At 62.1% G+C, this 55,690-nt stretch carries 54 protein-coding genes and 1 other RNA gene (1 of these 55 only partly in view); 41 read left to right on the forward strand and 14 right to left on the reverse strand.

Features of this window, described 5'->3' with window-relative positions:
* From rpsI to UW3_RS0103055, 6 genes are all read left to right on the forward strand, one after another.
* Positions 1 to 224, forward strand: a 224-nt coding sequence (gene rpsI, locus UW3_RS28610) for a 30S ribosomal protein S9 (protein WP_010220762.1), incomplete at its 5' end; no start/stop codon positions are given.
* 265 nt (positions 225 to 489) lie between these two features.
* Positions 490 to 1,083, forward strand: coding sequence for a ubiquinol-cytochrome c reductase iron-sulfur subunit (gene petA, locus UW3_RS0103035; protein ID WP_010220763.1), 594 nt, complete (start codon positions 490 to 492; stop codon positions 1,081 to 1,083).
* Positions 1,083 to 2,294, forward strand: coding sequence for a cytochrome b (locus UW3_RS0103040; protein WP_010220764.1), 1,212 nt, complete (start codon positions 1,083 to 1,085; stop codon positions 2,292 to 2,294). The genes petA and UW3_RS0103040 overlap by 1 nt, the downstream gene beginning before the upstream one ends.
* The gene (locus tag UW3_RS0103045; RefSeq protein ID WP_010220765.1) at positions 2,294 to 3,073 is read left to right on the forward strand and encodes a cytochrome c1; all 780 of its coding nucleotides are present in this window, start codon (positions 2,294 to 2,296) and stop codon (positions 3,071 to 3,073) included. Before UW3_RS0103040 ends, UW3_RS0103045 begins: the two co-directional genes overlap by 1 nt.
* A 118-nt stretch (positions 3,074 to 3,191) precedes the next feature.
* Positions 3,192 to 3,809 carry a glutathione S-transferase N-terminal domain-containing protein gene (locus UW3_RS0103050; RefSeq protein WP_010220766.1) on the forward strand — a complete coding sequence of 206 codons (618 nt, stop codon included), beginning with the start codon at positions 3,192 to 3,194 and terminating at the stop codon, positions 3,807 to 3,809.
* 17 nt (positions 3,810 to 3,826) lie between these two features.
* A complete protein-coding gene (locus UW3_RS0103055) occupies positions 3,827 to 4,258 on the forward strand; it encodes a ClpXP protease specificity-enhancing factor (RefSeq protein ID WP_010220768.1) in 432 nt (143 codons plus the stop codon).
* A gap of 50 nt (positions 4,259 to 4,308) precedes the next feature.
* Here UW3_RS0103055 and UW3_RS0103060 read toward each other — a convergent pair whose 3' ends face one another.
* The 5 genes from UW3_RS0103060 to UW3_RS0103080 form a co-directional block, all read right to left on the reverse strand.
* A complete protein-coding gene (locus tag UW3_RS0103060) occupies positions 4,309 to 4,527 on the reverse strand; it encodes a YgdI/YgdR family lipoprotein (RefSeq protein ID WP_010220769.1) in 219 nt (72 codons plus the stop codon).
* 98 nt (positions 4,528 to 4,625) lie between these two features.
* A complete protein-coding gene (locus tag UW3_RS0103065) occupies positions 4,626 to 5,204 on the reverse strand; it encodes a BON domain-containing protein (protein ID WP_010220770.1) in 579 nt (192 codons plus the stop codon).
* Positions 5,201 to 5,794, reverse strand: a complete 594-nt coding sequence (locus UW3_RS0103070; RefSeq protein ID WP_026001179.1) for a phosphoheptose isomerase — start codon at positions 5,792 to 5,794, stop codon at positions 5,201 to 5,203. Before UW3_RS0103070 ends, UW3_RS0103065 begins: the two co-directional genes overlap by 4 nt.
* Positions 5,795 to 5,929: 135 nt before the next feature.
* Positions 5,930 to 6,301, reverse strand: coding sequence for a YraN family protein (locus UW3_RS0103075; RefSeq protein WP_010220772.1), 372 nt, complete (start codon positions 6,299 to 6,301; stop codon positions 5,930 to 5,932).
* Complete coding sequence (locus UW3_RS0103080) at positions 6,301 to 8,121, reverse strand: penicillin-binding protein activator (RefSeq protein ID WP_010220773.1); 1,821 nt, start codon at positions 8,119 to 8,121, stop codon at positions 6,301 to 6,303. The genes UW3_RS0103075 and UW3_RS0103080 overlap by 1 nt, the downstream gene beginning before the upstream one ends.
* A 186-nt stretch (positions 8,122 to 8,307) precedes the next feature.
* Between UW3_RS0103080 and rsmI the strand changes: the two genes are divergently transcribed.
* The 18 genes from rsmI (at position 8,308) to lpxC (ending at position 27,706) form a co-directional block, all read left to right on the forward strand.
* Positions 8,308 to 9,183: a 16S rRNA (cytidine(1402)-2'-O)-methyltransferase gene (gene rsmI / locus UW3_RS0103085; RefSeq protein ID WP_026001180.1), complete on the forward strand. Its 876-nt coding sequence runs from the start codon at positions 8,308 to 8,310 to the stop codon at positions 9,181 to 9,183.
* A gap of 67 nt (positions 9,184 to 9,250) precedes the next feature.
* Positions 9,251 to 9,610, forward strand: an RNA gene (gene rnpB, locus UW3_RS27825) — RNase P RNA component class A.
* 308 nt (positions 9,611 to 9,918) lie between these two features.
* The gene (gene mraZ / locus UW3_RS0103090) at positions 9,919 to 10,374 is read left to right on the forward strand and encodes a division/cell wall cluster transcriptional repressor MraZ (protein ID WP_010220775.1); all 456 of its coding nucleotides are present in this window, start codon (positions 9,919 to 9,921) and stop codon (positions 10,372 to 10,374) included.
* A complete protein-coding gene (rsmH, locus tag UW3_RS0103095) occupies positions 10,371 to 11,318 on the forward strand; it encodes a 16S rRNA (cytosine(1402)-N(4))-methyltransferase RsmH (protein ID WP_010220777.1) in 948 nt (315 codons plus the stop codon). Before mraZ ends, rsmH begins: the two co-directional genes overlap by 4 nt.
* Positions 11,315 to 11,608 (forward strand): cell division protein FtsL, encoded by a 294-nt coding sequence (gene ftsL / locus UW3_RS0103100; protein ID WP_010220778.1) that lies wholly within the window; start codon positions 11,315 to 11,317, stop codon positions 11,606 to 11,608. The genes rsmH and ftsL overlap by 4 nt, the downstream gene beginning before the upstream one ends.
* The gene (locus UW3_RS0103105; protein ID WP_162471121.1) at positions 11,608 to 13,341 is read left to right on the forward strand and encodes a peptidoglycan D,D-transpeptidase FtsI family protein; all 1,734 of its coding nucleotides are present in this window, start codon (positions 11,608 to 11,610) and stop codon (positions 13,339 to 13,341) included. The genes ftsL and UW3_RS0103105 overlap by 1 nt, the downstream gene beginning before the upstream one ends.
* A complete protein-coding gene (locus UW3_RS0103110; RefSeq protein WP_010220781.1) occupies positions 13,341 to 14,804 on the forward strand; it encodes a UDP-N-acetylmuramoyl-L-alanyl-D-glutamate--2,6-diaminopimelate ligase in 1,464 nt (487 codons plus the stop codon). Before UW3_RS0103105 ends, UW3_RS0103110 begins: the two co-directional genes overlap by 1 nt.
* The gene (locus UW3_RS0103115) at positions 14,797 to 16,167 is read left to right on the forward strand and encodes a UDP-N-acetylmuramoyl-tripeptide--D-alanyl-D-alanine ligase (protein ID WP_010220782.1); all 1,371 of its coding nucleotides are present in this window, start codon (positions 14,797 to 14,799) and stop codon (positions 16,165 to 16,167) included. Before UW3_RS0103110 ends, UW3_RS0103115 begins: the two co-directional genes overlap by 8 nt.
* On the forward strand, positions 16,167 to 17,249 hold the full coding sequence (gene mraY, locus UW3_RS0103120; RefSeq protein ID WP_010220783.1) for a phospho-N-acetylmuramoyl-pentapeptide-transferase: 1,083 nt from the start codon (positions 16,167 to 16,169) through the stop codon (positions 17,247 to 17,249). Before UW3_RS0103115 ends, mraY begins: the two co-directional genes overlap by 1 nt.
* A 6-nt stretch (positions 17,250 to 17,255) precedes the next feature.
* Positions 17,256 to 18,602 (forward strand): UDP-N-acetylmuramoyl-L-alanine--D-glutamate ligase, encoded by a 1,347-nt coding sequence (murD, locus tag UW3_RS0103125; RefSeq protein WP_010220784.1) that lies wholly within the window; start codon positions 17,256 to 17,258, stop codon positions 18,600 to 18,602.
* Positions 18,599 to 19,813: a putative lipid II flippase FtsW gene (gene ftsW / locus UW3_RS0103130; RefSeq protein WP_010220786.1), complete on the forward strand. Its 1,215-nt coding sequence runs from the start codon at positions 18,599 to 18,601 to the stop codon at positions 19,811 to 19,813. The genes murD and ftsW overlap by 4 nt, the downstream gene beginning before the upstream one ends.
* On the forward strand, positions 19,803 to 20,882 hold the full coding sequence (murG, locus tag UW3_RS0103135) for an undecaprenyldiphospho-muramoylpentapeptide beta-N-acetylglucosaminyltransferase (protein ID WP_010220788.1): 1,080 nt from the start codon (positions 19,803 to 19,805) through the stop codon (positions 20,880 to 20,882). The genes ftsW and murG overlap by 11 nt, the downstream gene beginning before the upstream one ends.
* Complete coding sequence (gene murC / locus UW3_RS0103140) at positions 20,875 to 22,329, forward strand: UDP-N-acetylmuramate--L-alanine ligase (protein WP_010220790.1); 1,455 nt, start codon at positions 20,875 to 20,877, stop codon at positions 22,327 to 22,329. The genes murG and murC overlap by 8 nt, the downstream gene beginning before the upstream one ends.
* Complete coding sequence (locus UW3_RS0103145) at positions 22,326 to 23,285, forward strand: D-alanine--D-alanine ligase (RefSeq protein WP_010220791.1); 960 nt, start codon at positions 22,326 to 22,328, stop codon at positions 23,283 to 23,285. Before murC ends, UW3_RS0103145 begins: the two co-directional genes overlap by 4 nt.
* A gap of 4 nt (positions 23,286 to 23,289) precedes the next feature.
* Positions 23,290 to 24,159, forward strand: a complete 870-nt coding sequence (locus UW3_RS0103150) for a cell division protein FtsQ/DivIB (protein ID WP_010220792.1) — start codon at positions 23,290 to 23,292, stop codon at positions 24,157 to 24,159.
* Between the two features lie 15 nt (positions 24,160 to 24,174).
* Positions 24,175 to 25,434, forward strand: coding sequence for a cell division protein FtsA (ftsA, locus tag UW3_RS0103155; protein ID WP_010220793.1), 1,260 nt, complete (start codon positions 24,175 to 24,177; stop codon positions 25,432 to 25,434).
* Positions 25,435 to 25,491: 57 nt separating this feature from the next.
* Positions 25,492 to 26,682, forward strand: coding sequence for a cell division protein FtsZ (ftsZ, locus tag UW3_RS0103160; RefSeq protein WP_010220794.1), 1,191 nt, complete (start codon positions 25,492 to 25,494; stop codon positions 26,680 to 26,682).
* A 112-nt stretch (positions 26,683 to 26,794) separates the two neighbouring features.
* The gene (gene lpxC, locus UW3_RS0103165; protein WP_010220795.1) at positions 26,795 to 27,706 is read left to right on the forward strand and encodes a UDP-3-O-acyl-N-acetylglucosamine deacetylase; all 912 of its coding nucleotides are present in this window, start codon (positions 26,795 to 26,797) and stop codon (positions 27,704 to 27,706) included.
* Between the two features lie 123 nt (positions 27,707 to 27,829).
* On the opposite strand, the gene UW3_RS0103170 is transcribed toward lpxC, so the two are convergent.
* The gene (locus UW3_RS0103170; RefSeq protein ID WP_010220796.1) at positions 27,830 to 28,297 is read right to left on the reverse strand and encodes a DUF721 domain-containing protein; all 468 of its coding nucleotides are present in this window, start codon (positions 28,295 to 28,297) and stop codon (positions 27,830 to 27,832) included.
* A 283-nt stretch (positions 28,298 to 28,580) separates the two neighbouring features.
* Between UW3_RS0103170 and secA the strand changes: the two genes are divergently transcribed.
* The 4 genes from secA to UW3_RS0103190 all read left to right on the forward strand — a co-directional run bounded on the left by secA (position 28,581) and on the right by UW3_RS0103190 (position 34,327).
* On the forward strand, positions 28,581 to 31,313 hold the full coding sequence (gene secA / locus UW3_RS0103175; protein ID WP_010220798.1) for a preprotein translocase subunit SecA: 2,733 nt from the start codon (positions 28,581 to 28,583) through the stop codon (positions 31,311 to 31,313).
* A gap of 126 nt (positions 31,314 to 31,439) precedes the next feature.
* On the forward strand, positions 31,440 to 32,657 hold the full coding sequence (gene argJ / locus UW3_RS0103180) for a bifunctional glutamate N-acetyltransferase/amino-acid acetyltransferase ArgJ (RefSeq protein WP_010220799.1): 1,218 nt from the start codon (positions 31,440 to 31,442) through the stop codon (positions 32,655 to 32,657).
* Between the two features lie 96 nt (positions 32,658 to 32,753).
* On the forward strand, positions 32,754 to 33,386 hold the full coding sequence (locus tag UW3_RS0103185; RefSeq protein ID WP_010220800.1) for a glutathione S-transferase: 633 nt from the start codon (positions 32,754 to 32,756) through the stop codon (positions 33,384 to 33,386).
* Positions 33,383 to 34,327: a Nudix family hydrolase gene (locus UW3_RS0103190; RefSeq protein WP_010220802.1), complete on the forward strand. Its 945-nt coding sequence runs from the start codon at positions 33,383 to 33,385 to the stop codon at positions 34,325 to 34,327. Before UW3_RS0103185 ends, UW3_RS0103190 begins: the two co-directional genes overlap by 4 nt.
* Positions 34,328 to 34,399: 72 nt before the next feature.
* Here the strand turns inward: UW3_RS0103190 and UW3_RS0103195 are convergent, their stop codons facing one another.
* The 3 genes from UW3_RS0103195 to UW3_RS0103205 are packed head-to-tail and all read right to left on the reverse strand — an operon-like array spanning position 34,400 to position 37,944.
* On the reverse strand, positions 34,400 to 34,960 hold the full coding sequence (locus UW3_RS0103195) for a cob(I)yrinic acid a,c-diamide adenosyltransferase (protein WP_010220803.1): 561 nt from the start codon (positions 34,958 to 34,960) through the stop codon (positions 34,400 to 34,402).
* 2 nt (positions 34,961 to 34,962) lie between these two features.
* Entirely contained in the window at positions 34,963 to 36,975 is a 2,013-nt protein-coding gene (locus UW3_RS0103200; protein WP_010220804.1) for a sensor histidine kinase, read from the reverse strand.
* A 51-nt stretch (positions 36,976 to 37,026) separates the two neighbouring features.
* Positions 37,027 to 37,944 carry a putative 2-dehydropantoate 2-reductase gene (locus tag UW3_RS0103205; protein ID WP_010220806.1) on the reverse strand — a complete coding sequence of 306 codons (918 nt, stop codon included), beginning with the start codon at positions 37,942 to 37,944 and terminating at the stop codon, positions 37,027 to 37,029.
* Positions 37,945 to 38,057: 113 nt separating this feature from the next.
* Between UW3_RS0103205 and UW3_RS0103210 the strand changes: the two genes are divergently transcribed.
* From UW3_RS0103210 to UW3_RS0103220, 3 genes are all read left to right on the forward strand, one after another.
* Positions 38,058 to 38,543, forward strand: a complete 486-nt coding sequence (locus UW3_RS0103210; protein ID WP_010220808.1) for a YajQ family cyclic di-GMP-binding protein — start codon at positions 38,058 to 38,060, stop codon at positions 38,541 to 38,543.
* A gap of 116 nt (positions 38,544 to 38,659) precedes the next feature.
* Positions 38,660 to 39,502, forward strand: a complete 843-nt coding sequence (locus UW3_RS0103215) for a mechanosensitive ion channel family protein (protein WP_010220809.1) — start codon at positions 38,660 to 38,662, stop codon at positions 39,500 to 39,502.
* 154 nt (positions 39,503 to 39,656) lie between these two features.
* Positions 39,657 to 40,919, forward strand: a complete 1,263-nt coding sequence (locus UW3_RS0103220) for an MFS transporter (protein WP_010220810.1) — start codon at positions 39,657 to 39,659, stop codon at positions 40,917 to 40,919.
* 12 nt (positions 40,920 to 40,931) lie between these two features.
* On the opposite strand, the gene UW3_RS0103225 is transcribed toward UW3_RS0103220, so the two are convergent.
* Together UW3_RS0103225 and UW3_RS0103230 are read right to left on the reverse strand one after the other, a co-directional pair.
* Positions 40,932 to 42,473: an AmpG family muropeptide MFS transporter gene (locus UW3_RS0103225; RefSeq protein ID WP_010220811.1), complete on the reverse strand. Its 1,542-nt coding sequence runs from the start codon at positions 42,471 to 42,473 to the stop codon at positions 40,932 to 40,934.
* A gap of 43 nt (positions 42,474 to 42,516) precedes the next feature.
* Complete coding sequence (locus tag UW3_RS0103230) at positions 42,517 to 42,870, reverse strand: MGMT family protein (RefSeq protein WP_026001181.1); 354 nt, start codon at positions 42,868 to 42,870, stop codon at positions 42,517 to 42,519.
* 152 nt (positions 42,871 to 43,022) lie between these two features.
* Here UW3_RS0103230 and UW3_RS0103235 point away from each other — a divergent pair, with 152 nt between their 5' ends.
* From UW3_RS0103235 to groL, 5 genes are all read left to right on the forward strand, one after another.
* Positions 43,023 to 44,030: a DUF481 domain-containing protein gene (locus UW3_RS0103235; RefSeq protein ID WP_010220813.1), complete on the forward strand. Its 1,008-nt coding sequence runs from the start codon at positions 43,023 to 43,025 to the stop codon at positions 44,028 to 44,030.
* A 110-nt stretch (positions 44,031 to 44,140) separates the two neighbouring features.
* Positions 44,141 to 44,872 (forward strand): HugZ family pyridoxamine 5'-phosphate oxidase, encoded by a 732-nt coding sequence (locus UW3_RS0103240; RefSeq protein WP_010220814.1) that lies wholly within the window; start codon positions 44,141 to 44,143, stop codon positions 44,870 to 44,872.
* 64 nt (positions 44,873 to 44,936) lie between these two features.
* A complete protein-coding gene (locus tag UW3_RS0103245) occupies positions 44,937 to 45,440 on the forward strand; it encodes an FxsA family protein (RefSeq protein ID WP_010220815.1) in 504 nt (167 codons plus the stop codon).
* A 257-nt stretch (positions 45,441 to 45,697) separates the two neighbouring features.
* Entirely contained in the window at positions 45,698 to 45,991 is a 294-nt protein-coding gene (locus tag UW3_RS0103250) for a co-chaperone GroES (protein ID WP_010220816.1), read from the forward strand.
* Between the two features lie 47 nt (positions 45,992 to 46,038).
* Positions 46,039 to 47,691: a chaperonin GroEL gene (gene groL, locus UW3_RS0103255; RefSeq protein WP_010220817.1), complete on the forward strand. Its 1,653-nt coding sequence runs from the start codon at positions 46,039 to 46,041 to the stop codon at positions 47,689 to 47,691.
* Positions 47,692 to 47,853: 162 nt separating this feature from the next.
* Here groL and UW3_RS0103260 read toward each other — a convergent pair whose 3' ends face one another.
* Positions 47,854 to 48,588 (reverse strand): phosphatase PAP2 family protein, encoded by a 735-nt coding sequence (locus UW3_RS0103260; protein WP_010220818.1) that lies wholly within the window; start codon positions 48,586 to 48,588, stop codon positions 47,854 to 47,856.
* A gap of 188 nt (positions 48,589 to 48,776) precedes the next feature.
* On the opposite strand from UW3_RS0103260, the gene colR reads away from it, so the two are divergent.
* The 5 genes from colR to UW3_RS0103285 all read left to right on the forward strand — a co-directional run bounded on the left by colR (position 48,777) and on the right by UW3_RS0103285 (position 52,510).
* Positions 48,777 to 49,460 (forward strand): two-component system response regulator ColR, encoded by a 684-nt coding sequence (colR, locus tag UW3_RS0103265; RefSeq protein ID WP_010220819.1) that lies wholly within the window; start codon positions 48,777 to 48,779, stop codon positions 49,458 to 49,460.
* A complete protein-coding gene (locus UW3_RS0103270) occupies positions 49,450 to 50,748 on the forward strand; it encodes a sensor histidine kinase (RefSeq protein ID WP_010220820.1) in 1,299 nt (432 codons plus the stop codon). The genes colR and UW3_RS0103270 overlap by 11 nt, the downstream gene beginning before the upstream one ends.
* A 136-nt stretch (positions 50,749 to 50,884) precedes the next feature.
* Positions 50,885 to 51,565: a class I SAM-dependent methyltransferase gene (locus UW3_RS0103275; RefSeq protein WP_010220821.1), complete on the forward strand. Its 681-nt coding sequence runs from the start codon at positions 50,885 to 50,887 to the stop codon at positions 51,563 to 51,565.
* A gap of 7 nt (positions 51,566 to 51,572) precedes the next feature.
* Positions 51,573 to 52,283, forward strand: coding sequence for a lipopolysaccharide kinase InaA family protein (locus UW3_RS0103280; RefSeq protein ID WP_010220823.1), 711 nt, complete (start codon positions 51,573 to 51,575; stop codon positions 52,281 to 52,283).
* The gene (locus UW3_RS0103285) at positions 52,283 to 52,510 is read left to right on the forward strand and encodes a hypothetical protein (RefSeq protein ID WP_026001182.1); all 228 of its coding nucleotides are present in this window, start codon (positions 52,283 to 52,285) and stop codon (positions 52,508 to 52,510) included. Before UW3_RS0103280 ends, UW3_RS0103285 begins: the two co-directional genes overlap by 1 nt.
* Positions 52,511 to 52,571: 61 nt before the next feature.
* Here the strand turns inward: UW3_RS0103285 and UW3_RS0103290 are convergent, their stop codons facing one another.
* Together UW3_RS0103290 and UW3_RS0103295 are read right to left on the reverse strand one after the other, a co-directional pair.
* Positions 52,572 to 55,622 carry a multidrug efflux RND transporter permease subunit gene (locus UW3_RS0103290; RefSeq protein WP_010220825.1) on the reverse strand — a complete coding sequence of 1,017 codons (3,051 nt, stop codon included), beginning with the start codon at positions 55,620 to 55,622 and terminating at the stop codon, positions 52,572 to 52,574.
* 13 nt (positions 55,623 to 55,635) lie between these two features.
* Positions 55,636 to 55,690, reverse strand: partial view of an efflux RND transporter periplasmic adaptor subunit gene (locus tag UW3_RS0103295; protein WP_010220826.1) — the final stretch only. Its footprint extends 1,103 nt past the window's final position; the window shows 55 of its 1,158 coding nt (coding positions 1,104-1,158); its start codon lies off the right edge, out of view — the gene reads right to left on this strand; it ends in the stop codon at positions 55,636 to 55,638.

A 55,690-nucleotide genomic window follows, 5' to 3' on the forward strand; every position in this document is an offset into this window, starting at 1 on the left:
CCACCGAAAAGTTCGACATCTACGTCACCGTTATCGGTGGTGGTGTCAGCGGCCAGGCCGGTGCGATCCGTCACGGTATCACCCGTGCACTGATGGACTACGACGAAACCCTGCGTGGCGCTCTGCGTCGTGCTGGCTACGTCACCCGCGACGCTCGTGAAGTCGAGCGTAAGAAAGTGGGTCTGCGTAAAGCACGTAAGCGTCCTCAGTACTCCAAGCGTTAATTTCGCTTCGGTGTTCAAAAAAAAGCCCGGTTCCTGGTGGAACCGGGCTTTTTTTATGTCTTGAATAACTATGCTGTTGTTTGCTGTGACAACTTGCCGCATAGACGCAAGTCAAGAGTTATAAGGGATAGCGGGGTGGCACAAGGCTAATCACCTTGTCAGAGAAGGGTCTTTTCATTACCATGCGGCAAATTTTTAGCAGTTCAGAAATTACTTAGTAGATGCCTGTTGCAACAGGCCATTAAAGCTGATGGGAGAGGACTGAATGAGCAATGACGGCGTCAATGCAGGCCGGCGTCGCTTCCTCGTAGCAGCCACGTCCGTGGTGGGTGCTGCAGGAGCGGTGGGGGCTGCGGTCCCGTTCGTAGGGTCATGGTTCCCCAGTGCCAAGGCGAAAGCCGCAGGTGCACCGGTGAAGGTCAATATCGCCAAGGTAGAGCCTGGTCAGCAGATGATTGCTGAGTGGCGCGGTCAACCGGTGTTCATCGTTCGTCGTACCGAAGAGATTCTCGGCAACCTCAAGAAGATCACCGGCGATCTCTCCGACCCTGAGTCCAAGGCATCGGTTCAACCCACCTACGTCGATCCGTCGAACCGCTCGATCAAGCCGGAAATCCTCGTGCTGGTCGGTCTGTGCACCCACCTGGGCTGCTCGCCGACCTTCCGGCCGGAAGTGGCACCTGTCGACCTGGGTCCGAAGTGGGTCGGTGGCTACTTCTGCCCGTGCCACGGTTCCCATTACGACCTGGCTGGCCGCGTCTACAAATCTCAGCCGGCGCCGCTCAATCTGCCAGTGCCGCCGCACTCTTATGAGTCGGACGACATCATTGTCGTCGGCGTCGATCAGGAGAACGCGTGATGAGTAAGTTCATGGATTGGGTTGACGCCCGCTTCCCCGCGACCAAGATGTGGGAAGACCATCTCAGCAAGTATTACGCACCGAAGAACTTCAACTTCTTCTACTTCTTCGGCTCCCTGGCCCTGTTGGTGCTGGTCAACCAGATCGTCACCGGTGTGTGGCTGACCATGAGCTTCACCCCTTCGGCCGAAGAGGCGTTCGCCTCGGTCGAATACATCATGCGTGACGTCGAGTACGGCTGGATCCTGCGCTACCTGCACTCCACCGGCGCGTCGGCGTTCTTCATCGTCGTCTACCTGCACATGTTCCGCGGCCTGCTGTACGGCTCGTACCAGAAGCCTCGCGAGCTGGTCTGGGTGTTCGGCATGCTGATCTACCTGGCGCTGATGGCCGAAGCCTTCATGGGCTACCTGCTGCCGTGGGGCCAGATGTCCTACTGGGGTGCCCAGGTGATCATCTCGCTGTTCGGTGCCATTCCGGTGATCGGCGACGACCTGACCCAGTGGATTCGCGGTGACTACCTGATCTCCGGGATCACCCTGAACCGCTTCTTCGCCCTGCACGTGGTGGCCCTGCCGATCGTCATTCTCGGCCTTGTGGTGCTGCACATCCTGGCGCTGCACGAAGTGGGTTCGAACAACCCTGATGGCGTCGACATCAAGAAGCTCAAGGACGAAAACGGCGTGCCGCTGGACGGCATCGCGTTCCACCCTTACTACACCGTGAAGGATATCGTCGGCGTCGTCGTGTTCCTCTTCGTGTTCTGCGCCATCGTGTTCTTCTTCCCGGAAATGGGCGGTTACTTCCTGGAAAAACCGAACTTCGAACAGGCCAACGCCTTCAAGACCCCTGAGCACATTGCCCCGGTCTGGTACTTCACTCCGTTCTACGCAATCTTGCGGGCGGTGCCAGACAAGCTCCTGGGCGTGATCGCCATGGGCGCTGCGATTGCCGTGCTGTTCGTCCTGCCGTGGCTGGATCGCAGCCCGGTCAAGTCCATGCGCTACAAGGGCTGGATGAGCAAGGTCTGGCTGCTGGTGTTCTGCATCTCGTTCGTGATCCTCGGTGTGCTCGGCGTTCTGGCGCCTACCCCGGGCCGTACGCTGCTGTCGCAGGTATGCACCTTCCTGTATTTCGCCTACTTCCTTCTGATGCCGTTCTACACCCGGCTCGAGAAGACCAAACCGGTTCCGGAAAGGGTGACTGGCTGATGAAAAAGCTATTTGCAGTATTGATTCTGGCAGTGATGCCCGCGTTCACCTTCGCCGCCGAACACGGCCTGGAGCTGGACAAGGTCGATATCGACCTGACCGACAAGGCCGCCATGCAGGACGGCGCACGCACCTTCGCCAACTATTGCATGGGTTGCCACAGCGCCAAGTTCCAGCGTTACGAGCGCGTGGCTGACGACCTGGGTATTCCTCACGAGCTGATGCTCGAGAAGCTGGTGTTCACCGGCGCCAAGATTGGCGACCACATGAAGATCGGCATGAAGCCTGAAGATGCCAAGACCTGGTTTGGTGCCGCGCCGCCCGACCTCACCCTGGTTGCCCGGGTCCGTGGTACCGATTGGCTGTACAGCTACCTGCGTAGCTTCTATGAAGACAAGTCGCGTCCGTACGGGGTGAACAACAAGGTTTTCCCCAACGTCGGCATGCCTAACGTGCTGGTTGGCCTGCAGGGCAACCAGGTGATTGGCTGCAAGCAAGTGCAGACCGTGGTCGATGGCAAGAAGCAATACGACCCGCTGACCGGCTCGCCGTTGACCCATGAAGCATGTGACCAGCTGACCGTGGAGCCGAAATCCGGTACCCTGACGCCAGAGCAGTTCGACGAGAAGGTCAAGAACCTGGTGACCTTCCTGGCCTACTCGGCTAACCCGGTCAAACTGGAAAGCCAGCGCATCGGTACCTATGTGCTGCTGTATCTGGCCTTCTTCTTCGTATTCGCTTACCTGCTCAAGCGCGAATACTGGAAGGACGTGCACTGATCACGCAGTAGTTTCTGGTAGTTGAACGCGCCCTGGGGCGCCTCTGGATTCACAGGGGCGCTCGCAGGGCGCGTTTGCATTTGCAGCATTTATAAATTCATACGCGAGGAGGACCACTATGGGCGTGACCAACCGGTTAGCCTGCTACTCCGACCCCGCTGACCATTATTCTCATCGGGTGCGCATCGTTCTCGCCGAGAAGGGTGTCAGCGTCGAGATCATCAACGTCGATCCTGGTCGCCTGCCGCCCAAGCTGGTTGAAGTGAACCCCTATGGCAGCGTGCCAACCCTGGTCGATCGCGACCTGGCGTTGTACGAGTCGACCGTGGTGATGGAATACCTCGATGAACGTTACCCGCATCCGCCGCTGTTGCCGGTGTATCCAGTGGCGCGGGCCAACAGCCGCCTGCTGATCCACCGCATCCAGCGCGACTGGTGTGCGCTGGTCGACCTGATACTCGACCCGCGTAGCAAGGAGCCTGCACGCGTCCAGGCGCGCAAGGAATTGCGCGAGAGCCTGACCGGGGTGTCGCCGTTGTTTGCCGACAAGCCTTGTTTCCTCAGTGAGGAGCAAAGTCTGGTCGATTGTTGTCTATTGCCCATACTCTGGCGTTTGCCAGTGTTGGGTATCGAACTGCCGCGGCCGGCCAAGCCGTTGCTCGATTACATGGAGCGACAGTTTGCCCGCGAAGCCTTCCAGGCAAGCCTGTCCGCTGCTGAACGTGAAATGCGCTAGGTTTTAAGGAGCTGTCGATGAACTCCAGTCGCCCCTATTTGGTACGTGCACTCTATGAGTGGATCGTGGACAACGACTGCACACCGCATATGCTGGTCAATGCCGAATACCCGGCCGTCCAGGTACCCCAGAGCTTCGCCAGTGACGGTCAGATCGTCCTGAACATCTCACCCAATGCCGTACGTCACCTGCACATGGATAACGAAGCAGTGAGCTTCGAGGGCCGCTTTGGCGGCGTCGCCCACACCCTGTTCGTGCCGGCCGGTGCGATTCTGGGTATTTATGCTCGGGAAAACGGCCAGGGCATGGTCTTCGAGCTCGAGCCGCCATTGCTCGACGATGAAGATGAAGAGGAAGACGACAACGTTGAGCCGGATGACGATGGTCCGCAGGGTGGTGGCCAGCCGCCACGGCCCAGCGGGCGTCCGAGCCTGAAGGTGGTCAAGTAACGAAAAAGGCGATCCATGCGGATCGCCTTTTTTGTGTCTGCCGGCCTGGATTACAGGTCGGTGATGGTGCGGACCTGGTCCTTGTTGACCTTGATCACCTTGCCATCGAGCTGCTTGAACTCGTAGAAGCCGGCGGCGCGATCGTAGTACGGCGCGTCGACTGCCTGGAATTCGCGGCCGTCGTTGAGGGTGATCTGGCTTGGGGTGGAGCAGCCGGCCAGGGTGGCGAGGGCGCCAATCAGCAAGGTTGGCAGCAGGCCGTTTTTCATGGGGACTTCCTAGGTTCAGGTGGGTGTCAATCAGGTCCTCATCGCGGGGCAAGCCCGCTCCCACCGTGTAGGAGCGGGCTTGCCCCGCGATGGGTTCATCAGTCGATGTATTCGAACAATTTGACGATCTTCTGCACGCCCGACACACCCTGCACCAGGTTGGTGGCACGGGTGGCTTCCTGTTGGGTCAGCAGGCCGAGCAGGTAGACGATGCCGTTCTCGGTGATCACCTTGATGCGCGAACCGGGGATGCTGCTGTCGGTGAGCATCTGGGTCTTGATCTTGGTGGTCAGCCAGGCGTCATTGTTGCGCGCCAGGATCGAGGAGGGCGGCAGCACCTGCAGCTCGTTGTGCACCTTTTTCACTCGCTGGACCTGGCTGGCAGCCTGTTCGGCCAGGCTCTTGAGGTCGGCGCGCGGGGTCTGCCCGGCGAGCAGGACGATGCCGTTGTAGCTGCTGACGACGATGTGCGAACTCTTGTCCAGGTCAGGGCTGGCCTTGGCGACGTTGACCGATACTTTGGTTTCGATCAGCGAGTCATCAATTTTGCTGCCGAAGGTACGGGTGCCGCGATCGTCCTCGATTGGCGTATCGCGGGTGGCAGTGAGCACCGAGCTGCAACCGGTGAGGCTCAGGCACAGGGTCAGGGCCATCAGGCCGAGGCGGTTAGGGGTCATTCTTCACTCCCGAACAATTGGCTGTCGATCAAGTCGCAGAGGCAGTGGATCGCCAGCAGGTGGACTTCCTGGATACGTGCGGTGACGTTGGCCGGAACGCGAATCTCGACGTCTTCAGGCAGCAGCAGCGAGGCCATGCCGCCGCCATCGCGTCCGGTCAGAGCTACGACAATCATTTCGCGATCATGTGCGGCCTGGATCGCCTGAATAATGTTCGCCGAGTTACCGCTGGTCGAAATTGCCAGCAGTACATCGCCGGGTTGGCCCAGGGCGCGGATCTGCTTGGAGAAGATTTCGTTGTAGCTGTAGTCGTTGGCGATCGAGGTGATGGTCGAGCTGTCGGTGGTCAAGGCGATGGCCGGCAGGCTCGGGCGTTCGCGCTCGAAGCGGTTGAGCAGTTCGGAAGAGAAGTGCTGGGCATCGCCGGCCGAGCCGCCGTTGCCGCAGGCAAGCATCTTGCCCTCGTTGAGCAGCGCATTGACCATGACCTGACTGGCTTGCTCGATGTGTGGTGCAAGGACTTCCATCGCCTGTTGCTTGGTGTTGATACTGGCCTGAAAAAGCTGGCGAATTCGGGATTGCATGTCCATCAGTGTGACCTTAAGTAGGGCGGCTGGCCGGGCGCGTCGGGAGTATACAAAAAAGGTCCCGGCACATGACTGTGCAGCCCGTGAAGCAAAGAGCAAAAAAAGTTGTAGGGGTAATGGGGCGCAGCGATCGCGGGTTCAGCACTCGAAGGCATTTTTCAGCCAGTTCAGTGCTGGGCCCGAATGGCCTTTGCCTTGCAAGGCGATGACATCGAAACGGCAGGGGTGGTTGGCCCAGCGTGTTTCCTTTTGCAGAAAAGACTCGGCGGCTAGCACCAGTTTGTCCTGCTTGCGCCCGTCGATACTGGCCAGGGCACCGCCAAAGTCCGCGTGCAGCCGGTAGCGGACTTCGACGAATACTACTGTATCGCTGTCGAGCATGACCAGATCAAGCTCGCCGCGTTTGCATCGCCAGTTCTGCGCCAGTAGCTGCAGGCCTTGCCCCTGAAGGTATTCAAGGGCTTGCCGTTCGGCGGCCTGGCCGGCCTGTTGGCGCGAACTGGCGGGCATCAGCGTGGCGTATCGGGCAGGCGTTTGACCTGGCCGCCGGAGAACTCGGCCCAGGGCAGTTGCCGCTCGATGCGCTGGTTCTCGTTCATGCTCAGGCTGCCGGACAAGCCGTCGATGCGGTTTTCAGGCAGCGCGCGCAGCTGGCCCAGACGCGGTGCCAGGCTGAAGGCGTCGATGCCCATGGCGTACAGGCGGCCCAGGCTGCCGGCAGCTTGTGGCCACTGGCGCTCGACCTGCTGACGCAGCGGATTGCCGCTGTCGAGCAGCCACGGGGTATCGCAGAAGCGCACGCCGGTGAGGTCGTTGTACTGGTTGACGTCGCCGTTGGCGCTGTACACGTGCGAGGTGGCGTACACCGGAACGTCGCCGGCGTACTGGAAGTTCAGGGTCGGCTTGATCTGCTGGCCTTGCTGCGGGGTGGCGGCAAGGAAGATGAAGTCGATGTCCTGGCGGCGCGAAGGCTGGGCCGATACCGCACCGCCTACAGTGTTTTGCAGGCTCTTGGCGCGGCCTTCGCTCTGGCGCAGCTGGAACAGGTCAGCGATCTGCTGAGCCAGGGCCACTGGCTGATCGATGTGCTGGGCGGCCAGCAGGCTGCCGCCGTTGGCTTCCCAGTCCTGGCGGAAGGCCTTGAGCACGCGGTCGCCCCATTCGCCTTTTGGCACCAGGGCTACGGCGCGAACCATGCCGTCGGCGCGGGCGCGACGGGACACTTCACGGGCTTCGTCTTCGGCGGCGAGACCGAACTGATACAGCTGCTCCGGGCCTTTCTGGCCGGCGTCGCTGTAGTTCAGGGCCAGGGTGGTAATAGGCAGCTGCGGGTAGGCGGCGAGCTTTTTCACCAGCGGTTTTTCCAGCGGGCCAACCACCAGTTGCACGCCCGAGGCCTGGGCCTGGCGATAGAAGTCATCCAGCGAGGTCAGTCGCGAGCTGTCGAAGACTTCGATGGTTGGCGGCTTCTGCCCGGCTTGCTGGGCCTGGAAGTGCGCGGCCATGAAGCCGTCACGCAGGGCGCGGGCGACGCCGGCCAGCTGGCCTTCCTGTGGCAGCAGCAGGGCAATCTTGGTCAGCGGCTGGCTGGTCAGTTCCATCAGCTTGATCAGCGATGGCGGCAGTTGGGCGGCGGCCGGGTGATCGGCATGCTGCGTGCGCCAGGCGTCGATGGCGGCTTGTTGCTGTTCGACAGTGCCGGCACCTTTGACCGCCAGGGCCAGGCTGGCCCAGCCAGCCATGGTGTCGGTACCGGCGCTCAAGCCTTTGAGCTGGTCGCGCGGAACTGCCGCCACCAGGTTCCAGATCGCGTCATTGTTGGCGTTGGCGGCATTGCCCTTGAGCAGCGGCGTCAGTTGCACGCGCTCCTGGGCAGCAGCCAGGGGCTGGCCGTTGGCTTCCAGTACCATGGCATGCACGTTGCGGGTGCGGATCTGTTGATCCTCCGGCAGTTCGTTCAGGCGCGCCAGGCTCGGGTGGCTCAGGGCGGTCAGGGCCAGCTTGGGCTGGTTGCGGCTCATGGCCAGTTCTGCCGCCAGGGTACTGGCGAACATCTGCTGGGCCGGTTTGAGCTGCTCCAGCGGCACTTGCTCGAGGATGCGCGCGGCGCGGGCATTGTCCTTTTGCTTGTAGGCCAGGTCGGCGGCGCTCAGGCGCAGCAGTGCTGCTTGCTCCGGGGTCTTGCTGGTAGTGGCCTGTTCAAGCAGTTGCTCGATGCTGGCATCCGGTGTGCGCGGCAGTTCGCCGAGGCTCGACGAGGGCGAGCTGGCGCAGGCTGCCAGCAGGGCGGCGAGGCAAAGGGCTGTGAACAGCCGCAGGCAAGCGATCATGTAAGGGTCCTGTTACTCGATCAAATTAACGGGCGATTGTACCCAAGCGCTGGCCGGGGCGCGATCTTGCTGGCGTTAATCCTTCAATATAGGTGCTGGAACACCGGTTTGCGGTGATCCTGGTTGCCCAATGTTGCCGGGTCTCGGGCTACAATGGCGCTTTGATCATGACGACAGGTGTATGCAGTGACTGATGTTCCAGGGGCTTCCCAATCCACTTCGGGCACGCTTTACGTGGTGGCCACGCCAATCGGCAACCTGGATGACATGAGTGCCCGGGCGCTGAAAGTGCTCGGCGATGTGGCGTTGATTGCCGCTGAGGACACCCGTCACTCCATTCGTCTGTTGCAGCACTTCGGCATCAATACCCCCTTGGCCGCCTGCCATGAGCACAACGAGCGTGATGAGGGCAGCCGCTTTCTCACCCGCTTGCTGGCCGGGGATAACGTTGCGCTGATTTCCGATGCCGGCACGCCGCTGATTTCCGATCCTGGTTATCACCTGGTGCGTCAGGCCCGTGCCGCGGGCATTGCGGTGGTGCCGGTCCCGGGCGCCTGTGCCCTGATCGCGGCGCTGTCGGCCGCCGGCCTGCCATCGGACCGTTTTATCTTCGAAGGCTTCCTGCCGGCCAAGGCTGTAGGGCGTCGTGCGCGCCTGAGTCAGGTCAAGGAAGAGCCGCGTACGCTGATCTTCTACGAAGCGCCGCACCGGATCCTCGAGTGTCTGCAGGATATGGAAGAGGTGTTTGGTGGTGAGCGTCCGGCGCTGCTGGCCCGCGAGCTGACCAAGACCTTCGAGACCCTCAAGGGCTTGCCTCTGGCTGAACTGCGCGCTTTCGTCGAGGCCGACAGCAATCAGCAGCGTGGCGAGTGCGTGGTGCTGGTGGCGGGCTATAGCGCGCCGGAAGATGAGCAGGCGGTGAATAGCGAGGCGATGCGCATTCTCGACCTGCTGCTGGCGGAGATGCCGCTCAAGCGCGCGGCAGCCCTGGCGGCGGAAATTACCGGCGTACGCAAGAACCTGCTGTACCAGGTGGCGCTGGAAAAACAGAAAGCCCACTGATGTTATAGTGACATTATCGGTTTTATCGCTTGTTCTTGACGCTCGCTACCGTTAACCTTTGTGGCGGAGAGTCGATTGGACAGTCGCTGCCTTCTATTGTTTCGCAATAGAGGGGGGAGGAAAGTCCGGGCTCCATAGGGCAGAGTGCCAGGTAATGCCTGGGGGGCGCGAGCCTACGGAAAGTGCCACAGAAAATAACCGCCTAAGCACCTCGGTGCCGGTAAGGGTGAAAAGGTGCGGTAAGAGCGCACCGCATGACTGGCAACAGTTCATGGCTAGGTAAACCCCACTCGGAGCAAGACCAAATAGGGTTCCATATGGCGCGGCCCGCGTTGGAACCGGGTAGGTTGCTAAAGGCGTCCAGTGATGGCCGTCGTAGAGGAATGACTGTCCTCGACAGAACCCGGCTTACAGATCGACTCTCCACCTTTCCCCTCCTGCTTGAATCGATAGCAGATGCGTCTTTGTAATACCAAAAAAATCTTACTCTTAATAAATCACTTTAAGTTCGCGCTCTATCCATCTGAGTGAGTTTGATTTTTTTCGTCAAAATCCCCTCCGATTTACCCTTTTGCCTTCTCCGTGTGCGCTAAATCTCCGATCTGTAAGGGATTTCCTTATAAGCGCGCCTTGACGGTGTGGTAGGCGGATTCCTATAGTGTGCGCAAGTGGCAGAAAGTGGCATGAAGTGGGTTTTCTGGCACAAAAACGCTAACATTGTGGGGAATCGCAGCCGTGTTCCGCGGAGCCAACGCCATCAACCTCGACGCAAAGGGCCGACTCGCAATGCCGAGCCGGTACCGTGACGAGCTCGATTCGCGTAGTTCCGGGCAGTTGATCGTGACCATCGATGCGGTTGATCCCTGTTTATGCGTGTATCCCCTCGATGAGTGGGAGCTGATTGAAGCCAAGTTGCGCGCCTTGCCGTCATTGCGTGAAGAGAACCGTCGCCTGCAGCGCTTGCTGATCGGCAATGCGGTGGATCTGGAGCTTGATGGCAGCGGGCGTTTCCTGGTGCCGCCGCGTTTGCGCGAGTACGCCAAGCTCGACAAGAAGGCAATGCTGGTGGGGCAACTGAACAAATTTCAGCTGTGGGACGAGGATGCCTGGAACGCGGTTTCGGCAGCCGACCTTGCAGCTATTCAACAACCGGGCGCCATGCCTGATGAACTGCGTGATTTGATCCTGTGACTATAGATAGCGGCTTTAACCACATCACCGTACTGCTTGACGAAGCCGTCGAGGCTCTCGCCGTACGCGCCGATGGCTGCTATCTGGATGGCACCTTCGGGCGCGGCGGGCATAGCCGCTTGATCCTCAGCAAGCTCGGGCCGCAGGGCCGGCTGCTGGGCTTTGACAAAGATCCTCAAGCGATTGCCACCGGGCAAGCGCTGGCGGCCGAAGACGGCCGCTTTGTCATTGTGCAGCGCAGTTTTGCCGAACTCGGCGCCGAAGTCGCCGAACGCGGCCTGGCCGGCAAGGTCAGCGGCATCCTGCTCGACCTGGGCGTGTCGTCGCCACAGCTGGACGATCCTGAGCGCGGCTTCAGTTTCCTCAACGATGGCCCGCTGGACATGCGCATGGACCCGACCCGCGGCGTCAGCGCTGCCGAGTTCATTGCCAGCGCCCCCGAAGAAGAAATCGCCCGGGTCTTCAAGGAATACGGCGAAGAGCGCTTTGCCAAGCGCATGGCCCGTGCCGTGGTGCTGCGCCGCGAAGAAACCCCGTTCACCCGTACCGCCGACCTGGCTGAAGTGCTCAAGGTCGCCAACCCGGCCTGGGAAAAGGGCAAGAACCCGGCCACCCGTGCCTTCCAGGGCCTGCGCATTCACGTCAACAACGAACTCGGCGATCTTGAAGCCGGCCTTGAAGCGGCGCTCGATGCGCTGGAGGTCGGCGGGCGCCTGGTGGTGATCAGCTTCCATTCCCTGGAAGACCGCATCGTCAAGCTGTTCATGCGCAAGCTGGTCAAGGGCGAGGCCGACAACCTGCCGCGCAACCTGCCGGTCCAGCACAAGCATTTCGAGCCGAAGATCAAGGTCCACGGCAAGGCCCAGTTCGCCTCCGAGGCCGAGCTCAAGGCCAACCCACGTTCGCGTAGCGCCGTCATGCGCGTTGCCGAGAAGCTGCGGTGAGCCGCTTGTTCGCCAAGCCTTTGCCAGGCGGAAGCTTCATGATGCTTCTGCTGTTCGTTGCCGTGCTCGTTTCTTCGGTAGCGGTGTCCTACAGCGCGCACTGGAACCGTCAGTTGCTCAACTCCCTGTACGGCGAACTCAACGAGCGCGACAAGGCCCAGGCCGAGTGGGGCCGGCTGATTCTCGAGCAGAGCACCTGGACCGCCCACAGCCGTATCGAGAACCTTGCCAGCGAGCAGCTGAAAATGCGCATCCCGGCGGCTGACGAAGTACGGATGGTGGCGCCATGATGAAGCTTGAAGGCGCACTCTACCCGTGGCGGTTTCGCGTGGTCATCGCCCTGCTGGCGCTGATGGTCGGTGCGATTGCCTGGCGCATCATCGACCTGCAGGTGGTCGACCGTGACTTCCTCAAGGGGCAGGGCGATGCCCGCAGCTTGCGGCATATTCCTATTCCTGCGCACCGCGGGCTGATCACCGACCGTAATGGCGAGCCGCTGGCAGTCAGTACCCCGGTGACCACCCTGTGGGCCAACCCCAAGGAGATGCAGGCTGCCAAGGACCGCTGGCCGGCCCTGGCTGCCGCGCTCAAGCAGAACCCGCAGCAACTGGCAGCGCGCCTGGAGCAACAGGCCAGCAAGGAATTCATCTACCTGGTCCGCGGCCTGACCCCGGAGCAGGGCCAGGTGGTGCTCGATCTTAAAGTCCCCGGTGTCTACGGCATCGAGGAATTCCGCCGTTTCTACCCGGCCGGCGATGTCGCCGCGCACATGGTCGGCTTTACCGACCTCGACGACCACGGTCGCGAAGGGGTGGAGCTGGCCTACGATGAATGGCTGGCCGGCGTGCCCGGCAAGCGACAGGTGATCAAGGACCGGCGCGGCCGGCTGATCAAGGACATCCAGGTAACCAAAAACGCCAAGGCCGGAAAGACCTTGGCGTTGTCGATCGACCTGCGCCTGCAATACCTGGCCACCCGCGAACTGCGTAACGCCATCGCCGAACAGGAAGCCAAGGCCGGCAGCCTGGTGATCATGGACGTCAAGACTGGCGAAGTGCTGGCGATGGTCAATCAGCCGACCTACAACCCCAACAACCGTCGCAGCATGTTCCCGGCGGCCATGCGCAACCGGGCGATCATCGACGTGTTCGAGCCAGGCTCGACGGTAAAACCGTTGTCCATGAGTGCCGCCCTGCAGAGCGGACGCTGGAAGCCCACCGACAAGGTCGAGGTGTACCCGGGCACCCTGCAGCTGGGCCGTTACACCATTCGTGACGTATCCAAGAGCGAAGGCCCGATCCTCGACCTGACCGGCATCCTGATCAACTCCAGTAACGTCGGCATGAGCAAGATCGCCTTCGATATCGGTGGCGAATCCATCTACCGCGTCATGTCCCAGCTGGGCCTTGGCCAGTACACCGGCCTTGGCTTCCCTGGCGAGCGCGTCGGCAACCTGCCCAACCACCGCGAGTGGCGCAAGGCCGAGACCGCGACCCTGTCCTACGGCTACGGCCTGTCGGTGACCGCGCTGCAACTGGTGCATGCCTACGCCGCGCTGGCCAACGACGGCAAGATGGTGCCGCTGAGCATCCTCAAGGTCGACAAGACGCCGGAGTCTACCCAGGTGGTGCCCAAGGATGTTGCCGAGACCGTGCAGGGCATGCTCCAGCAGGTGATTGAAGCGCCGCGCGGCGTGTTCCGCGCCCAGGTGCCGTCGTACCACGTTGGCGGCAAATCGGGTACCGCGCGTAAGGCCACCATCGGCTCCAAGGGCTACACCGAAAATGCCTACCGCTCGCTGTTCGCCGGCTTCGGGCCGATGAGCGACCCGCGCTATGCGGTGGTGGTGGTCATCGACGAACCGAGCAAGGGCGGTTACTTCGGCGGCCTGGTATCGGCGCCGGTGTTCAGCAAAGTCATGTCCGGCACCTTGCGCCTGATGAATATTCCGCCGGACAACCTGCCGCCGGCAACACCACCGCAGCAAGTCAACGTTGCACCAGTCAAGGGAGGACGCGGTTGATGACAATGCCATTGAGCAAGCTTTTTACCCAGGCCAGTCGCGATCCGTCGATCCGCGAGCTGACCCTGGACAGCCGTAACGTGCGCCCGGGCGACCTGTTCCTGGCGGTACCGGGTACGCGCATGGATGGTCGTGAGCACATAGCCGACGCGCTCAGCCGCGGTGCGGCAGCGGTCGCCTACGAAGCCGAAGGCGCCAGCGTGTTGCCGATCACCGACGTGCCGCTGATTCCGGTCAAGGGCCTGGCGGCGCAACTGTCGGACATCGCCGGGCGTTTCTATGGTGAGCCGAGCCGTCTGCTCGACCTGGTGGGCGTCACCGGCACCAACGGCAAGACCAGCGTTACCCAGCTGGTGGCCCAGGCGCTGGACCAGCTCGGTCAGCACTGCGGCCTGATCGGCACCCTGGGTACCGGTTTTTATGGCGCGCTGCAAAGCGGCCGCCTGACCACTCCGGACCCGATCGCCGTGCAGGCGACCCTCAACGACCTGAAGAAGGCCGGGGCCAAGGCCGTGGCCATGGAAGTCTCTTCCCATGCCCTGGACCAGGGCCGGGTCGCGGCCCTGGCATTCGACATTGCGGTGATGACCAACCTGTCGCGTGATCACCTCGATTACCACGGCAGCATGCAGTCTTATGAAGACGCCAAGGCGCGCCTGTTTGCCTGGCCGAACCTGCGTTGCCGGGTGGTCAACCTCGATGACGAGTTTGGTCGTCGTCTGGCGGCCGAGCAGGGCGAGTCGCGCCTGATCAGTTACAGCCTCAAGGATCCAGCCGCTTCGTTGTACTGCCGCGAAGCGCATTTTGACGACGATGGCGTGCGCGCCGTGATCGTTACCGCGCAGGGCGAGCACTCCCTGCGCAGCCGCCTGCTCGGGCGCTTCAACCTGAGCAACATGCTGGCGGCGGTCGGCACCTTGCTGGCCCTGGATTACCCGCTGGACGAAATTCTCAAGGTCACCCCGACGCTGGAAGGCCCGGTCGGGCGCATGCAGCGCCTGGGTGGCGGCCTCAAGCCGCTGGTGGTGGTCGATTACGCGCATACTCCCGACGCCCTGGAGCAGGTGCTGCAAGCGCTGCGTCCGCATGCCAAAGGCCAGTTGCTGTGCCTGTTCGGCTGCGGTGGCGACCGCGATCGCGGTAAGCGTGCGCTGATGGCGGAAGTGGCCGAGCGCCTGGCTGACCGCGTGCTGGTCACCGACGACAACCCGCGCAGCGAAGACCCGCAGCAGATCTTCGCCGATATCCGCCCTGGCTTTGCCCAGGCCGATAGCGTCGAGTTCGTTGCCGGTCGCGGCGCGGCCATCGCACAGTTTATCGCCAGCGCCGGCGTTGACGATGTCATCGTCCTGGCTGGCAAGGGGCATGAGGACTATCAGGAAATCAACGGCGAGCGCCACGACTTCTCCGACCTGGTCGAAGCCGAAAAAGCCCTCGCCGTGTGGGAGGCGCCCCATGCTTAAGCCATTGTCCCTCAGCCAGCTGACCGCGCCGCTCAATGGCCGCCTGCACGGCCAGGACGCAACCTTCAATGGCGTCAGCATCGACAGCCGCGCAATCACGGCCGGGCAGCTGTTTGTCGCCCTGGCCGGGCCGCGCTTCGACGGCCACGATTACTTGAACGACGTTGCCGCCAAAGGCGCGGTCGCCGCCCTGGTGCAGCGCGAAGTGCCGGGTAGCAGCCTGCCGCAGCTGGTTGTGGCCGATACCCGTCTGGCCCTGGGCCAGTTGGGCGCGCTGAACCGCGCCGCATTCGACAAGCCGGTCGCCGCCATTACCGGTTCCAGTGGCAAGACCACGGTCAAGGAAATGCTCGCCAGCATCCTGCGTACCCGTGGCCCGGTATTGGCCACCCGTGGCAACCTCAATAACGACTTCGGTGCCCCGCTGACCCTGCTCGAACTGACCCCGGAACATACTGCGGCGGTCATCGAGCTGGGCGCCTCGCGCATCGGCGAAATTGCCTACACCGTCGGTCTGACCAAGCCGCAAGTGGCACTGATCAACAACGCCGGTACCGCTCATGTCGGCGAGTTCGGCGGGCCAGAGAAGATTGTCGAAGCCAAGGGCGAGATCCTCGAAGGTCTGGGTCAGGATGGCGTGGCCGTATTGAACCTTGATGACAAGGCCTTCGGCATCTGGAAAAAACGCGCCGGCAATCGCCCATTGCTGACCTTCGCCCTGAACAACGCAAATGCCGACTTCCACGCCAGCAGCATTGCTCACGACCCGCGCGGTTGCCCGTCGTTCGACCTGCACAGCCCGCTGGGCGTGGCGCGGGTCCAGCTCAACCTGCTCGGTACCCACAACGTTGCCAATGCACTGGCCGCCGCCGCTGCCGCGCATGCCTTTGGTCTGACGCTGGATGGCATCGTTCAGGGCCTCAATGCCGTGCAACCGGTCAAGGGCCGTACTGTGGTGCAGATGGCGCCCAACGGTGTGCGGGTAATTGATGACACTTACAACGCAAACCCCACCTCCATGTGCGCTGCCGTTGATATACTCGCCGGCTTTTCCGGCCGCACCGTCCTGGTGCTCGGGGATATCGGCGAATTGGGCCAGTGGGCTGAGGAAGGGCATCGGCAGGTAGGCGAGTACGCCAAAGACAAGGTTTCGGCACTCTATGCGGTGGGCACCAACATGGCCCACGCGGTAGCAGCGTTCGGCGCCAATGCCCGACATTTCGCTAATCAAGCTGACCTGATCGACGCCGTTCGCGCCGCGGAGCAGGCCACCAACACCACTATTTTGATCAAGGGTTCGCGCAGCGCTGCGATGGAGAACGTCGTGGCGGCTTTGTGCGGTTCCAGCGGGGAGAAACATTAATGCTGCTGCTGCTGGCTGAGTATCTGCAACAGTTCTATAAAGGCTTCGCGGTCTTCCAGTACCTGTCCCTGCGCGGGATTCTCGGTGTCCTGACCGCGTTGTCGCTGGCCCTTTGGCTGGGCCCATGGATGATCCGTACCCTGCAGATTCGCCAGATCGGCCAAGCGGTCCGTAACGACGGCCCGCAATCGCACCTGTCCAAATCCGGCACCCCGACCATGGGTGGCGCACTGATTCTCTCGGCTATCGGCATCAGCACTCTGCTGTGGGCCGACCTGACCAACCGCTACGTGTGGGTGGTGCTGATCGTCACCTTGCTGTTCGGCGCCATCGGCTGGGTCGATGACTACCGCAAAGTGATCGAGAAGAACTCGCGCGGCCTGCCCAGCCGCTGGAAGTATTTCTGGCAGTCGGTGTTCGGCCTGGGCGCGGCGATCTTCCTGTACATGACCGCCCCGACCAGCGTCGAAACCACCCTGATCGTGCCGATGCTCAAGGACGTCACCATCCCGCTGGGGATCGGTTTCGTGGTGCTGACCTACTTCGTCATCGTCGGCTCGAGCAACGCGGTCAACCTCACCGACGGCCTTGATGGCCTGGCGATCATGCCGACGGTCATGGTTGGCAGCGCCCTGGGTATCTTCTGCTACCTGTCGGGTAACGTGAAATTCGCCGAATACCTGCTGATCCCTTACGTGCCGGGCGCAGGTGAGCTGATCGTGTTCTGCGGCGCGCTGATCGGTGCCGGCCTGGGCTTTCTGTGGTTCAACACTTACCCGGCCCAGGTGTTCATGGGCGACGTCGGTGCGCTGGCACTGGGTGCGGCACTGGGCACCATCGCCGTGATCGTGCGTCAGGAAATCGTCCTGTTCATCATGGGCGGTGTGTTCGTCATGGAGACCCTGTCGGTGGTGATCCAGGTGGCCTCCTTCAAGTTGACCGGCAAGCGCGTGTTCCGCATGGCGCCGATCCATCACCACTTTGAACTCAAGGGTTGGCCCGAGCCTCGGGTGATCGTCCGCTTCTGGATTATCACCGTGATTCTGGTGCTGATCGGCCTTGCCACCCTGAAACTGAGGTAGAAACGCGTGTCCTTGATCGCTTCTGACCACTTCCGCATCGTTGTCGGCCTCGGCAAGAGCGGCATGTCCCTGGTTCGCTTCCTGGCGAACCGGGGCATTGCCTTTGCGGTTGCCGACACCCGTGAGAACCCGCCGGAACTGGACACCCTGCGCCGCGATTTCCCGCAGGTGGAAGTGCGTTGTGGCGAGCTGGACGTAGAGTTTCTTTGCCGTGCCGACGAACTGTATGTCAGCCCCGGCCTGGCCCTGGCCACGCCTGCGCTGCAGCAGGCCGCTGCCCGTGGCGTGAAGCTGTCGGGCGACATCGAACTGTTCGCCCGCAACGCCAAGGCACCGATCATTGCCATCAGCGGCTCCAACGCGAAAAGCACCGTCACCACCCTGGTCGGCGAAATGGCCGCTGCGGCTGGCAAGCGTGTGGCGGTCGGCGGCAACCTCGGTACCCCGGCGCTGGACTTGCTCAGCGATGATGTCGAGCTGTACGTGATGGAACTGTCGAGCTTCCAGCTGGAAACCACCGACCAGCTCAATGCCGAAGTGGCCACCGTGCTCAACGTCAGCGAAGACCACATGGACCGCTACAGCGGCCTGCCGGCCTATCACCTGGCCAAGCACCGGATTTTCCGTGGCGCGCGGCAGGTGGTGGTCAACCGCCAGGACGCCCTCAGCCGTCCGCTGCTGGCTGAAGGCCAGCCGGTATGGACCTTCGGTCTGAACACTCCCGACTTCAAGGCCTTTGGCCTGCGCGAAGAGAACGGCGAGAAGTACCTGGCCTTCGAGTTCCACAACCTGATGCCGGTACGCGAACTGAAGATTCGCGGTGCCCACAACCAGTCCAATGCCCTGGCGGCCCTGGCCCTGGGCCATGCCGTTGGCCTGCCGATGGATGCCATGCTCTCCAGCCTGCGCAGCTTTGCGGGCCTGGCGCACCGTTGCCAGTGGATTCGCGAGCGCAACGGCGTGAACTGGTATGACGATTCCAAGGCGACCAACGTCGGTGCCGCCCTGGCAGCCATCGAAGGCCTGGGCGCCGATATCGACGGCAAGCTGGTGCTGGTCGCCGGTGGCGACGGCAAAGGTGCCGACTTCAGCGCTTTGACTGCGCCGGTCGCGGCCAATTGCCGCGCCGTCGTGCTGCTGGGGCGCGACGCCGAGCGTCTGGCCGAAGCGCTGGGTGACGGCGTGCCGCTGATCCGGGTGAAAACCCTGGATGAAGCGGTGCAGCAATGCGCCGAACTGGCCCGGCCCGGCGACGCCGTGCTGCTGTCGCCGGCGTGCGCGAGCCTGGATATGTTCAAGAACTTCGAAGAGCGTGGGCGCCTGTTCGCCCAGGCCGTAGGAGGGCTGGCATGATCTTCGGCATCATCAAGCCTTACCCATCGCCGCTGATCAGCGGTCGCGGCATCGACCTTGATTTCGCCATGCTCGCCGGTTGCCTGGCGCTGCTCGGCCTTGGCCTGGTGATGATCACCTCGGCGTCTTCGGAAGTGGCCGCCGCGCAGTCGGGCAACCCGCTGTACCACATGTTCCGCCACCTGGTGTACGTGGCCATCGGCGTCTTTGCCTGCATCGTCACCATGATGGTGCCGATCGCCACCTGGCAGAAGATGGGTTTCACCATGCTGGTTGGCGCCTTCGCGTTGCTGGTGCTGGTACTGGTGCCGGGCATTGGCCGTGAAGTGAACGGTTCGATGCGCTGGATCGGCTTCAGCTTCTTCAACGTCCAGCCCTCGGAGATCGCCAAGGTTTTCGTGGTCATTTATCTCGCCGGCTACCTGGTGCGTCGTCAGCAGGAAGTGCGCGAAAGCTGGATGGGCTTCTTCAAGCCGTTCATCGTGCTGCTGCCCATGGCCGGCCTGCTGCTGATGGAGCCGGACTTCGGTGCCACGGTGGTGATGATGGGCGCGGCGGCGGCGATGCTGTTCCTCGGCGGCGTCGGCCTGTTCCGTTTCAGCCTGATGGTGGTGCTGGCGGTGGCGGCGGTGTTCATCCTGGTCCAGGCCCAGCCCTACCGGATGGCGCGCCTGATCACCTTTACCGACCCCTGGTCGGATCAGTTCGGCTCCGGCTACCAGTTGACCCAGGCGTTGATCGCCTTCGGTCGTGGTGAGTGGCTCGGCGTTGGCCTGGGCAACAGCGTGCAGAAGCAGTTCTACCTGCCCGAAGCGCACACCGACTTCGTTTTCTCGGTACTGGCCGAAGAGCTGGGCGTGGTCGGCTCGCTGATCACTGTGGCGCTGTTCGTGTTCGTCACCGTGCGCGCGCTGTACATCGGCCTGTGGGCAGAAAAAGCCAAACAGTTCTTTGCCGCCTACATGGCCTTCGGCCTGGCGTTCCTGTGGATTGGTCAGTTTTTGATCAATATCGGCGTGAACGTCGGCCTGCTGCCGACCAAGGGCCTGACCCTGCCGTTCCTCAGTTACGGCGGTAGCTCCCTGGTGATCTGCTGTGCCTGCGTCGGTTTGCTGCTGCGCATCGAGTGGGAGAGCCGCACGCACCTGGGCAGTGAAGAACACGAATTCAATGAAAGCGATTTTGCCGAGGAGCCGAATCATGGCCGCTAACGGCAAGAACGTACTGATCATGGCAGGCGGCACCGGGGGCCACGTGTTCCCGGCGCTGGCCTGTGCCCGTGAATTCCAGGCGCGCGGTTACAGCGTGCACTGGCTGGGCACCCCGCGCGGTATCGAAAACGAGCTGGTGCCCCAGGCCGGGCTGCAATTGCACTTGATCCAGGTCACCGGCCTGCGTGGCAAGGGCAAGCTGTCGCTGCTCAAGGCGCCGTTCACCCTGGTCAAGGCGGTGCTGCAGGCGCGGCGGATCATCCGTCAGCTCAAGCCGGTGTGTGTGGTCGGCTTTGGCGGTTACGTGACCGGCCCGGGCGGCGTTGCGGCCCGGCTGTGCGGCGTGCCGGTGGTGATTCACGAGCAGAACGCCCGTGCCGGTACCGCCAATCGGCTACTGGTGCCTTTGGCTGGCCGAGTCTGCGAAGCTTTCCCCGACACCTTCGCGGCGTCGGACAAACTGCGCACCACCGGTAACCCGGTGCGCAGCGAACTGTTCCTGGAAACCCTGCGCGAGCCCCTGGGCGTGCGCAAGCCTCGTTTGCTGGTGCTCGGCGGAAGCCTGGGTGCCGAACCGCTGAACAAATTGCTGCCCCAGGCTTTGGCCTTGGTGCCTCAGGAGATTCGTCCCGAGGTATTCCATCAGGCTGGCAAGCAGCATGACCAGATTACCGCCGAGCGTTACCGCGAGGCCGGTGTCGAGGCTCAGGTAGAACCGTTCATCAAGGACATGGCCCACGCCTATGGCTGGGCTGATCTGGTGGTCTGCCGCGCGGGTGCGCTGACTGTCAGCGAGCTGGCTGCGGCCGGCTTGCCTTCGATGCTGGTGCCCTTGCCCCATGCCATCGACGACCACCAGACCCACAACGCCCATTATCTGGCCCGTGAAGGCGCTGCCTTCCTGATGCCACAAGCGACAACTGGCGCAGCGCAACTCGCTGAACGCCTGAACGAGGTGCTGATGCAACCGGAAAAACTCATCACCATGGCCGCCACTGCCCGGCGCCTGGCCAAGCCCGCTGCCACCCGCACCGTGGTCGATATCTGCCTGGAGGTGGCCCATGGTTGAAAGTCAGAAAGCCATCCCGCAACCGGAAATGCGCCGTATCCGCCGCATCCACTTCGTCGGTATCGGCGGCGTGGGCATGTGCGGTATTGCCGAAGTGCTGCTGAACCTGGGTTACCAGGTGTCGGGCTCCGACCTCAAGACCTCGCCGGTCACCGAGCGCCTGGAGTCCTTCGGTGCGCAGATCTTTATCGGTCACCGTGCCGAGAACGCCGCCAGCGCCGATGTGCTGGTGGTGTCGAGCGCCATCAATACTGCCAACCCGGAAGTGGCCACGGCGCTTGAGCGACGCATTCCGGTGGTGCCGCGGGCCGAGATGCTCGCCGAGCTGATGCGCTATCGCCACGGCATCGCCGTGGCCGGTACCCATGGCAAGACCACCACCACCAGCCTGCTGGCCTCGGTATTCGCCGCCGGTGGCCTGGACCCGACCTTCGTCATCGGTGGCCGCCTCAATGCCGCCGGCACCAATGCCCAGCTCGGCACCAGCCGCTACCTGATCGCCGAAGCCGATGAAAGTGACGCCAGCTTCCTGCACCTGCAACCGCTGGTGGCCGTGGTCACCAACATCGACGCCGACCACATGGCGACCTACGAAGGCGACTTCAACAAGCTGAAGAAAACCTTCGTCGAGTTCCTGCACAACCTGCCGTTCTATGGCCTGGCGGTGATGTGCCTGGACGACCCGGTGGTGCGCGAGATCCTGCCGCAGGTCAAGCGTCCGACGGTGACCTACGGTTTCAGCGAAGAAGCCGACGTGCGCGCGATCAATGTCCGCCAGTCGGGCATGCAGACCCACTTCACCGTGCTGCGCCGCGATCGCGAGCCGCTGGACGTGTCGGTCAACATGCCGGGCAACCACAACGTGCTCAACGCCCTGGCGACCATCGCCATTGCCACCGACGAGGGCATCAGCGATGAAGCCATCGTCCAGGGCCTCTCGGGGTTCCAGGGGGTAGGGCGGCGCTTCCAGGTCTATGGCGAGCTGCCGGTAGACGGCGGCAGCGTGATGCTGGTCGACGACTACGGCCACCACCCGACCGAAGTCGCGGCGGTGATCAAGGCCGTGCGCGGTGGCTGGCCTGAGCGGCGCCTGGTGATGGTGTACCAGCCGCACCGTTACAGCCGCACCCGCGACCTTTACGACGATTTCGTCCAGGTCCTGGCCGACGCCAACGTGCTGCTGCTGATGGAAGTCTACCCGGCCGGCGAAGAACCGATCCCAGGCGCTGACAGCCGTCAGCTGTGCCACAGCATCCGCCAGCGCGGCCAACTCGACCCGATCTACATCGAGCGCGGCATCGAGCTGGCGCCGCTGGTCAAGCCGCTGTTGCGCGCTGGCGACATCCTGCTGTGCCAGGGTGCCGGTGACATCGGTGGCCTGGCCCCGCAATTACTCAAGAGTCCGTTGTTCGCTGGTGCTGTTGCCAGTCAGGGGAAGTCGAAATGACTGATAACGCATACGCTACATTGCACTCGACCATTGATCCGAAAGCCTTCGGCCGCGTAGCCGTGCTTTACGGTGGCAAGAGCGCCGAGCGCGAGGTTTCGCTGAAGTCCGGCGCCGCGGTTATCGAGGCGCTGAGCGGCGCTGGGGTCGACGTGGTCGCCATCGACGTCGGCGACGACCTGCTCGATCGCCTGCAACGCGAGAAGATCGACCGCGCCTTCATCATCCTCCACGGCCGTGGCGGTGAAGACGGCAGCATGCAGGGCCTGCTGGAGTGCCTGGGCATTCCTTACACCGGCAGCGGCATCCTCGCTTCGGCGCTGGCCATGGACAAGCTGCGGACCAAACAGGTCTGGCACAGCCTGGGTATTCCGACCCCGCGTCACGCCGTGCTCTCCAGCGAAGTTGACTGTATTTCTGCAGGTGCGGAACTGGGCTTCCCTTTGATCGTCAAACCGGCCCATGAAGGTTCCAGTATCGGTATGGCGAAAGTGAGCAGCGTCGAAGAATTGATCGTTGCCTGGAAGGACGCTGCCACCTACGACTCGCAAGTGTTGGTTGAACAATGGATCAAGGGTCCGGAGTTCACTGTGGCTGTGCTGCGTGGCCAGGTTCTGCCGCCAATCGCCCTGGGCACCCCGCACACGTTCTACGACTACGACGCCAAGTACATCGCCAACGATACCCAGTACCGCATCCCGTGCGGCCTGGACGCAGCCAAGGAACAAGAGCTGATCGACCTGACTGCACGTGCCTGCGACGCCATCGGCATTGCCGGCTGGGGCCGCCTGGACGTGATGCAGGACGAGCAGGGGCGTTTCTGGCTGCTCGAGGTCAACACCGCACCAGGCATGACTGATCACAGCCTGGTCCCGATGGCGGCACGCGAGGCCGGCCTGGACTTCCAGCAGTTGGTGCTGGCGATCCTGGCGGCCAGCGTAGAGGCGCGAGGTTAAGCCCATGCAAGGCGCGATGTTACGTCATCAGCAACCCGCCCCCGGCCGTAACAAGCCGGTGCCGCGTGGTGCCAGCCGGATGGTGGCCAAAGAGCCGCTGTCGGCGCGCCTGCCCAAGGCCAACTTTAGCGTGTTCAAGCGTCTGCTCTGGCCGGTGTTGCTGGTCGCCGCAGGGTTTGCTGCCTACGAGGGTGCCCAGCGCCTGATGCCGTACGCCGACCGGCCGATTACCAAGATCGCCGTACAGGGTGATCTGAGCTACATCAGCCAGCAGGCGGTGCAGCAACGGATCGCCCCGTACGTGGCGGCAAGCTTCTTCACCGTCGACCTGGCGAGCATGCGTGCGCAGCTGGAGCAGATGCCCTGGATCGCCCACGCCGAAGTGCGCCGGGTGTGGCCGGATGAAGTGGTGATCCGCCTGGAAGAACAGTTGCCAGTGGCGCGCTGGGGTGACGAAGCCTTGCTCAATAACCAGGGCCAGGCCTTCACCCCGCGCGAACTTGCCAACTATGAGCACCTGCCGCAGCTGTTCGGGCCGCAGCGGGCGCAGCAAAAAGTAATGCAGCAATATCAGGTACTGAGCCAGATGTTGCGGCCGATGGGCTTTTCGATTGCCCGGCTGGAGTTGCGCGAGCGCGGCAGCTGGTTCCTGACCACCGGTGCCGGTAGCGCCGGGCCAGGTATCGAACTGCTGCTGGGACGCGATCATCTGGTGGAAAAGATGCGCCGTTTCATTGCCATTTACGACAAGACACTCAAAGAACAGATCACGAACATCGCCCGCATCGATCTGCGTTATGCCAATGGCCTGGCCGTTGGCTGGCGGGAACCGATTGCACCGACGACGGCCCAACCCGCCGTTGCGAAGAATTAGAGAGAGGCAGGACCCATGGCAAATGCGCATAGCGGCAAAATGATCGTCGGGCTGGATATCGGCACCTCCAAGGTTGTGGCCCTGGTGGGCGAAGTCGCCGCCGACGGCACCCTGGAAATCGTCGGTATCGGCACTCACCCATCGCGCGGGCTGAAGAAGGGCGTGGTGGTCAATATCGAGTCCACCGTGCAGTCGATCCAGCGCGCGGTCGAAGAGGCCCAGCTGATGGCGGGCTGCCGGATTCACTCGGCGTTCGTCGGTGTTGCCGGCAATCACATCCGCAGCCTGAACTCCCACGGCATCGTCGCCATCCGTGATCGCGAAGTCAGCGCGGCGGACCTGGAGCGCGTGCTCGACGCCGCCCAGGCCGTGGCCATCCCGGCCGATCAGCGGGTCCTGCACACCCTGCCGCAGGACTACGTGATCGACAACCAGGAAGGCGTGCGCGAGCCGCTGGGCATGTCCGGCGTGCGTCTGGAAGCCAAGGTCCACGTGGTCACCTGCGCCGTCAATGCCGCGCAGAACATCGAGAAGTGCGTGCGTCGCTGCGGCCTGGAAATCGACGACATCATCCTTGAGCAACTGGCTTCGGCCTACTCGGTCCTGACCGATGACGAGAAAGAACTGGGCGTATGCCTGGTCGACATCGGCGGCGGCACCACCGACATCGCCATCTTCACCGAAGGCGCGATCCGTCATACCGCGGTGATCCCGATTGCCGGCGACCAGGTGACCAACGACATCGCCATGGCCCTGCGTACGCCGACCCAGTACGCCGAAGAGATCAAGATCCGTTACGCCTGCGCCCTGGCCAAGCTGGCCGGTGCCGGTGAAACCATCAAGGTGCCGAGCGTCGGCGACCGTCCGCCGCGCGAACTGTCGCGCCAGGCCCTGGCCGAAGTGGTCGAGCCGCGTTACGACGAGCTCTTCACCCTGATTCAGGCCGAACTGCGTCGCAGCGGCTACGAAGACCTGGTACCGGCGGGCATCGTCCTGACCGGCGGTACCTCGAAAATGGAAGGCGCGGTGGAACTTGCCGAGGAAATCTTCCACATGCCGGTACGCCTGGGCGTGCCGCACAGTGTTCGCGGCCTTAGCGATGTGGTGCGCAATCCGATCTATTCCACCGGTGTGGGCCTTTTGACCTACGGCCTGCAGAAGCAGTCCGACGGCTTGACCCTGACCGGTATCAGCAGCAGCAACAACGGCTATGGCGATGAACCGAAGGCTCCAGCGTTTGAACGCTTCAAACGTTGGGTCCAGGGCAACTTTTAAAGTTTCAAAGCAGTAGTAGTAGGCGCAAAAAACTAGAGAACTGTAAGGAGAGGGAAAATGTTCGAGCTCGTAGACAACGTCCCGCAAAGTCCGGTCATCAAAGTGATCGGTGTCGGTGGCGGCGGCGGCAACGCCGTCAATCACATGGTCAAGAGCAACATCGAAGGCGTCGAGTTCATCTGCGCCAACACCGATGCTCAAGCGCTGAAAAACATCGGCGCGCGTACCATCTTGCAACTGGGTACCGGCGTCACCAAAGGCCTGGGTGCCGGTGCCAATCCGGAAGTCGGCCGTCAGGCCGCGCTGGAAGACCGTGAGCGTATCGCCGAAGTGCTGCAAGGCACCAACATGGTGTTCATCACCACCGGCATGGGCGGCGGTACCGGTACCGGTGCGGCGCCAATCATCGCCGAAGTGGCGAAAGAGCTGGGCATCCTCACGGTTGCCGTGGTCACGCGTCCGTTCCCGTTCGAAGGCCGCAAGCGCATGCAGATTGCCGACGAGGGCATCCGTGCACTGGCTGACAGCGTCGACTCGCTGATCACTATCCCCAACGAGAAGCTGCTGACCATTCTCGGCAAGGACGCCAGCCTGCTGTCGGCTTTCGCCAAGGCTGACGACGTACTGGCCGGTGCCGTTCGCGGTATCTCCGACATCATCAAGCGTCCGGGCATGATCAACGTCGACTTCGCCGACGTGCGTACCGTGATGAGCGAGATGGGCATGGCCATGATGGGTACCGGCTGCGCCAGCGGTCCTAACCGTGCACGTGAAGCGACCGAGGCAGCCATCCGCAACCCGCTGCTCGAAGACGTCAACCTGCAGGGCGCCCGTGGCATCCTGGTCAACATCACTGCAGGTCCTGACCTGTCGCTGGGCGAATACTCGGACGTCGGTAGCATCATCGAAGCCTTCGCTTCCGATCACGCCATGGTCAAGGTCGGTACCGTTATCGATCCTGACATGCGCGACGAGCTGCACGTTACCGTGGTTGCCACTGGCCTGGGTGCGAAAATCGAGAAGCCGGTCAAGGTTATCGACAACACCATGCAGGCCGCTGCGGCGCAAACCCCGGCACCGGCGCCTGTGCGCAACGAGCAGTCTTCGGTGAACTACCGTGACCTGGAGCGTCCGACCGTGATGCGCAACCAGGCTCACGCCGGTGCTGCCGCTGCTGCAAAACTTAATCCGCAAGACGATCTGGACTACCTGGACATCCCGGCATTCCTGCGTCGTCAGGCCGATTAATGAAATTTATCAGGGGTATAAGGGTGATTGGTGTTCAGCAAAGGCCGGGTCTGGTATTATCCTCAGCCTTTGTTGATACCAGTTCGCAATTTGCGCTGAAGCGGCCAATGCCATGATTAAACAACGCACCCTGAAGAATATTATCCGTGCCACAGGTGTCGGCCTGCACTCCGGGGAAAAGGTTTACCTGACCCTCAAACCTGCACCTGTGGATACCGGCATCGTATTTCGCCGTGCCGACCTCGACCCCGTGGTGGAAATTCCCGCCCGCGCGGCCAACGTCGGCGAGACCACCATGTCGACGACACTGGTCAATGGCGATACCAAGGTAGACACGGTTGAGCACTTGCTCTCGGCCATGGCTGGCCTGGGCATCGATAACGCCTACGTCGAGCTCTCCGCGTCCGAAGTGCCGATCATGGACGGTAGCGCAGGACCCTTTGTATTCCTGATTCAATCTGCCGGCCTGGAAGAACAGGACGCAGCCAAGAAGTTCATCCGCATCCTGCGCGAAGTGACAGTGGAAGACGGCGACAAGCGCGCCACTTTCCTGCCGTTCGACGGGTTCAAGGTGAGTTTCGAGATCGATTTCGATCACCCGGTGTTCCGCAACCGGACTCAAAGTGCCAGCGTGGACTTTTCCAGCACCTCGTTCGTGAAGGAAGTCAGCCGCGCCCGTACCTTCGGGTTCATGAGTGACATCGAGTACCTGCGCAAGCACAACCTCGCACTCGGTGGCAGTGTGGAAAACGCCATCGTGGTCGACAAGGACGGCGTGCTCAACGAAGACGGTCTTCGCTACGAAGACGAATTCGTCAAGCACAAGATCCTCGACGCCATCGGCGACCTCTACCTGCTGGGCAACAGCCTGATCGGCGAGTTCAAGGGCTACAAGTCCGGACACGCGCTGAACAACCAGCTGCTGCGCAAGCTGATCGAGGAAAAAGACGCCTGGGAAGTGGTGACTTTCGAAGATGCCAGCACGGCACCGATCTCTTACATGCGTCCGGTTGCGGCAGTGTAAGTACGAACACTCTCTTCTTTAGTTTTTTTCGGCCACCTTCGGGTGGCCTTTTTTATGCCTGGTTTTTGTGTGGGAGCCGGTCTTGCCGGCGATGGGCTGCGCAGCAGCCCCATGCACGGAATATCAGCCGTCCGCCGCATCCTTGTCCCGCGCATGACTGGCCAACCGCTCCAGCGCCGCCCGCAGCTTGGGATCGCTGATGCCTTCAGCGGTCGCCTGAATGCTCTCGGCCGCCCGGCTCGACAAGTCTGCGGTGTGCCCGACTGCCCGGCTCTGGGTGGTCGGTGGCTGCACCTTGAACAGGATCCGGGTCAGGCTGGCAAAGGCTTCGAGGGTCTGCAACTGGCGCTGCAGGCGTTTTTGCTGGTAGCGCAGGCGGGTGGCCCAGTGGCCGTCGGTGACGATCAGCAGCAGCGTGCCCTCGCGCCAGGAGGCGATATGGCAATGTTCGCGGGCCGCCGGCTGCAGCTGGCTGTCGAGCAGCTTCTGCAGTTGCGCCAGGCGCTGGGCCTGGCTGAACAGGGCTTTGAGCGGCCGGGCTTCGCGCAGAAGAACAGCGGGGGCGCGGGCTGGCGAGGGGCGAAAAGCCATGAAGGGACACCTGAAGTTACAGAGCTGCCATCTTAGCAGATCGCCCGTGCCAGGCCTTGTTTGGGCTGCGAGGGTAAAACTTCATGTTGCAATGGGTTGAAGTTGGCGAAAAAGGCCTTATTTTAACCAGGCCCCGTCAAAGCGCTGTGCCAGCATCGTGGAAATCCGCCACTTTCCTCACCATCGTTTCCGGGTAGAATGCTCGTTCGCATGCGGCCATAAGGGCTGCACGGGCGACTTACGGGGCCGCCCTCCATCCCCACGTGTGGAAGATCCTGCCGATATGTTTGCGCCTTTGTTAAAAAAACTTTTTGGAAGCAAGAACGAGCGTGAAGTCAAACGCATGCTCAAGACGGTACAGATCGTCAATGCCTTCGAAGAGCAGATGGTGGCCCTCTCGGATGAGCAGCTGCGCGCCAAGACCGCAGAGTTCAAAGAGCGCCTGGCCAAAGGCGAGACCCTCGACCAGCTGTTGCCTGAAGCCTTCGCGGTCGCCCGTGAAGCGGGCAAGCGGGTCATGGGCATGCGTCACTTCGATGTGCAGCTGATCGGCGGCATGACCTTGCACGAAGGCATGATCGCAGAAATGCGTACCGGTGAAGGCAAGACCTTGGTCGCAACCCTGGGCGTATACCTCAATGCCCTGTCGGGCAAAGGCGTGCACGTGGTCACGGTGAACGACTACCTGGCCCGCCGCGACGCCAACTGGATGCGTCCACTATACGAATTCCTCGGCCTGAGCGTCGGTGTCGTCACACCGTTCCAGCCGCCGGAAGAGAAGCGCATCGCCTATGCCGCCGACATCACCTACGGCACCAACAACGAATTCGGGTTCGACTACCTGCGCGACAACATGGCGTTCAGCATGGAAGAGAAATTCCAGCGTGAGCTGAATTTCGCCGTGATCGACGAAGTCGACTCCATCCTGATCGACGAAGCGCGCACCCCGCTGATCATCTCCGGCCAGGCCGAAGACAGCTCCAAGCTGTACATCGAGATCAACAAACTGATCCCGCGCCTCAAGCAGCACATCGAGGAAGTCGAGGGCCAGGTTACCCAGGAAGGCCACTACAGCATCGACGAGAAGAGCCGCCAGGTTGAACTCAACGAAGCCGGTCACCAGTTCATCGAAGAGATGCTCACCCAGGTCGGCCTGCTGGCCGAGGGCGAGAGCCTCTATTCGGCACACAACCTGGGCCTGCTGACCCACGTCTACGCCGGCCTGCGTGCGCACAAGCTGTTCCATCGCAACGTTGAGTACATCGTCCAGGACGGCCAGATCCTGCTGATCGACGAGCACACCGGCCGTACCATGCCGGGCCGCCGTCTGTCCGAAGGCCTGCACCAGGCGATCGAAGCGAAAGAGAACCTGAACATCCAGGCCGAGAGCCAGACCCTGGCCTCGACCACCTTCCAGAACTACTTCCGCCTGTACAACAAGCTGTCCGGCATGACCGGTACCGCCGACACCGAGGCCTTCGAGTTCGCCCAGATCTATAACCTCAACGTTATGGTCATCCCGCCGAACAAGCCACTGGCGCGCAAGGACTACAACGACCTGGTGTACCTGACCGCGGAAGAGAAGTACGCCGCGATCATCGCTGACATCAAGGAAAGCATGACCCAGGGCCGTCCGGTGCTGGTGGGTACCGCTACCATCGAGACCTCCGAGCACATGTCCAACCTGCTCAAGCAGGAAGGCATCGATCACAAGGTCCTCAACGCCAAGTACCACGAGAAAGAAGCCGAGATCATTGCCCAGGCCGGTCGCCCGGGTGCGCTGACCATCGCCACCAACATGGCCGGTCGCGGTACCGACATCCTCCTGGGCGGTAACTGGGAAGTCGAAGTCGCCGCCATGGAAAACGCGACGCCTGAGCAGGTCGCGCAGATCAAGGCCGACTGGCAGAAGCGTCACCAGCAGGTGATCGAGTCCGGTGGCCTGCACGTGATCGCCTCCGAGCGTCACGAATCGCGCCGTATCGACAACCAGCTGCGTGGCCGTTCCGGCCGTCAGGGCGACCCGGGTTCGAGCCGCTTCTACCTGTCGCTGGAAGACAGCCTGATGCGTATCTTCGCCTCCGACCGGGTGAAGAACTTCATGAAGGCGCTGGGCATGCAGTCCGGTGAAGCCATCGAGCATCGGATGGTCACCAACGCCATCGAAAAGGCCCAGCGCAAGGTCGAAGGCCGCAACTTCGACATTCGCAAGCAGCTGCTCGAATTCGACGACGTCGCCAACGAGCAACGTAAAGTCATCTACCACATGCGTAACAGCCTGCTGGCAGCCGACAACATTGGCGATACCATCGCCGACTTCCGCGAGGAAGTGCTCGACGCCACCGTCGCCCTGCACATTCCGCCGCAGTCGCTGCCCGAACAGTGGGACGTGGCCGGCCTGGAAGCGGCACTGGCCAGCGATTTCGGGGTCAAGCTGCCGATTCAGCAATGGCTCGACGAAGACGACCACCTGTACGAAGAAACCCTGCGTGCCAAGCTGATGGCCGAGCTGCTGGCGGCCTACAACGAGAAGGAAGAACAGGCCAGCGCCGAAGCGCTGCGCACCTTCGAGAAGCAGATCCTGCTGCGCGTACTCGACGACCTGTGGAAAGACCACCTGTCGACCATGGACCACCTGCGTCACGGTATCCACCTGCGCGGTTATGCGCAGAAGAACCCGAAGCAGGAGTACAAGCGCGAGTCGTTCAACCTGTTCCAAGAGCTGCTCGATTCGATCAAGCGCGATACCATCCGCGTGCTCTCGCACGTTCAGGTGCGCCGCGAAGATCCGGTCGAGGAAGAAGCCCGTCTGCGCCGCGAAGCCGAAGAACTGGCCGCACGCATGCAGTTCCAGCACGCCGAGGCTCCGGGCCTGGAAGCTGAACCGCAGGAAGAGGGCGCTGACGTTGCCGTGGCCACCGCGCCCGTGCGCAACGAGCAGAAACTGGGCCGCAACGAGCCATGCTGGTGCGGTTCGGGCAAGAAGTTCAAGCAGTGCCACGGCAAGATCGACTGATCACACCGTCGTTGCACCCCGCTGACATCTGAACACCGCGCCGCGACTGGTCCTGACCGTCGCGGCGTTGTTCCATCTCAAGCGCCGGTTATCTTGATCCGACGCATTTTTTCTAGGAGCGCTTTCATGGCTGTTGGTCTTGGTCCTTTGCCAACGTTGCACCCGGTTCCAGGTTTTGAACTCGGCATTGCCTCTGCGGGCATCAAGCGCCCTGGGCGCAAGGACGTGGTGGTAATGCGCTGCGCCGAAGGCTCCAGCGTTGCCGGCGTGTTCACCCTGAACGCTTTCTGCGCCGCCCCGGTGATCCTCGCCAAGCAGCGCGTGCAGGGCAGCGTGCGCTACCTGCTGACCAACACTGGCAATGCCAACGCCGGCACCGGTGCCCCGGGCCTGGCCGCGGCCGAGCGCACCTGCGCGAAGCTCGCCGAGCTGACCGGCGTTGACGCCAGTGCCGTGCTGCCGTTTTCCACCGGCGTGATCGGTGAGCCACTGCCGGTCGAGAAGATCGAAGGCGCCCTGCAGGCAGCCCTTGATGACCTGTCGGAAAACAACTGGGCCGCTGCCGCCACCGGCATCATGACCACCGATACCCTGCCCAAAGGTGCCAGCCGTCAGTTCCAGCATGACGGCGTGACCATTACCGTCACCGGTATCAGCAAGGGTGCGGGGATGATCCGCCCGAACATGGCGACCATGCTCGGCTATATCGCCACCGACGCCAAGGTGGCCCCGGCGGTGCTCAAGGACCTGATCCTCGACGGCGCCAACAAGTCGTTCAACCGCATCACCATCGACGGCGATACCTCGACCAACGACTGCTGCATGCTGATTGCCACCGGCAAGGCCGATGTCGCCGAAGTCACCGAAGCCAGCGGCCCATTGTTCGACGCGCTGAAAAAGGCCGTGTTCGAAGTGTGCATGGAGGTGGCCCAGGCCATCGTCCGTGACGGCGAAGGCGCGACCAAGTTCGTCACCGTTGAAGTCAACGGCGGCGGCAACCACCAGGAGTGCCTGGACGTCGGCTATGCCGTGGCCCACTCGCCGCTGATCAAGACCGCCCTGTTCGCCTCCGACCCGAACTGGGGCCGTATCCTTGCCGCCGTCGGCCGTGCCGGCGTGCCGGACCTGGACGTCAGCCTGATCGACGTTTACCTGGGTGATGTGTGCATCGCCAGCAAGGGCGGGCGCAGCGCCAGCTACACCGAAGCCCAGGGTTCGGCAGTCATGGCCAAGGAAGAGATCACCATCCGTATCGAGCTGGGCCGTGGCCAGTGCAGCGAAACCATCTGGACCACTGACCTGTCCCACGAGTACGTGAAAATCAACGCCGAATACCGTACCTGACCGACTGCAATACCGGCTCCCACAATGCCTGTGGGAGCTGGCTTGCCAGCGATAAGGTCCGCAGGACCTTTTCTCCACTCCATCTGGAGCCGAACCATGAGCTATCACCTGATCATCGGCGACAAGCTGTATTCCTCCTGGTCGCTGCGCGCCGCCCTGGCCCTTGAGCTGGCCGGTGTTTCCTATGAAGAAACCCTGATCAAACTCAACCAGCCCGATACCCGCCAGCGTCTGCTCGAGCATTCGCCCACCGCCAAGGTGCCACTGCTCAAGAGCGAGCATGGTGTGATCGCCGACTCCCTGGCGATCGCCGAGTACCTGGCAGAGCGTCACCCCGAAGCCAATCTCTGGCCAACCGACATCGCTGCCCGGGCCCAGGCCCGTTCGGCCTGCGCGCAGATGCACAGCGGTTTTTTTGCCCTGCGCGGCAACATGCCGTTCGATCTGTCCCGGGATCAAGCGCTGGAAACCGTGCCGCTGGACGTACAAGTCGATATCGACCGTATCGTCGCGCTCTGGTCCGAATGCCGCCTGGCAGCCAAAGAGGCTGGCCCGTACCTGTTCGGCAGGGTGAGCCTGGCCGACGCCTTCTTCGCCCCGGTCGCGGTGCGCTTGCGCACCTACCGGGTTGAAGTGCCGGCGGAAGCGGCGGCCTATATCGAAACCATCTACCAATGGCCAGCCTTCCAGGCCTGGCAAAAGGCTGGCTTGGCGGAGCGTGAAGGGTGAAGCGTGTGCATGTAGCCGCTGCGGTCATTCGCGGCAGCGACGGGCGTATTCTGATTGCCCGCCGCGCTGACAGCCAGCATCAGGGCGGTCTGTGGGAGTTTCCGGGTGGCAAGGTCGAAGACGGCGAAGCGGTCGAGCTGGCCCTGGCGCGTGAGCTGCAGGAAGAGCTGGGCATCGTCGTCACTGCGGCGCGTCCGCTGATCAAGGTCAAGCATGATTATCCGGACAAGCAAGTGCTGCTGGATGTCTGGGAGGTCAACGGCTTTACCGGCGAGCCCCATGGCGCCGAAGGCCAGCCCCTGGCCTGGGTGACCGCGCGGGAACTGCCGCAGTACGACTTCCCCGAGGCCAACCAGCCAATCGTTGCCGCTGCGCGCTTGCCGGCTGAATACCTGATCACCCCCGAGGGCCTGGAAGTCCCGCAGATGCTGCGTGGCATTCAGAAGGCCATTGCCGGTGGAATCAAACTGGTACAACTGCGTGCACCGAACATGTACGACCCTAAGTACCGCGATGTGGCGGTGGATGCGGTGGGGCTGTGTGCGGGCAAGGCGCAGTTGATGCTCAAGGGCCCGCTGGAGTGGCTGGGAGACTTCCCGGCGGCCGGTTGGCACCTGACCTCCGAGCAGTTGCGCAAGTACGCCAGCAACGGCCGGCCGTTCCCCAAGGAACGCTGGCTGGCGGCGTCCTGCCATAACGCTGAAGAGCTGGCGTTGGCCGAGCAGATGGGCGTGGATTTCGTCACCCTGTCGCCGGTGCAGGCAACCCAGACTCATCCGCACGCCGTGCCGTTGGGGTGGGAGCAGGCGCAGCAACTGATCGAGGGTTTCAGCAAACCGGTGTATTTGCTCGGTGGCGTGGGTGCTGCCGAGCGCGACAAGGCCTGGCTGCATGGGGCCCAGGGTGTGGCGGGGATCCGCGCGTTCTGGCCTGAGCTCTGAACTGATCGCGGGGCTAGCCCGCTCCTACAGGATCGCCACCTGTAGAAGCGGGCTTGACCCGCGATGAGGCCCTCAGGGTTTGGCCGCAGCCTGCCACAGCACCTCGGCAACGCCCTGGCGCCGTGCAATCAACCGCGCCGCGACAAACAGCAAATCCGACAACCGATTGATGTACGCCAGGCCGACCCCGGCCAATGGCTCGACACTGTTCAACTGCTGGCAACGCCGCTCGGCGCTGCGCGCCAGGCTGCGGCACACATGGGCCTGGGCAATCAGCGCGGAACCACTGGGCAGGATGAAGTTCTCCAGTGGACCCAGCTCTTCGTTCCAACGGTCGATTGCCGCTTCCAGGCGTTCCACTTCAGCGTTGTTCAGCGCCTGATAAGCAGGCATCGCCAGTTCCCCGCCCAGATCGAACAGCCGGTGCTGACAAGGCGCCAACACTTCACTGAGCTCATCCAGCCCCTGCTCGGTCAACCCGGCCAGCAACACACCCAGCTGGCTGTTGAGGCTGTCCACCTCGCCAATGGCTTCGATCCGTGGGTGGTCCTTGGGCACGCGGCGGCCATCGCCCAGACCGGTTTCACCTTTGTCGCCGGTGCGGGTGTAGATCTTCGACAATCGAAAACCCATGCTCATGACTCCGTTTTGGTGGGGGCAAGCGGCAGGCGCAAGGTGAAGCAGGTACCCTGGCCGGGTGCCGATTGCACCTCCATCTGCCCCTTGTGGTTGTTGGTGATGATGAAGTACGACACCGACAGGCCCAGGCCTGTGCCCTGGCCGATTTCCTTGGTAGTGAAGAACGGCTCGAAGGTACGTTTGCGCACCGTTTCGGGCATGCCGATGCCGTTGTCCTCGACCTGGATTTCTGCCCACGGCGGATTGAGCCGGGTGCGCAGGGTGATACGCCCGGGTTCGCTGTCGTCCGGGCGCAGGTGAATGGCCTGGGCGGCGTTTTTCAGCAGGTTGAGCAGCACCTGTTCCAGTTCGTTGGCGGTGCACGGCACCGGGCCCAGGTTGGGGTCGAACTGGCGGACGATGGCCTGGCCCTTGAAGTCGAAACCGATGGTCAGGTCGAAGTCGTTGCCGGCGATTTCCACCGCCTGGTCGATCAGCGCCGGCAGGTCGCAAGGCGCCAACTGGCGGTTGCTGCGGCGGCTGAAGCTGAGCATGTGGGTAACGATCTTCGCGGCGCGGGCACCGGCCTGCTGGATGCCGTCGAGCAACTGCGGCACTTCGCGGTTTTCCAGGTAGCGGTTGACGGAGGGCAGGTCAATGCCGATTTCGTCGGCTTGTTCGATGTTCTTGGCCAGGTCCGGCGACAGCCGCCGGCGGATGTTCTGCACGTTATGCAGGATGGCGCCGAGGGGATTGTTGATTTCGTGAGCCATGCCGGCTGCCAGGCCACCGACTGAAAGCATTTTTTCCGACTGAACCATCATTTCTTCCAGCGACAGCCGCTGGGTGATGTCGTCGATGCGGATCACCACGCCACGGCCACCGCCGCCCATCAGCGGGTAGAAGGTCAGGGCGTAATGGCGGGCGTCGTCGTCCTTGGTCCAGGTCACCCGTTCGATCTTCGCCACCTGGTGCTTCTCGACGCTCTCCTTGAGCTGCGGGAGGAACGGCTTGAGCGGTTCGAAGGCGAGGAATATCGGCTGGTTCAGCGCTTCATCCAGCGGCGTACCGGAGAGCGCGCTGGCTTCCTGGTTCCATTGGGTGACGTAGAGCTGTTCGTCGAGGGCGATCAACGCCGAGGGCATGGAGTCGATGATGCTGTTGAGGTAATTCTGAAAGCCGGTGAGTTTTTTCTCGATCTTGCTGCGTACCTGGACTTCCAGCTCCAGCTTGCGGTTGGTGTGGCGGGTTTCTTCGGCCAGGCCCTGGGCTTGGTCGTAGGCTTCCTGGAACTCGTCGCGGGTGCGTTTGAGCTGCTGCTCGCGGGCTTCGATACGCGAAAGCATGGTGTTGAAGGCGTCGGCCAGGCTGCCAATTTCATCGTCGTTGCCGCGTTTGGCACGCAGGGCGTAGTTTTCTTCGCGGGTGACCTGGCGCGAAAGTTCTTCAAGCTGGTAGATCGGTTGGGTGATCAGGCGTTTGATCTGCCGGGCGATGATCATCCACAGCAGGATACTGAACACCAGGATGCCCAGGCTGGCGGTCAGGGTGCCGGTGTAGAAGGCCATCGGCAACTCGCTGCTGGCCACCAGCAACAGGTGCCCGGGCGGGCCGCCAGCGCGTGGCAGGTTCACCAGCTGGGTGCTGCGAAACTCGGTCAGGCGCCAGTTTTCGATAGCGCGGTAGCGTTTGGGCAGTGGCAGCTGCTCGCCATGCTGCAACTGCGCCAGCAACTTGCCGTCGCTGCCGTACAGGGCGGCGGCCCGCAGCGGGGTGTAGCTGTCGAGTTCCTTGAGCAGGGTCTTGGCGGCCTCCGGCGAATCGCTGGCCTGCTGCGCCAGTTGCGGGTTGGACACCAGCCGGCCAATGGTCTGCAGGGCTTGCGGGGCCATGCTCTCCTGGGAGATCCAGTAGGCGGCGCTGATAAAGGTCAGGTTGGCCACCAGCAGGATGGTGATCAACAGCACCAGCAGGGCGGCCAGCAACTTCTGGCCGACCGGCAGGTTCTCCAGGCGTTCGCGCAAGGTCATGTGAAAGGCGTAATCCCGGTTTGTAAGTGAAAGGGCAGGGTAGCGCCGTGCTCAGTCGCTGGGCAATCCGCGCGTGTCCAGGTGTTCGACCAGGCGCCGGTACAGCCGTTCCAGGTGCGGCAACTGCCGGCCGTGGCGGCTGGCGGTGCGGCAGGCATGGCCGAGCAGGTAATGGATTTCGGTGCGCCGGCCGTGGCGAACATCCTGGTACATGGAAGAGTAGTTGGCCGCTGTCGCCTGGATCACCCGTTCGACTTCATCGACCAGGCCCTCGGCGGCTTCGGGCTGACCGCAGTATTGCAGCAGCTCGGCGAGTTCGGTGCACAGGGTGGCGACTTCGCAGTGATGTGCCTGCAGACCGCCATTGCGGCAGTCATGCAGTACGGTCAGCGGGTTGATCGCGCAGTTGAGCGCCAGCTTGCGCCACAGCCGGGTCAGGATGTCCGGGGTCCACTGGTGAGGAATGCCGGCGTCGCTCAGATCGTCGAGCCAGTCCGGGGCACCCGGGTTGGCCGGATCACCCAGCCAGTTGAAGCCGTGGCCGGCGAAATTCACCTGCCAGTCCTGTTCGCGAAACGCCCCTTCGGTGCTGGAGGCGAATACGCAACGGGCGTGGGGCACGCGATTGGCCACCGCTTCCTGGCTGCCGAGGCCGTTTTGCAGCAGGATCAGCTCGGCGTCCCGGGCCAGGCGCGGCGCCAGGTGCGCCACCGCCTGTTCGGCGTCATAGGCCTTGCACGCCACCAGCAAGCGATGGATCGGCGTGTTGTCGTCGGCCAGCTGCGCGGGAATCGCCTGCAACTGCGTCTTGCCGTGTTCGATCAGGGTCAGGCCGCCAGCGGCCTCATAGGCCTGCAAGCGCGCCGCATCGCGCAGGATCAGCCGCACCGGTTTGCCCGCACGGGCCAGCCGACAGGCCCAGAGGCTGCCCAGACTGCCGGCGCCGAGAATATGCCAGGTGCTGCTCATCAGCGTTTCGCAACCGTTATAATGATCCGGTATTTTAACCGTCAAACCCTGCGCGCTCCATCGCGCTCTTTCAGCAGAGCCGCGAGGGTGCCGTTATTTTTTGGAGAAAAGGTATGCCGTCGTTCGACGTGGTATCGGAACTGGACAAGCACGAAGTCACCAACGCCGTGGAAAACGCGGTCAAAGAGCTGGATCGTCGCTATGACCTCAAGGGCAAGGGCAGCTTCGAGTTCAAGGAAAAGGAACTGACCGTCAACCTCACCGCCGAAGCTGAATTCCAGCTCGAGGCGATGATCGACATCCTCAAGCTGGCCCTGGTCAAGCGCAAGATCGACGTGCAGTGCCTGGAAGTGAAGGACGCCTTCGCCTCGGGCAAGGTCATGAAGCAGGAAGCAGTGCTCAAAGAGGGCATCGATAAAGAGCTGGCGAAGAAAATCGTTGCTCACATCAAGGATGCCAAGCTCAAGGTCCAGGCCGCGATCCAGGGCGAGCAGGTACGCGTCACCGGCAAGAAGCGCGACGATCTGCAAGAGGCGATCGCCGCCCTGCGCGCCAAAGAGTTCGGCATGCCCCTGCAGTTCAACAATTTCCGCGACTGAAGTCACGGAGCCCGGAACCTTGGCGCCTTTTTGGCGTCCGAGGGCCGAGGCGCCGCTGAATCGTTTGCGGCAGGTCTTTTTCAGCTTTTTGCCGCTCGGCATCAGGAGAGTACACGATGGATTTAAACGCTGAGGTCGACCAGCTGGTCAAGGCTTCGCAAACCTGGCTACCGATGATCATGGAATACGGCAGCCGCCTGTTGCTGGCGCTGCTGACCCTGGCCATCGGCTGGTGGGTAATCAACAAGGTCACCTACCGCCTGGGCAAATTGCTGGCCCTGCGCAATGCCGACCTGGCCTTGCAGGGTTTTATCAGCAGCCTGGCCAACATCATTCTGAAGATCCTGCTGATTGTCAGCGTGGCCTCGATGATCGGCATCGAGACCACCTCGTTCGTCGCGGCCATCGGTGCCGCGGGCCTGGCTATCGGCCTGGCCCTGCAGGGCAGCCTGGCCAACTTCGCTGGCGGCGTGCTGATCCTGCTGTTCCGCCCGTTCCGCATTGGCGACTGGATCGAAGCCCAGGGTGTGGCGGGTACCGTCGACAGCATCCAGATCTTCCATACCGTGCTGCGTACCGGCGACAACAAGACCGTGATCTTGCCCAACGGCAGCCTGTCCAACGGCATCATCACCAACACCAACCGCCAGCCGACGCGCAAGGTGGTGTTCGATGTTGGCGTCGACTACGACGCCGACCTGCAAAAGGCCCGCAACGTGTTGCTGGAACTGGCCCAGGACCCGCGGGTACACCAGGACCCGGCACCCCAGGCCGTGGTTTCGACCCTGGGCGACAGCTCGATCACCGTCTCGCTGCGTATCTGGGTCAACACTGCCGACTACTGGGACGTGCTGTTCATGCTCAACGAGCATGCCCGTGACCGCCTCAAGGCCGAAGGCATCGACATTCCCTTTCCGCAGCGGGTGATCCGCGTGGTGCAGGAAGCGGCGGTGCAGTAAACCTTTCGCGGGGCAAGCCCGCTCCTACCAGGTGGGAGCGGGCTTGCCCCGCGATGCTTTCAGCAGCCATTACACTTGTTCACGTCTTCGCGCTATCTGCGCCCGGTGCATTCTGGCATATAGGCTGGCTTACTTTTGTTTGCCCGGTCTTATCATGCTTACCCCCCTGATCAACATCACGCCTTTGCGGGCGTTTTGTTTCGCCATGACCCTGGCGCTGTTCGAGCTGCTCACCTACCTCGCCAGTGACGTGGTGATGCCGGCCATGCCGGTGGTGGTCGGTGACCTGAACGCCAGCCCCGAATTCATTCCCCACGCCTTGAACCTGTACCTGCTCGGTGGCGTGCTGTTGCAATGGCTGATCGGCCCGCTGGCCGACCGCTATGGCCGTCGGCCGATGCTGCTGGGCGGCTGCGCGTTCTTCTGCCTGGCCTGCATCGCCACCTTCTGGGTGCAGAGCATCGAGTTGTTCAACCTGCTGCGGCTGCTTCAGGGGATCGGCCTGGGCTTTGTGGTAACGGTCAGCTACCCGGCGCTCAACGAGGCGTTCAGCGAGGCCGATGCGGTGCGAATGATGGCTTTGCTGGCCAACATCGCCTTGCTGTCGCCACTGCTCGGCCCGCTGGTCGGTACCCTGCTGCTGGAGTGGGTGTCCTGGCGCTGGCTGTTCGTGCTGTTTGGCACGGCGGCGGTGTTGGCCTGGTTCGCCCTGTACCGGTTCATGCCGGAAACCCTCGGCGTCGAGCGCCGCGACGGCTCGCGCCTGGCGTTCCAGCCGATCCACCTGCTGCCGTTGCTGGCGGGGTATGGGCAACTGTTGGCCAACCGCCGCTTTGTTGCCGGCAGTGCTGCGCTGGGTCTGGTCGGCCTGCCGCTGATCGGTTGGATCGGGCTGTCGCCGGTGCTTTTGATCCATGACGAGGGCCTGAGCACTTTCGATTACGCCCTGTGGCAGTTGCCGGTGTTTGGCGGCCTGATCCTCGGCAACCTGATCATCAACCGGATTGCCGACCGTTATGCGCTCACCGCCTTGGTACGCCTGGCGTTGTGGCCATTCCTGATCGGTTTGCTGGGCATGATGCTCGGCACCTGGTTGCTCCCTTCGGTACTGAGCCTGGTGGCCGGCATGTCGGTGTATGCGCTGGGCCTGGGTATCGCCAACGCCGTGCTATACCGCATGACGCTGTTCTCCAGCGAACAGAGCAAGGGCCTGGTGTCGGCGATGCTGGGGATGATCACCATTGCCCTGCTGGGTTTTGGTGGGGCGTTGCTGGCGATGCTCGGCGCTGGCGCCAGCCTGTTGCACTTCGCCTTCGCGGCAGGCGCGGCGGGGATTCTGGCGCTGTGGCCGCTGTGGGTCGTTCTGAGCGCTTGCAGTCGCTTGCCAGAGGCTATCCCGGAGTCAATCCGGCAATAGCCTCAGCGCGGTTCAGGGGCGCTCTGCAGCGGCGTTTTCGACGGGCTCCTGCTTGCCCCGCTCCTGGTGCCACTGCAGGGCAATCAGAATCAGGGTCGGCACGCCGAGCAGGGCGGTGATCAGGAAGAAGTCGTGATAACCGAACTTCTCGACCATCACCCCCGAGTAGCCGCCGATCAGCCGCGGCAACAGCAGCATGATCGAACTGAGCAGGGCGTACTGAGTGGCCGAGAACTTCAGGTTGGTCAGGCTCGACAGGTAGGCGACGAACGCCGAAGTGGCCAGGCCTGAGCTGAAGTTGTCCAGCGAGATGGTCACGATCAGCATCTGCAGGTTGGCGCCCATGTCGGCGAGCATCAGGAACAGGATGTTGGTCGCCGCCGAAGCCACGCCGCCGATGAACAGGATCGGCAGAATGCCGAAGCGCACGATCAGCAGGCCACCAAAACCGGCACCCACCAGGGTCATGATCAGGCCGAAGATCTTGCTGACACTGGCGATCTGGTCCTTGGTAAAGCCCTGGTCGATATAGAACACGTTAGCCATCACGCCCATCACCGTGTCGGACATCCGGTAGGTGGCGATCAGCCCGAGCAGCAGCAGGGCCTGCCAGCGATAGCGGGTGATGAAATCGTTGACCGGCGTGAGGACCGGCGCCAGCCCGCGCCGGCCCATGGACGACAGGCACAGGGCGGTGAGGGTGATGTAGAGGATCGCGCGCAGGAAGGCGCGGTCTTCGAGCAGCAGGTCGAGCAGGCTCACGCCTTCGAACAGCACGCTGGCGAAATCGGTGTTGTACAGCTGGGTGAAGGTCGCCGGTACCGATACCAGCAGGATGATCAGCACGAACACCGACGCCAGCTGGTGGGCCAGGCCATAGCGCGCCGCCGACAGCTGGGTGCGCAGCGGCACGGGTGGTTCGCGCATCAACAGGGTGGTGATGACCGCTGGCAGCATCATCACGCCGAACAGCACGTAGGTGCCGGTCCAGGCTTTGTGCAGGTAGCTGAAGCCGGTGGAGCCGAAGCCTTCGGCGAAGAACAGCGCACCGGCGGTGGCCAGCAGCGCAGCAACCCGGTAGCCGGCCATGTAACTGGCGGCAAGGGCGGCCTGGCGCTGGTCGTCGGCGATTTCCAGGCGGTAGGCATCGACGGCGATGTCCTGGGTAGCCGAAGCAAAGGCCACCAGCACCGCCAGGGCGATCAGCCACGACAGATGTTTTTGCGGGTCGCAAAAGCCCATGCCGACCAGGCCGATGACCACCAGGACTTGCGACAGCACCAGCCAGGAACGGCGGCGTCCGAGTTTGCCAAGCAGCGGCAGGCGCCATTGGTCGAGCAGCGGCGACCACACCCACTTGAAGGCATACGCCAGGCCGATCAGGCTGGCATAACCGATGGTTTCACGGGCCACGCCGGCTTCGCGCAGCCAGACCGACAGGGTCGAAAACACCAGCATGTAAGGCAAGCCGGCGGCAAAGCCGAGCAACAACAGCACCAGTGTCGACGGGCTGGCATAGGCAGCGAGCGCAGCGCGCCAGGTTTTACGGGGCATGGGCCAACATCTGCCTCAAGTTTGCGAAAACAAAGCGCGCACTCTAACCGCTGTGCTCCATCGGGCGCCAGCCATGGCGCAGCATATCCACACGATTATTGTGCAAGGTGATGCCTTCTGCGCGCAGTCGCGCACGCTGTTCGTCGCCCGAAGGGGTGCCCAGCGCCAGGCTCAAGCGCCCGCCGGCGCCCAGTACCCTGTGCCAGGGGAGCTGGGTGTCGCTGGGCAACTGGCTGAGGGTACGCCCGACCCAGCGCGCTGCGCGACCAAGACCGGCCAGTTGCGCGAGCTCGCCGTAGCTGATCACCTTGCCCTCGGGCACCTGGCCAAGCACCAGATAGAGTGCCATTCGTCGGGCTTCGGCGCTTTCGGTCGGATCGCCAGGCATCCCGTTCATCGCGGGATGCGCCCATGCCGTGCGAGGAGCACCGGGCCGTGCGGGCAAATAAGAATTGAACTCATCGACATGGGGCAGGTCAGTCCTTGCTCTGATGGCGGGTATCTGGATAATGCCCGACTTTTTTCGCGAACCCGAGTCCGTTGCTGCTTATGTTTTCTAGAGCCCTGTTGTGCGTTGCCCTCGCCGCTGCCTGTTCCCCCGCCCTTGCAGACACCGTGTGGATGAAAAACGGTGACAGGCTCAGTGGCAAGATCAAGGTCTTCGATGGCGGCAAACTGTTGCTCGAAACACCGTACGGCGGCTCCATCGCCCTGGACTGGAAACAGGTCAAGACCCTGGAAAGCGACCAGGAGCTGCTGGTCAAGCAGGATGCCTACAGCGGTGAGAAGGCCAAGTCGCTGCACGCGGCGGACGCAGGCCAGGTGACGTTGGCCAATGGCGAGACGCCCAAGACCGTCGAGCTTGCCAGCATCCAGCAGATCATGAAGCCAAAGCCGGTGGTCGAGGACCTGTCGTGGAAGGGTAACGTCGACCTGGCCATGGACTACAAGCGCGCCGAAACCGACAGCGACGACTATGACATCGACTTCAAGACCACCGCACGCCACGGCCGCTGGCGGCACCAGGCCGAAGGCGAATACAACCGCGAGAGCAAGAACGACGTCACCACCACCAACAACTGGAGCGGCGAATACGCGCTGGACCGCTTCATCACCGAGAAGTGGTTCTGGCAGGGTCGTCTGGAATACAAGCGCGATCATATCGAAGACCTCGCTCGCCAGCGCACCGTGGGTACCGGCCCGGGTTACCAGTTCTGGGACAATGAACTGGGCGCGTTCTCCCTCGGTTCGCTGCTCAACCGTACCGACTATGAATACGCTGACGGCGGCAAGGACAACTTCTATTCCTTGGCCATGAAGTGGGACTACAACCGCTACCTGATCGGCAAGCGCGTCGAGTTTTTCACCAACGGCGAAGTCGGCAAGCCTCTGGGCGGCGTCGCCGAGTACGCCCTGGATGCCGAAGTCGGTCTGCGCTACAAGGTCACCGAGTGGGCGTCGCTCAACCTCAAGGCCGAGAAGGACATCATCAGTGGTACCCGTGACAGCGACCTGGACAAGACCCGCTATACCGCAGGTTTCGGCGTCGCCTGGTAAGCACGCTGGCAACCCTGAGCGATAATGATTATTTTGTCGGTTAACTAGCCTGGCCGTGTGCTCGTGCGCACGGCCAGCATTACGAGGTTTATCCAGCGGGGAGTCATACAGTGAGCGCTAAAGCCGCAACACAGGCACGGGAGCTGCTGCTCAAGGAATACCGCGGGGTGCTGTCGACCCATTCCAAGTCAATGCCGGGGTTTCCCTTCGGTTCGGTGGTGCCGTACTGCCTGGATGCCGACGGTAACCCACTGATCCTGATCAGCCGTATTGCCCAGCACACCCACAACCTGCAAAAGGATCCCAAGTGCTCGCTGCTGGTGGGGGAGCGTGACGCTGAAGATGTCCAGGCAGTGGGGCGCCTGACCGTGCTGGCCGAGGCGCACCAGCTGGTTGCGCCCGAAGCGGTCGAAGCCGCTGCCGAGCGTTACTACCGTTATTTTCCCGAATCGGCCAATTATCACGCCGCCCACGATTTCGACTTCTGGGTGCTCAAGCCGGTGCGCCATCGCTACATCGGTGGCTTCGGCGCGATTCACTGGATCGATCACCTGACCCTGGCCAACCCTTTTGCCGGCAAGGCCGAACAGAGCATGATCGAGCACATGAACAGCGATCATGCCAACGCCATCGAGCACTACGTCCAGCTCAGCGGCCTGCCTCAGGGCACGGCGGCGCAGATGGTCGGCATCGACAGCGAAGGCATGCACCTGCGCATTGGCCAGGCGCTGTACTGGTTGCCGTTCGCGGCGCCTTGCAATACGCCGATACAAGTACGCGAAGCCCTGGTTTTTCTGGCCCGCGCTGATCAATGGCCGCAGCGGGAAACCGCCGAGGCTTGAAATGGCGATGGATCGCATCCATTAAAGGTCTACTGCAAGGACATCTTGCGCAGAGGAACCGTTGATGCGTGCTTTTCTATTGCTGTTTCTGATTTTTCCGGTGCTGGAGCTGTATGTGTTTTACAGGGTCAGCGTCGCGATCGGCTTCTTTCCGGCGCTGTTGCTGATCATTGCCGGCTCCGCCCTGGGCGTGCTGGTGGTGCGGGTGGCAGGGCTTGCCACCGCCCTGCGTGCCCGCGAGAGCCTGCAGCGTGGCGAATTGCCCGCTGAAGACATGTTCCATGGCCTGATGCTGGCGCTCGGTGGCGGCCTGCTGCTGTTGCCGGGCTTTGTCAGTGATGTGATCGGCCTGGTCTGCCTGCTGCCGTTCACCCGCCGTCTGCTCGGGCGCAAGATGCGCGAGCGCGCCGAGGCCCAGGCCATGCGCCAGCGGGCGTTTGGCGATGACCCGTTCATGGCGCGTCCAGGCCCGCCTGGGCGTGGCCATCAGCCCACCGTGATCGAAGGTGAAGTGGTGGGGCGTACCGACCCTGATCAGCCTAACCTGCGGGGTCCGCGCGATCTTTGATGGTTATCCATGCGTTGCCAACGGCCCCTTTCGGGGCCGTTTTGCTTTATCGGATGGCCGTTGCTAAAAAAATTCATCAGCAAGCCTTGTAATTGCCCTTGGCGACCTCATGTATGGGTCACCGCAAGGTTTCTGGTGATTTGCACCAGACATTACATGTGTGGTCCGCCCTGCGGGCTACGAGCGGCTACGCCGCAAGCATCAACCCGCCGGTGTCGATACCGGCCGATGAAAACCACAATTAGGAGAGATCGACAATGAAGCTTCGTCCTCTGCATGACCGCGTCGTTATCCGTCGCAGCGAAGAAGAATCGAAAACCGCTGGCGGTATCGTTCTGCCAGGTTCGGCCGCTGAAAAACCTAACCGTGGCGAAGTCGTCGCTGTAGGTGCCGGCCGCACTCTGGACAACGGTGAAGTGCGTGCGCTGGCCGTGAAAGTGGGTGACAAGGTGGTTTTCGGCCCTTACTCGGGCAGCAACACTGTGAAAGTTGACGGCGAAGACCTGCTGGTGATGGCTGAGAACGAGATTCTCGCTGTCATCGAAGGCTGATTCCGCTGGTTTCCCGTTACTCCAAAGTATTCAAGGATTAAACGATCATGGCTGCTAAAGACGTAAAATTCGGCGACTCCGCCCGTAAGAAAATGCTCGTTGGTGTCAACGTTCTGGCTGACGCTGTAAAAGCTACCCTGGGCCCGAAAGGCCGTAACGTTGTTCTGGCCAAGAGCTTCGGTGCTCCGACCATCACCAAAGACGGTGTTTCGGTTGCCAAAGAAATCGAGCTCAAAGACGCCTTCGAAAACATGGGCGCCCAGCTGCTCAAAGACGTTGCCTCCAAGGCCAACGACGAAGCCGGTGACGGCACCACCACCGCAACCGTTCTGGCTCAGGCCATCGTCAGCGAAGGCCTGAAAGCCGTTGCTGCCGGCATGAACCCGATGGATCTGAAGCGTGGTATCGACAAGGCCACCATCGCCATCGTCAAAGAGCTGAAGTCCCTGTCCAAGCCATGCGCCGACTCCAAGGCCATCGCTCAGGTCGGTACCATCTCGGCCAACTCCGACAACTCCATCGGTGACATCATCGCCGAAGCCATGGAAAAAGTCGGTAAAGAAGGCGTGATCACCGTCGAAGAAGGCTCGGGCCTGGAAAACGAACTGTCGGTCGTGGAAGGCATGCAGTTCGACCGTGGCTACCTGTCCCCTTACTTCGTCAACAAGCCAGACACCATGGTCGCCGAGCTGGATGGCCCGCTGCTGCTGCTGGTTGACAAGAAAATCTCCAACATCCGTGAACTGCTGCCAGTTCTGGAAGCCGTTGCCAAGGCCGGCCGTCCGCTGCTGATCGTGGCTGAAGACGTTGAAGGCGAAGCGCTGGCTACCCTGGTAGTCAACAACATGCGCGGCATCGTCAAGGTTGCTGCGGTCAAGGCCCCTGGCTTCGGTGACCGTCGCAAGGCCATGCTGCAGGACATCGCCGTCCTGACCGGCGGTACCGTGATCTCCGAAGAAATCGGCCTGAGCCTGGAGTCCGCTACCCTGGAGCACCTGGGTAACGCCAAGCGTGTGACCCTGTCCAAGGAAAACACCATCATCGTCGACGGCGCTGGTGTACAAGGCGACATCGAAGCGCGCATCGCCCAGATCCGCACTCAAGTTACCGAGACTTCCTCGGACTACGACCGTGAAAAACTGCAAGAGCGTCTGGCCAAGCTGGCTGGCGGTGTTGCCGTGATCAAGGTCGGTGCTGGCACCGAAGTCGAAATGAAAGAGAAGAAAGCCCGCGTTGAAGACGCCCTGCACGCTACCCGTGCAGCCGTTGAAGAAGGCGTGGTGCCTGGCGGTGGTGTTGCCCTGGTTCGCGCTCTGCAAGCGATTGCCGAGCTCAAAGGCGACAACGAAGACCAGAACGTCGGTATCCAGCTGCTGCGTCGCGCTGTTGAAGCGCCGCTGCGCCAGATCGTTGCCAACGCCGGCGACGAGCCAAGCGTGGTGGTCGACAAGGTCAAGCAAGGTTCCGGCAACTTCGGTTACAACGCTGCTACCGGCGAGTACGGCGACATGATCGAAATGGGCATCCTCGACCCTGCCAAGGTAACCCGTTCGGCCCTGCAAGCTGCAGCTTCGATCGGTGGTCTGATGATCACTACCGAAGCCATGGTTGCTGACGCTCCAGCTGAAGCTGGTGCTGGCGGCGGCATGCCAGACATGGGCGGCATGGGTGGTATGGGCGGCATGGGCGGCATGATGTAAGCCAGCCTGACCCGCTTGATAAAAAGCCCCGCCTAGTGCGGGGCTTTTTTTTGCCTGAATTCTGGGGTTGCTGTGCAATCTATCACCGGCAAGACTGGCTCCCACAGGGATCTGTATGTGGGAGCTGGCTTGCCAGCGATGCAGTCACCGCGCAGGCCGGTCTTACGAGGACGGCACGGTAACCGCAGCCTTGTGCTTCAACTCAACCGGCCGGCGATACAGCACCCAGTAATAACAGCCAAGGCTGATCAGCCAGCAGAACACCGCCGTCCACACGTTGTGCGAAAAAAAGTGCGCGCCCTGCAGCATGCGCCCCACTGAAAACAGCGTGCCCAGGCCAAAGGCGAACACCAGCGCTGCCTTGGCCAGGCGTGGACGCCGGTCGCGCAAGACAAAAAACAGGGCAAACAGGGTAAAGCCGGTCGCCGCATGGCCACCCGGCCAGCAGCGTCCGGGCTTATCGGTGGCCGGGCGCGGGCTGAGCAGCTCGCTGTAGGTCTCCTTGCCGCCAAATTCGCTCAGGCTCCAGGGGCACTGCACCGCCGTCACGGCTTTGACCGGCGTGACAAAACTGGTCGACAGCCCCATGGCCAGGACCAGGCAGCCCAGCTCCCGACGCCAACTGAACAGGCGTGTCCAGAAGAAACTCGCGGCGAAGGCGACAACCGCCAGCAAGCCGAGGACGATCACCGCCTGTTTGGCCCGGTCATGCAGGATATCTTCGAGAAAGTAGCTGTGCCGGCCGATGAACTGCCCCGCCACCGGGTCGAACGCCAGCTTGGCCAGGTCCATGTCCAGTGAGGTCAGCTCCAGCAGGATCAATATCACCGCGGTGACGGCGGGGATGCCCAGGGCAATCCAGAAATTCAGCGGACGGGAGTAGGCAGGTAGTGACATGGCAAGTCCAGGCAGGTCAAAGGGGCAGTCCGACCGCCAATTTTCGGCTAGCCGCCATCGCCTGTCCGTGAAGGCTCGGTGAAAAAAACGTTAACCTGCAATAAAGTCGCGCCGACCTAGCCGAGCGCTGCTGATGGCCGTAAGCTGCGCCTGCCAAGCAGGCAAAAGCGCCGGACGGGAGACACCCCATGCGAATTCTACTGGTTGAAGACAACCGCGATATCCTCGCCAACCTGGCCGACTACCTGGGCCTGAAGGGTTACACGGTGGACTGTGCCCAGGACGGTCTCTCCGGCCTGCACCTGGCTGCCACCGAACACTACGACCTGATCGTGCTCGACATCATGTTGCCAGGCATCGACGGCTATACCCTGTGCAAGCGCCTGCGCGAAGACGCCCGGCGCGACACCCCGGTGATCATGCTCACCGCCCGTGATCAGCTGGACGATCGCCTGCAGGGCTTCCGCTCCGGCGCTGACGACTACCTGCTCAAACCGTTTGCCCTGTCGGAGCTTGCCGCGCGCATCGAAGCGGTGCTGCGTCGCACCCAGGGCGGTGGTCGGCGTACCCTGCAGGTCAGTGACCTGGTCTACGACCTCGACACGCTGGAAGTCAGCCGCGAGGGCAAATTGCTCAAGCTCAACCCGGTCGGCCTGAAGCTGCTGGCGGTGCTGATGCAGAAGAGCCCGCATGTGCTGCGCCGCGAAGTACTCGAAGAGGCGCTGTGGGGCGACGATTGTCCGGACAGCGACAGCTTGCGCAGCCACGTTCACCAACTGCGCCAGGTCATCGACAAACCGTTTGAAAAACCCCTGCTGCATACCGTCCACGGCGTCGGCTATCGCTTGGCCGAGGGCCGTGATGGAGTTTAAACAAAGCCTTGCCCAGCGGATCATCATTGCCTTTGCCCTGATGAGTGCGATGGTGGCCGGGGCCTTCGCCTTCGGCATTGTCGCTACGGTCCACCTGGTTGAAGAACGCTTGATCTCCGCCGTGCTGGGCGGCGACCTGCAACGTTTGCTGCGCATGGACAGCGTCAGCGACTGGAGCCACCGGCCGCGGCCGGACCAGCTGTTCTATTTCAGCGGCGGGCGTGATGACTTCGAGCTGCCCAAGGATTTGCGTCACCTTGACCGTGGCTTTCATGAAGTGTTTCGTGAAGATCTGTCCTACCACGCGATGGTCGAAATCGTCGATGGCCGTCGCTACGTGCTGTTGCAGGACCAGAGTGATTTCGAAGAGCGCGAGCGAGTGCTGTTCGCGGTGGTCGTGGTCGGCTTTGTCCTGAGCCTGGCGCTGGCGGTATTCCTCGGCTGGGTCCTGGCCCGGCGGGTGATGGCACCGGTGATTCGCCTGGCCCGCCAGGTGCGCCACCGTGATCAACTGCTGGGCCTGGCGCCGCCCTTGGCGCCCGATTACGCTGCGGATGAAGTCGGTCAGCTGGCCGTGGCGTTCGACGATACCCTGGGGCGTCTGCGCGATGCGCTGACCCGTGAGCGCCTGTTTACCAGTGATGTCAGCCATGAGCTGCGCACGCCGTTGATGGTGCTGGCCAGCTCCTGTGAGCTGTTGCTGGTCAACCCCAACATCGACACCCGCGCCCGATCCCAGGTCGAGCGCATTGCCCGGGCCACCGAAGAGATGCAGGAGTTGGTGAAGACCTTCCTGATGCTCGCCCGTGCCCAGCGTGACGAAGGCGCGGTCGCCTCGCAGGCGAGTATGAAAGAGGTGGCCGATGACCTGATTGGCGTCTGGCGCGATACCATCGAGCAGAAAGGCCTGACATTGCTGTACGACGCCAAGGCTGCAACCCCGACCTTGTACAACGCCACCTTTCTTCAGGCGGTCATGGGCAACCTGCTGCGCAATGCGGCGCACTACACCGATCAGGGCTTTATTCGCCTGACGCTGGAACCGGCGGGGTTCCTGGTCGAAGACAGTGGTGTAGGGATTCCCGAAGAGCAGCGTGAAGCCATGTTCCGGCCGTTTGTGCGCGGCGATGAAAAGCGTGGCGAGGGCCTGGGCTTGGGCTTATCACTGGTGCAGCGGATTTGTGACGACCAGGGCTGGAGCGTCAGCCTGACCGCCATGGTGCCCCATGGCTGCCGCTTTCACGTAGACCTGAGCCTGGCACTGCAAAGGCCGACTGACCTCGAATAGGGCCATTGGCCAGCCGTGAAAGTTTGTAATTAATTGAAACTTTTGTCGTGACAACTAACGAATTTTTCACATCAGCATGACCTGACGCCAACGCTTGCCAGCCTAAGGTGGGCACATTGGAGTCAGGAGATGCACAATGCGTAGCCCTATCAAACTCGAGTTTTCGGATAAGTACGACCAGCAGCACGCCCAGGAATACTTCCTCAAGCACCAGGACGGCCTGGCGCGCCGGATGTCCCACCAGCGTGACGAGCAACTGGCCCGTCGCGCCCTGGCCCTGGCTGGCGAACCGGGGCTGGTGCTCGACTTGCCGTGCGGTGCCGGGCGCTTCTGGCCGTTGCTGGCGGAAAAGCCCAACCGGGTGATCATTGGTGCCGACAATTCCGAAGCCATGCTCGAAACCGCGCGGGCCTCGCAGCCGGCTGCGGTGGTGGAACGGGTACGTACCTTGCAGACCTCCGCATTCGCCATCGATTTACCGGACAACTCGGTCGACAGTATTTTTTGCATGCGGCTGATGCACCACATCGGCGATGCGGCCCATCGCAAAACATTACTCTCTGAATTTCAACGGGTTACCCGCGACAGCGTGATCGTCTCGCTGTGGGTGGATGGCAATTTCAAAGCCTGGCGGCGCAAAAAGCTCGAGCAGCGGCGTTACGTCGAAAAAGGGCAGGGCAGTTACCAGAATCGTTTTGTGTTACCTGTTGCCACGGTTGAAAAGGAATTTGAAGCCGCAGGTTTCCGCATTCAGGAACGATTGGACTTTTTACCGTTCTACGCCATGTGGCGAGTCTATCTTTTGCGTAAGGGGTAAGCGGGGAATGGGGTTTGAGCGCACAGCAGCAACGACGAACAAGGATCAGTTCGATCATTTCTGGCAGCAGCAGGGCGAATGGGTCGAGGAGCCCAATCAGCGTCGTGGCGGCGAGAGTGGTGTACAGCGACTGAGCGACGACGCTGGCCATACGTTTTATGCCAAGCGCCAGATCGGCCATATCTACCGCAGCCTGTTGCACCCCTTCGGGCGCCCTACCGTGTTGCGTGAATACGATGCCCTGAACAGCTTCGAGCAACTGGGGGTGCGGGTGCCGCATATTGTCTATTGCGGCGTTGACCGTGATGCCGCGCATCAGTGGCGAGCCTTGCTGGTCAGCGAGGCGCTGGAAGGCTTCGAGGATATCGACAGCTGGTTCGCCGCCGGTGCCCGAGAGCGGTACCACCCGGCATTACACGAGCGGGTGCTGGAGGACCTGGCGCAGAACCTGGCGCGGATGCACCGCGGTCATTGGCAGCATGGTTGCCTGTATGGCAAGCATGTCTTCGTCAAGGTCATTGGCCAAGGTGCCGAGGCTCGGGCTGAAGTGGCCCTGCTGGACCTCGAAAAGTGCCGCCGGCGCATCAGTTGTCAGCGTGCCGCGCTCAATGACCTTAAACAACTGCGCCGCCATTCGTCTTTCAACGACACAGAGTGGCAAAAACTGCTCTATTTTTACCAAGGAGCGTTTGGCAGCGCTGTCAAAGGTTTAGAGTAATGAAACTAGAAATAGCCCGAGGTTTGTTTCTGGTGATTGCCTTGGCCGTGGCAACCGCTGCCGTAGCGGCGTGGGAGGAGCCTCGCCCGCAGGTTTTCAGCAAGGTCGATGCCGGTGCGCAATGCCCGTTGCCACGGGTGGTAAAACCCCAGGTCGATGCCAAGCCGGATCACGACCTGTTGTTATTGCTGTTCGGCCTGAGCCAGGGCGTACGCGCCAGCGGCTGACCCCTGTGGGAGCGGCGGTGCGACGATTCGACTTGCCCCGCGATCGATCCCCAAGCGAAGGTTATTCAGGCACCACCTCTTCGCGGGGCAAGCCCGCTTCCACGGCCAGCAGGGTATAGATGCACGGCAGCACGAACAGGGTGAACAAGGTGCCCACGGACATCCCGGTGGCGATTACCGTGCCGATGTCGAAGCGGCTGACCGCACCGGCGCCGGTGGCGAGAATCAACGGCACCATGCCAAACACCATCGCGGCGGTGGTCATCAGCACCGGGCGCAAGCGAATCGCCGCAGCTTCTTCCACTGCTTCGCGCGCACTGAGGCCTTTTTGCAGGCGCAACTGGTTGGCGAACTCGACGATCAGGATGCCGTGCTTGCTGATCAGCCCGATCAGGGTCACCAGCCCCACCTGGGTGTAGATGTTCATGCTCGAGATGCCCAGGAACAACGGAATCAACGCGCCGCAAATCGACAGCGGCACGGTCACCAGGATCACCAACGGGTCGCGGAAGCTCTCGAACTGTGCCGCCAGCACCAGGAAGATGATCGCCAGGGCCAGGCCGAAGGTTACCCACAGGGCGCTGCCTTCCTGGACGAACTGACGCGCCGCGCCGCCATAGTCAAAGCCATAGCCCTCCGGGGCTTCTTCGCGGGCGATGCTGCGCACGGTATCCAGCGCCTCACCCATGCTGACCGTCGGGAAGCCCTGGATGATTACCGAGTTCAATTGCTGGAACTGGTTGAGCTGGCGCGGTCGGGCGCGGTCGCTGATGCTGATCAGGGTCGACAGCGGCAGCATCTGCCCTTGCTGGTTTTTTACGTAGTAGTTGTTCAGCCAGTCGGGGTTATCGCGGTAGGGCCGCTCGACCTGGGCGATGACCTTGTAGCTGCGCCCGTCGATGGTAAAGCGGTTGATCTCCGCTTCAGCCAGCAGCGTCGCCAGGGTACCGCCCAGGGCGTCCATCGACACGCCCATCTGCGCCGCCTTGGCCCGGTCGATATCGACCACCACCTCCGGCTTGTCGAAGGCCAGGTCGATGTCGAGGAAGGCGAATTTGCCAGAGGCCTGGGCGCGCGTCTTGACCCGCTCGGCGACCTCGAGCAGCGACGCATAGTCGTTGGCGGTGTTGATCACGAAGGCGAACGGCAGGCCTTCGCCAGTGCCTGGTAGCGAGGGCAGGTTGAAGCCGAAGATCTGCAGGCCGCTGATGCCCTCAAGCTTGGCCTGCACCAGCGGTAGCAGCTCCATCTGGGTGCGCTCGCGCTCATTCCAGGGCTTGAGCAAAAAGCCGCCGATGCCCGACTGCACGCCATTGAAGCCGTTGATCTGGAACGAAGAGTAATACTCGGGGAAGTCCTTGAAGATCGTGATGAACTCATCGGTATAGCTGTTCAGGTAGTCGAGGTTGGTCGGCTGTGGCGCGGTAGCCATCATGAAGATGACGCCCTGGTCTTCATCTGGCGCCAGTTCATTCTTGGTGAACATCAGGAACACCGGAATCAGGCACAGCACGATCAGCGCAAATACCAGCACCACCGGCCGTGTGTTGAGGGTGCGATGGAGGATTTTCTGGTAACGCTGCTTGAGCCGCTCGAACAGCACATCCAGGCGATGCGCCAGGCCCGTGGGATTTTGCTCGTGGCGCAGGAGCAAGGCGCACATCATCGGCGACAGGGTCAGGGCGACGATGCCGGAGATCACCACGGCGCCGGCCAGGGTCAGGGCGAACTCCTTGAACAGCGCGCCGGTCAGCCCCTCCAGAAAGCCGATAGGGGCGTACACCGCGGCCAGGGTGATGGTCATCGAGACCACCGGCATGGCGATCTCCCTGGCGCCTTCCAGGGCCGCTTCGTACGGCGATTTACCTTCTTCGATATGACGGTGGATGTTCTCCACCACGACAATGGCGTCATCGACCACCAGGCCGATGGCCAGCACCATCGCCAGCAGGGTCAGCAGGTTCAGTGAGTAGCCCATCAACTGCATGAAGAACAATACGCCGATCATCGACAGCGGAATGGTGACCACCGGGATCAGCACCGAGCGCAAGGCGCCGAGGAACAGGAAAACCACGACGATGACGATCAGCACCGCTTCGACCAGGGTTTTTACCACTTCGTTGATCGACGCCTGGATGAACAGTGTGGCGTCGTAGGCAATCGAGGACTTCAGGTTCGGCGGCAACTGGCTTTCAAGCTCGGGCATGAGCTTGCGCACCTCCTTGATCACCTCCAGCGGGTTGGCCGCCGGGGTAGCCTTGATGCCGATGTACACCGATGGCGTGCCGTCGAAGGAGCTGACCGTGTCGTAGTTCTCCGCGCCCATCTCGACCCGCGCCACATCGCCGAGCAGCACCCGGCTGTCGCCGCTGGTCTTGAGCGGGATCTTGGCGAAGGCTTCGGCGCTCTTCAGTTCAGTGGTGGCGTTGATGCTGGTGACGATGTATTCACCCTTGAGCTCGCCCGCCGCGGAAAGGAAGTTGTAGCCGCGCACCGCCTGGGTCACGTCATTGGCGCTCAGGCCGTAGCCTGCCAGCTTCACCGGGTCGATCCACAGGCGCATGGCGAACAGCTGGTTGCCGAGGATCTCGGCCTCGGCCATGCCGGGCAGGGTCGCAAGCTTGGGCTGGATCACCCGTGACAGGTAATCGGTGATTTGCGGGTTGCTCAGCTCGCTGCTGTAGAAGCTGATGTACATCAGCGCCGAGGCGTCGGCGGCTTCCTTGCTCAGCACCGGGTCTTCGGCATCCTGGGGCAGCTTGTTCTTGACCTCGTTGGCCTTGGCCAGCAGCTCGGTGAACAGACGGTCGCTGTCTGAACCGATGCGTGCATAGATCGAGATCACCGAGAAGTTCTGCCGGCTCACCGAGGTCATGTAATCGATGCCTTCGGCGCTGGCCAGGCTCTGCTGCAGCGGTTGGGTGATGTAGCCCTGGATGGTCTCGGCGTTGGCCCCGGGGTAGGCGGTGGTCACCGTGATCAGGGCGTTTTCCATCTGCGGATATTGGCGGATCGGTAACTTGCTCCAGGCCTGGAAGCCCAGCAGCACGATCAGCAGGCTGACCACGCTGGCCAGCACCGGGCGGCGAATGAACGGATCGGTAAAGGCCATGGCGGTTCCTTGATCAGTTGCTGCGCGGCTGGCGGGTGGGGGCTTGCAGGGTCTTGTCCGGGCTGATG

The organism is Pseudomonas donghuensis, from assembly GCF_000259195.1.
GTDB classification, from domain to species: domain Bacteria; phylum Pseudomonadota; class Gammaproteobacteria; order Pseudomonadales; family Pseudomonadaceae; genus Aquipseudomonas; species Aquipseudomonas donghuensis.

What these genes read in the sequence shown, in the direction of transcription:
- UW3_RS0103105 (WP_162471121.1), top strand. Translation starts at nt 11,608, where the DNA reads ATGAAGCTTGAAGGCGCACTCTACCCGTGGCGGTTTCGCGTGGTCATC.
- murC (WP_010220790.1), top strand. Translation starts at nt 20,875, where the DNA reads ATGGTTGAAAGTCAGAAAGCCATCCCGCAACCGGAAATGCGCCGTATC.
- UW3_RS0103110 (WP_010220781.1), top strand. Translation starts at nt 13,341, where the DNA reads ATGACAATGCCATTGAGCAAGCTTTTTACCCAGGCCAGTCGCGATCCG.
- UW3_RS0103145 (WP_010220791.1), top strand. Translation starts at nt 22,326, where the DNA reads ATGACTGATAACGCATACGCTACATTGCACTCGACCATTGATCCGAAA.
- argJ (WP_010220799.1), top strand. Translation starts at nt 31,440, where the DNA reads ATGGCTGTTGGTCTTGGTCCTTTGCCAACGTTGCACCCGGTTCCAGGT.
- UW3_RS0103065 (WP_010220770.1), bottom strand. Translation starts at nt 5,204, where the DNA reads ATGACCCCTAACCGCCTCGGCCTGATGGCCCTGACCCTGTGCCTGAGC.
- UW3_RS0103290 (WP_010220825.1), bottom strand. Translation starts at nt 55,622, where the DNA reads ATGGCCTTTACCGATCCGTTCATTCGCCGCCCGGTGCTGGCCAGCGTG.
- UW3_RS0103200 (WP_010220804.1), bottom strand. Translation starts at nt 36,975, where the DNA reads ATGACCTTGCGCGAACGCCTGGAGAACCTGCCGGTCGGCCAGAAGTTG.
- UW3_RS0103260 (WP_010220818.1), bottom strand. Translation starts at nt 48,588, where the DNA reads ATGTCACTACCTGCCTACTCCCGTCCGCTGAATTTCTGGATTGCCCTG.
- groL (WP_010220817.1), top strand. Translation starts at nt 46,039, where the DNA reads ATGGCTGCTAAAGACGTAAAATTCGGCGACTCCGCCCGTAAGAAAATG.
- UW3_RS0103075 (WP_010220772.1), bottom strand. Translation starts at nt 6,301, where the DNA reads ATGCCCGCCAGTTCGCGCCAACAGGCCGGCCAGGCCGCCGAACGGCAA.
- petA (WP_010220763.1), top strand. Translation starts at nt 490, where the DNA reads ATGAGCAATGACGGCGTCAATGCAGGCCGGCGTCGCTTCCTCGTAGCA.
- UW3_RS0103250 (WP_010220816.1), top strand. Translation starts at nt 45,698, where the DNA reads ATGAAGCTTCGTCCTCTGCATGACCGCGTCGTTATCCGTCGCAGCGAA.
- UW3_RS0103275 (WP_010220821.1), top strand. Translation starts at nt 50,885, where the DNA reads ATGCGTAGCCCTATCAAACTCGAGTTTTCGGATAAGTACGACCAGCAG.
- UW3_RS0103050 (WP_010220766.1), top strand. Translation starts at nt 3,192, where the DNA reads ATGGGCGTGACCAACCGGTTAGCCTGCTACTCCGACCCCGCTGACCAT.
- UW3_RS0103115 (WP_010220782.1), top strand. Translation starts at nt 14,797, where the DNA reads ATGCTTAAGCCATTGTCCCTCAGCCAGCTGACCGCGCCGCTCAATGGC.
- murG (WP_010220788.1), top strand. Translation starts at nt 19,803, where the DNA reads ATGGCCGCTAACGGCAAGAACGTACTGATCATGGCAGGCGGCACCGGG.
- UW3_RS0103040 (WP_010220764.1), top strand. Translation starts at nt 1,083, where the DNA reads ATGAGTAAGTTCATGGATTGGGTTGACGCCCGCTTCCCCGCGACCAAG.
- UW3_RS0103170 (WP_010220796.1), bottom strand. Translation starts at nt 28,297, where the DNA reads ATGGCTTTTCGCCCCTCGCCAGCCCGCGCCCCCGCTGTTCTTCTGCGC.
- mraY (WP_010220783.1), top strand. Translation starts at nt 16,167, where the DNA reads ATGCTGCTGCTGCTGGCTGAGTATCTGCAACAGTTCTATAAAGGCTTC.
- UW3_RS0103195 (WP_010220803.1), bottom strand. Translation starts at nt 34,960, where the DNA reads ATGGGTTTTCGATTGTCGAAGATCTACACCCGCACCGGCGACAAAGGT.
- UW3_RS0103225 (WP_010220811.1), bottom strand. Translation starts at nt 42,473, where the DNA reads ATGCCCCGTAAAACCTGGCGCGCTGCGCTCGCTGCCTATGCCAGCCCG.
- UW3_RS0103220 (WP_010220810.1), top strand. Translation starts at nt 39,657, where the DNA reads ATGCTTACCCCCCTGATCAACATCACGCCTTTGCGGGCGTTTTGTTTC.
- UW3_RS0103210 (WP_010220808.1), top strand. Translation starts at nt 38,058, where the DNA reads ATGCCGTCGTTCGACGTGGTATCGGAACTGGACAAGCACGAAGTCACC.
- UW3_RS0103285 (WP_026001182.1), top strand. Translation starts at nt 52,283, where the DNA reads ATGAAACTAGAAATAGCCCGAGGTTTGTTTCTGGTGATTGCCTTGGCC.
- ftsA (WP_010220793.1), top strand. Translation starts at nt 24,175, where the DNA reads ATGGCAAATGCGCATAGCGGCAAAATGATCGTCGGGCTGGATATCGGC.
- UW3_RS0103060 (WP_010220769.1), bottom strand. Translation starts at nt 4,527, where the DNA reads ATGAAAAACGGCCTGCTGCCAACCTTGCTGATTGGCGCCCTCGCCACC.
- lpxC (WP_010220795.1), top strand. Translation starts at nt 26,795, where the DNA reads ATGATTAAACAACGCACCCTGAAGAATATTATCCGTGCCACAGGTGTC.
- UW3_RS0103280 (WP_010220823.1), top strand. Translation starts at nt 51,573, where the DNA reads ATGGGGTTTGAGCGCACAGCAGCAACGACGAACAAGGATCAGTTCGAT.
- UW3_RS0103245 (WP_010220815.1), top strand. Translation starts at nt 44,937, where the DNA reads ATGCGTGCTTTTCTATTGCTGTTTCTGATTTTTCCGGTGCTGGAGCTG.
- UW3_RS0103205 (WP_010220806.1), bottom strand. Translation starts at nt 37,944, where the DNA reads ATGAGCAGCACCTGGCATATTCTCGGCGCCGGCAGTCTGGGCAGCCTC.
- UW3_RS0103150 (WP_010220792.1), top strand. Translation starts at nt 23,290, where the DNA reads ATGCAAGGCGCGATGTTACGTCATCAGCAACCCGCCCCCGGCCGTAAC.
- UW3_RS0103080 (WP_010220773.1), bottom strand. Translation starts at nt 8,121, where the DNA reads ATGATCGCTTGCCTGCGGCTGTTCACAGCCCTTTGCCTCGCCGCCCTG.
- UW3_RS0103055 (WP_010220768.1), top strand. Translation starts at nt 3,827, where the DNA reads ATGAACTCCAGTCGCCCCTATTTGGTACGTGCACTCTATGAGTGGATC.
- colR (WP_010220819.1), top strand. Translation starts at nt 48,777, where the DNA reads ATGCGAATTCTACTGGTTGAAGACAACCGCGATATCCTCGCCAACCTG.
- UW3_RS0103185 (WP_010220800.1), top strand. Translation starts at nt 32,754, where the DNA reads ATGAGCTATCACCTGATCATCGGCGACAAGCTGTATTCCTCCTGGTCG.
- UW3_RS0103215 (WP_010220809.1), top strand. Translation starts at nt 38,660, where the DNA reads ATGGATTTAAACGCTGAGGTCGACCAGCTGGTCAAGGCTTCGCAAACC.
- UW3_RS0103070 (WP_026001179.1), bottom strand. Translation starts at nt 5,794, where the DNA reads ATGGACATGCAATCCCGAATTCGCCAGCTTTTTCAGGCCAGTATCAAC.
- UW3_RS0103270 (WP_010220820.1), top strand. Translation starts at nt 49,450, where the DNA reads ATGGAGTTTAAACAAAGCCTTGCCCAGCGGATCATCATTGCCTTTGCC.
- ftsW (WP_010220786.1), top strand. Translation starts at nt 18,599, where the DNA reads ATGATCTTCGGCATCATCAAGCCTTACCCATCGCCGCTGATCAGCGGT.
- ftsZ (WP_010220794.1), top strand. Translation starts at nt 25,492, where the DNA reads ATGTTCGAGCTCGTAGACAACGTCCCGCAAAGTCCGGTCATCAAAGTG.
- secA (WP_010220798.1), top strand. Translation starts at nt 28,581, where the DNA reads ATGTTTGCGCCTTTGTTAAAAAAACTTTTTGGAAGCAAGAACGAGCGT.
- UW3_RS0103045 (WP_010220765.1), top strand. Translation starts at nt 2,294, where the DNA reads ATGAAAAAGCTATTTGCAGTATTGATTCTGGCAGTGATGCCCGCGTTC.
- UW3_RS0103230 (WP_026001181.1), bottom strand. Translation starts at nt 42,870, where the DNA reads ATGAACGGGATGCCTGGCGATCCGACCGAAAGCGCCGAAGCCCGACGA.
- UW3_RS0103235 (WP_010220813.1), top strand. Translation starts at nt 43,023, where the DNA reads ATGTTTTCTAGAGCCCTGTTGTGCGTTGCCCTCGCCGCTGCCTGTTCC.